Here is a 57671-nt window from a genome sequence, read left to right as displayed (position 1 = left end):
AGGCTTGGGCGACGGAGCAAAGATCCGTTCTGGCAGGCCCCGTTACTTTCGGACTGCTTTTTTGTGCGGCGGATGCGCTCCCGCACGCACGGGAGATTTTGGAAATTGTTCGAATCTACGCGCAGACTCCCGTTGTCCTCGGCTGTGCCGCGGATGGCTTGATCGCGGATTCAGAGGAAATGGAAGGAGGCGAGGGCTTTTGCCTCGCTCTGCACCACTTGCCCGGCACGCGTGCGCACGCCATTCATCTGGAAGAATCGCTTCTGCTGGAAGGGGGCAGCTCTGGCTTGTCACGTGCTATGGGGCCACTCACTGCTTCCGCCAACGCATGGATCCTGCTCGCGGCCGCCGGGAATTTGAGTCACGACAGCTGGCTGCGGGACTGGGATCAGGCCACGCAAGGCCGGCCGACCGTGGGTGGGTTCACCGGCAATCCGGCCAATGATTCGACGGCTTTGTTTTGTCACGGGAACGTGCATTCAGGCGGCGCTGTGGCATTGGCGCTTGAGGGTGACGTGACGATCGAGCCTTTGCTTTCCCAAGGCTGTCGCCCCGTGGGCTCTCCCTGGACGATTACCCGCGCCGATCATAACATTATCCACCAAGTCGGGAATCGCCCCATCCTGGAAGTCCTCCGCGATACGCTTCAGGAACTCAGTTCAGACGAGCAACAACAAGCCCGGGGCAATATCTTCATCGGGTTGGTCATGGATGAGTACAAAGCCAGCTTCGGCACGGGCGATTTTCTCGTGCGCAATCTTGCGGCGATCGATCCACAAACCGGAGCCGTCGCAATCGCCACACCGCCTCGTGTCGGACAAAACCTGCAGTTCCAAATTCGTGATGCGGTGACGGCATCGGTGGATTTTGAGGAATTGCTCAAGCAGCGCCTCCGCGAATTGGGGCAACGTGCCGTCTATGGCGCCTGCCTGTGCGACTGCATCGGTCGGGGCTCATCGCTGTTCGGGGTCTCGAACCATGATGTCGGGGTCGTCAATCAGTTTTTGCCTGAGATGCCCTTGTCCGGTCTCTTCTGTAACGGCGAGTTGGCGCCTGTCGGGGGACGTACGCTCCTGCACGGCTATGCCGCGAGCCTCGGGCTTTTTGTCGCGAAGAAATAATACCTTCTTTGCAAAGGTCTGTCTCGGTAGTCTCGCTTGTAGCTATGGCAGCATGCCTCGGCGTAATCCGATGAAGACGGGTCCTCTGCCATCCTCATACATAGATATCGGGATAGAGACAGAGACTGGCTCTGCTACATCAATTCGATTGAAGCATAATTAAATTGAAGCGGTATACGTTTCTCACAAGGGCGAGGCTGAAGCACAGCTTAAGGAAGCCATTAGGGTTTAAGATTAGTTTAACTTAACTTTAGTTTATGTTTGATTAGTCCGACTTATTGTTAATTGTCACGTACGTACTTTGGTTAGTATAGAGGGTAGTAGTAGGCTCGAACGTTTGGTAGGCGTTCGAGCCTTTTACGTTTTAAGTGTTACCGCCGCTTTGCGGGAAAAGTATCCTTTGGGAAACTGATTCAGCCTTGCTTGCCTCATTTGTGGCTCTTTATCTAGCTTGAACTCTGCGTCTTTTACGCCACAGGCTTTCCTTACGTTATCAATGTCCAGCAAAGCGGATTCCCCAACTTCAATTCTCGATTCTGCGGCTCGCAAGGCCCTCTTGCGTGTGCTTTGGCGCAGTCGGCTTGGCGACTTGCGTGAGCAAAATCTCATCCGTCAGGGCAAGGGCTGGTTTCACATTTCAGGTATGGGGCACGAGGCGCTGGCCGCGGTGGCGCTGAATCTTGAGCCGGGCGATTATGCCTTCCCTTACTATCGTGACCGCAGTTTTTGTATCCAGCGCGGCATCAGCGACTACGACCTGGCACTGGCTTTTTACGCCAAGCGGGACTCCTCGAGCGGGGGGCGTCAGCTGACCGGGCATTTCAGTGACAGGAAACTGAATATCTGGAGTCATCCGTCGCCGGTGGGAGCGCATCTGCTCCCGGCCTGCGGTGCCGCATGGGGCATGCAACTGGATGGCAAGTCGAATGTGGTCTATGCCTCGCTGGGCGAGGCTGCGGCCAGACAGGGTGATTTTTTCGAGGCAGTCTGTTTCGCCAAGGAGCGCCGCTTGCCCATCGTATTTGTCGTCGAGGATAACCGTATCGCCATCAGCACGCGGACGGCGCGAACCAATCCACTCGCGCTCGGGGTGCTCGATCAGGACGAATGGTTGCGTGTCGACGGGAGTGATGTCGAAGCGGTTGCCGCCGCCGGTCAGGCTGCGGTGGCCAAGGCACGCGACGGCGGGGGGCCGGGCTTTATCTGGTGTGATGTGGAGCGCTTTTCCAACCACTCCAGTGCGGATGATCAGCGCATGTATCGTGCCGTGGAGGAACTCGACACCATGCATGAGCGCGACCCGATCGCGGTGTTTCAAAAGCGCATGATCGAGGACGGGCTGCTGACCGCCCAAGAAGCCGCTGCTCTGGAAGAAGAAATCCGCGAGGAGATCCGAGGCATTTATCAGGAAGCGGCCGGCGCGGACGACCCCGTGGCAGAGGAAGGTGAAGCCCATCTGACCGGACCGGTGCAAACACCCGATGCGGGACCGCAGGTGGCGCTTGGGGATTCCTGCCGAATGCTCGATGCCGTCAATAAAACCTTCCACCACGCCATGGACGAGTTGCCGGATGTGGTCTTTTTCGGCGAAGACATCGCCGATCCCAAGGGAGGTGTTTTCAATCTGACGAAAGGGCTCTCGACCAAGGACCCGTCACGTGCCGTCAATTCACCTTTGGCGGAGTCGACCATCATGGGCCTGGCGGTCGGATTGGCCTCTTACGGGAAACGCCCCTGTTTTGAAATTCAGTTCGTCGATTTTATCTACCCCGGCTGGAATCAGCTGGTGTCCAATATGGCGACACTGCGCTGGCGCAGCTTCGGGCATTGGAAGTGTCCTCTGGTCATATACGCGCCCTGCGGCGGCTATCTCCCGGGTGGCGCGCTCTGGCACAGCCAGTCGGGCGAGGCCTCGTTTGCCCGTGTGCCGGGTATTCGTGTGGTGGTGCCTTCGACGCCCGCCGACACCGCCGGGCTTTTCTGGACAGCCCTGCACGGTGAGGATCCGACCATCATTCTTCTGCCGAAACACCTGATGTGGGCCGAGTTGCCGGCGGGGGATTCGGTCGATGCGGTGCCGCTGGGGCAGGCGCGCACCATTCGCCAGGGGGAACTGTTGACCCTCGTGACCTGGGGGAACTGCGTCGAACTGGTTGAAGAAACGCTCGACGGACTTGCGGAAGCGCTCGATATCGAACTGATCGACCTTCGCTCAATTGCTCCCTGGGATGAAGAGGCCATCGCCGCATCCGTTCAAAAGACCGGCCGTCTGCTCATCGTTCAGGAAGACAATATCACGGCCAGCGTCGGTCAGATGATCGTTTCTACAATGTGTGAGCGGCATGAGGTCCTGAGCGCCCTGAAGAGCCCTCCGGTCATCGTCTCGAAGGGAGATGTCCACGTCGGGTTTAATCCGGTCTACGAGTATGCCGCTCTGCCGGATAAGCAACGGATCGAGTCGGCGCTTGAACACCTGCTCGCGAGCTCACTGGAGTCCTCCCTGTTACCTTCTGCAGCTGTCGCTGATGCGCCAACTGTCCACCCGGAAAATACTCACAAAATGAATTCGTCTGCTTCTGGTTCCTCGGGTGCGACCAAGGATATCGTCGTGCCCATTCTCGGCGAGGGGATACGCGTCGCGCGTATCGTCTCGATTCTCAAACAGGCCGGCGATGTGGTCAAAGCCGACGACGCGCTCTGCGAAGTCGAGACCGACAAGGCCGTGTTCCCCATTGAGTGTGATGCCGGCGGCGTGCTCGGGGAGTGGGCCGTGAGCGAGGATGATGAAGTGACCGTCGGGCAGAATCTCGTACAGTTAACGCTATCGGGCGCCGCCGTGGCTCAGGCGGCCTCCGCCTCGGCCCCCCAGCAAAAGGAGGGCGCGCAACAACAGCGCGTCGGCGGCCTCTCCCAGGAAGCGGTCAAGCAGCTTCAGGGCATTGTCCCGGCGACCATCGATATGACCTGCCGCTGGGAAGCCGTGCGCGATGCGCGCCTCCGCAGCAAGAAAACACCGGGCGGCACGCTTTCGACGGCGACCATGACGGCCTGGGCGGTGCTTCAGGCCATGCGCAAACACGAGCGCTTCGCTTCAGTGGTGCGTGGCGATGAACTCGTTTACGATCCGGAAGGCTACGACCTCGGTGTGGCCGTGGCATTGCCCGGCGATAAGCTGGAAACCGCGGTGGTCAAAAACGTCAACGAGGTGGAATGGGACGATTTTATCGAGGTCTTTAACGAATCCCTGCGACGCACGCGCCACGGGGAGATCGTATCGAAAAACCGGGTGCCACTTTCCATTTCAAGTATGGGCGCCTACAACGTGCGCTCGGCCATCCCGATTGTGGTGCCTCCGGCCATCGCCACGCTTTTTATCGGCGCGCCCTATCAACAGCCCGACCCGAAGTCGAAAGACGGTAGTCCCATGGAGGTGGCCTCACTTGTGCTGACATTCGACCACCGCTGGATCAATGGTGTCGGTGCAGCCGCTTTCCTGTCCGATGTCCGTAAGGGCATCGAACGCTTCGACCTGGTTTAACAACCAAAGCGGTCGATGTTCGTGGACTTGGCAAAGGTGCGGATAAAGACCGAAACCAGCTTGGATAGCCCGGCCAGTTCCTCATCGGTAACTTTGCCCTTTTCCACCACATCGGTAAAACCCGGTAGCTGTGCTTTGAAGTCCTTACTCCGTGCCCGTTTGAAGCCCATTTTGAATTTCGGAAAATCACGCCGTTGCACCGAACGACCCGAAATCAAAGTGACCCCGCGGTGGCGCGGATCATCGGAAATTTTTTCGTAGAGGCCTTTGACCTTCGCTTCGGGCCCTTCAATCACCTGAATAATGTTACCGTCGGAATGGAGCAGGATCCCCGTGATTTGCCGGGCGGCGTTGCGCTTCTGGGAGGCTGAAAGTAGTTCCAGCAAAGAATCTTCGGTTAACCCGGCATTCGCCGTGCTAATGTAGATAATTTGATAAAGATCGTCGCTCATAGAACTGCTTATAGGCATTATAATTGTTAATCCGGGAACAACTTGCAAGACTACTTGTTTGTGATGTGGGAGCGTGGTTTAAAGAGTCAGCCAGCTTAACCTTGATTTCGAATGTGAACAGACTCGGGCTCGGCCAACTATGAAACAGTGTAAGCATTGCGGCATTCCCTATCACCGGTCGAAAGGTCGGGGTGAGTTTTGCTGTGCCGGTTGCGAGCATGTTTATGGGATGATCCGGGAAGGTGGCTTTGAGGATTACTATTCGAAGCAGGACAGGGCGGGCAAGCCGGTCGGGGATCTTCCTTTTGGCGCAGTGAACACTGTATCGATAAAAAAACTACAAGAGGATGCGGAAAGTGGCCCCGGGTGTCAGCTTACGGTTCCGGTTCAGGGGATGTTCTGCATGGGTTGTGCCTGGTTGGTGGAGGAACTCGCCGGACGTCAACCCGGTGTTTTGTCGGCCAAGGTAGCCCTGGATTCGGGGCGCCTCAGCCTGGCATGGGAGCCGGGTGATTTTGATCTCTGTCGGTTGGCCGGGGAACTGCACCGGTTCGGTTACCGGATCAGCGGCGAGCCGTTTTCGCGGATGGCATCAATGTCACCTCTTGCCGTCCGCCTCTGCCTCACGCTTGTCTTCAGCTTGAACGGCGGCTTGCTTCTCTTGGCCTCCGCCGCCGGGATCGGTGGTCCCGGGTTGCGGCAGTTCTACAGCTTATTGCTGGTGGTTTGCTTGTTGTTTGCCCACCTGCTTGGCGGGACGCTTTTTTTAAGGCCGGCCTGGCGCGGCTTGCTGCTTCGGCGTTGGCACAGCGATGCGTTTCCCGCGCTTATCCTCTTGGGCCTCCTACTGGCCGCGTTATTCACGGTCTTCATGCCTCACGGCGGGGTATTGTTTGCCGGTGCCTATTTCGTCGTGCTCCCGGTCATGGTTCTGGCGCGTTGGCTTTCGGAGCTTCGGCGACTCCGGATACGTGCATAAGCTCCCCGTAACGAAGCTTGTCCAGGCACGGTGACTACGTTCATTCTAAGAATATGCTAGAAGGCATCACAGCCGGTTTTATTTTATCCCTCACGCTCTTTCCGGGAACGGTTTGGCTGGCCAAGGTGGGCTTGGCGGGACGTCCCTCACAGGTGATGGCGGTCGGACTGGGCTTCTGGCTGTCCCAACTGGTGTGGCTGATCGTGGCGATTCCCGGACTGATGATGATGTCGCGGCATCTGGTTTTTGTCGGCGAGGCGATGCATGCCTTCGCTTCCTTTGTCCTGGCTTACATGGGGGTCAAGTTCCTCCGTACCCGAAAAGCAGATGATCTCAGTTACGCTGCGGAACTGCCTTCCGAAGCGGTCTTATTCCGGAATGCCTTGAACCGCTCGCTCGCCATGCCGCTGCGACTGCCTGCCGCGATGGCCATACTCATGGCGACAGGGGTTTACTTGAACAACCCTCCGGCCTGGCCGGTGGTGCCTTACGTTCTGGTAGGAGCCGTCATCGGTGTGAGCTGGTGGTGGGGGCAATTCACTTTTCTCTCCCTTTTTTTTGCCAGGCGCGTGCCGGTACGGATTACCCTGAAGTCGCTCAATAAGATTCGTCCGTTTTCCGCTTTGCTCTGTTTCAGCCTCGCGGTGATTGTCTTATTGCTCGGTTTCTGAACGAATCAAATGCACGTCGCGTTGCGGGAACGGAATAGTGATTTCGGCCTTCTTCAGGGCGTGGTACACGGCAAGGTTCAACGCGAATCGCTTACGGTGGTAGCTGTTCGTCGGCACCCAGACGCGGAAACCGATGTTGATTGAAGAGTCGGCAAAGGCATCGATACCGATCACCGGCTCGCGGTCCTCGGCGCAGCCATCTACGGATTTGACCGCTTGCGTGATGCATCCGATTGCCTGCTCCGGGTCGGCGGCGTAGTCGATCCCGACAACGCCCTCGACGATTCTATATTCGTGCGAGTTGGTGAAGATCTCACCCAGCACCTTTCTGTTCGGAATCGTGATGCGTTCTTCGTCCTCGTTGGTCAGCTCGGTGCTGCCGAGCTTGACGAAGTCGACGACTCCGCTTTGGCCACTGACGGTTAGCGTGTCACCGACACGGAAAGGACGGGTGACGATCAGTACAATGCCGGCTCCGTAGTTCGAGACCGGACCTTGCACGGCCAAACTTAGACCGAAGGCGCTGGCACCGAGCAGTGCAATGAAGGGGGTGATCTCGATGCCCGCCTTGCTCAGCGACATGATCAAGGCAAAGGCGATAATGAGCACCTTGGCAAAGCCCGAGAAAAAGCGGGCGAGGGTCAGATCGATCTGCCGCTTCTCGCAAATCTTGAGAATCAGATTGGCAACACTCTTCCCGATCCAGAAACCGGCCAGCAGGATCAGCACGGCGATCACAAGTTGTACGCCGTTTGTCGCGAGATATACGATCAGCTGTTCTTTCAGCGCTTCGAGTTGTTGCAGTTCTTCTTCCATAAGTTAGTCGTCCAGCCCCGACCACCAGTCTTCTGACTGGCGGAGCGCTTCCGGTTTGTGTCCCGCTTCCTGTAGTTCGCGCAGGCTGAGTGAGCGGTGCCGCTTCGCCAATCGCTGACCTTCAGTATCGACCATTAGCGGAGTATGGTAAAATGCCGGTGGCTTTAGCCCCAGCGCTTCGTAGATGAGTAACTGCCGGGCTGTGGAGATGAGCAGGTCTTCCCCGCGCACCACCTCGGTAATGTCCATGGCGGCGTCGTCGACCACAACCGCCAGTTCGTAAGCGGGCACCCCGTCCTTGCGCCAGACAAGGAAATCGCCGAAGTCCCGCAGGCATTCAAATTCGCAGGGCCCCAACCGCCCGTCGTCGAAGAGGATTTCCCGCTCGTTCGGCACGCGGAAGCGCCAGTTGCTGGCACCGGGTTCTCTGGCGTCTTGTCCGGTGCCCGCCGGTGGTCGCCATGCTTCCGGGTAGATTGGTTCGGCATCGTTGTCCTCCGCATGAGGCGCACGGGCCGCGTTGGCCACGTCTTTCCGGGATTTGTCGCAGGGGTAGATCGCTCCCGCATCCTTCAGCTTTTCCCAGGCATTCAAAAACTGCCTGCTCCGCTCACTCTGGCGGTAAGGGGTGTGGGGCCCGCCCACGTCCGGCCCTTCCTCCCAACGGCAGCCAAACCATTTGAGATCTTCCATCGCGGCGTCGGCGTATTCGTTTTTGCAGCGCTGGGGATCGAGGTCCTCTTCCCTGTAGATCAATTTTCCTCCGGCTTCTTTGGCCCGCTCCATTGCGATCCAGAATGTGCGGGCGTGACCGAGGTGGAGATACCCCGTCGGTGTCGGTGCAATACGCCCTCGGTAGCCGGATGCCATGTGATGAATAAATGGGATCCGCGCGGGCTGGGCAAGTCATGCTTTGTCCGGAACAGCGTTTTTCGACTCCGCCAAATCCTAAAAGCAGTTGTGTGCATCCTTATGCATGATACCTTGTTTTGCGATGCGCTTCTTTCGGCCACTTCCGCTTGGTTCTGCGCTGGTCCTTGCGCTGATGAGCATATTTCTGGCGTTTTGGTCCAGCCAGTGGTGGTTGCCGAAAATGGCACCGGCACTGCTTGCCCATTCCGGTCTCTCGGTCGAGTCCGCTGAGCGCACCGAAACAGGCCGCATGCGATTGAAGGGGCTCGGCTATCAAGCTGATGACGGTTTGCAGCTTCTGGTCGATGTTGTGGAGGTGCCGAATCTTTGGGACTACGCGCGGGCGCGATGGTTTGCGGCGGCATGGTCGGCATCCCAGCAACTGGAGCTGGGCGTTGTCGCCGTACGGTTGCCTTCAGAAAACAGAAGCAATGATTCTGAGGCAGAGGCGATTGATTTGCCCGAAACGATTGAGGCTGCGGATCGAATGCTCTCGAAAGTCAGACCCTGGCTGCCGCCGCTGTATTTGCAGGAGCTTTCGCTTCGAAACTCTGGTGGTGACGTGACCATGCGGGCAGAAAACCTTCGTTTCGATGGGAGCGACCTCGAAGCGGAACTTTATGCCGGTAGCACGGAGCAAATGTATCCGTTTTCCCTTTCGCTCATGTCCGGGAAGTGGTCATTCGAGGCGTCGGACCCCAGTCTCGGATTTGAGGCCCGGGCCCGATTGGAGCCTACTTCAGAACAATTACAGCTAAATGCGCAGCTAACCTATGCAAGGCAGGTGATGCATTTCGAAGCAGTTTGGCGAGGGGCGGGGATCGTGCCCCATGCAGCCAGGCTTCGGGGCGGGAACTTTTCACTGCCGCAGCAACTGGTGGAAAGGGCGCATGCCCCCGGGCTTAATTCCGTCCACCTGAGCCGGGCCGATCTAAAGTGGGCAGGCCAGCGTTACGAGGGCGGGGTTGAGTGGAACGCCGGCTTGGAGATCGAAGGGCATCCGGCGGCTGCCACCGGTGCCGCAAGTTTTGAAGGAGATTTTCGGGAGTTGCGCATTCTCGGCTTGAAGGTCGATGCGCCCTGGGCCAAGGCAGCTTTGGAGGCACCATTGGTCATTCGTCTGCCTGAATTGGAGCTGGAAAAGACAGCAGACTTTCGGGTGTCGGCGGACCTTTCCAGGCAACCCTTTGTTTCGGCGGGTGGTATGCTGGCAGGGAACCTTACCTTCCAGCCTCCTGCGCAATTGCGTTTCGAACTAAGCGGGCGTTCGGTCGTGTATCAGGCATATCCGGCAAGCGATCTGGAGGTGGTCGGCTCAATCAATAAGGAAGCTCTCAAGCTGGAAAAGGTGAAAGTGGCTTTTGATGAAGCCAGTCTGGCGCAGGTCGAACTGAATGGCTCGGTGAACTTTCGTCAGTCGCTGATTGATTTCGATTACGAGGCGTCTTTCAGTCCGGAATGGGCTGATTCAATGGGCTTGCCCGACCTGCTCCGTGAAACCGCCTATGTGAAGGGGGGCCTCGGAGGGCCGCGATCCGCCCCGCAATGGTCGGCTGTCTGGGAAGTCCCTGCGGTTCAGCCGCCTGGGCTGCAGGTATTCCGGGCGACTGGGGCCGCTTCCGGGACGGGAGCGAGCGATATTCGTATGGAGGCGACATTGGTTCATGGGCGGGAGCAGCTAGGCCTAGCTCTCGAACTCGAGGAATTGAGTGAAGAGGTGCTTCATGGTTCGCTCGATCGTCTTCTCTGGGAAGTCGACGGAAGGACCCGGTGGGAACTTGGGGCACCAGGCGTTTTCAGTGTCCCTGTGCAGGGCTCCATTCACCGCCGGTTTGAGGAGTTGGCCCTGGAAGAGTTTTTGCTCGCGGGGCCTGACTCGGCGTGGCGGATCAGTAAAACCAGCCAGGGGCCGCTCTTACTTGCGGGCCGGGAGTTTCAGCTTGATTGGTTGAATCCATGGCTTGACGCGCCACTTCCGCAATACGGGATCCGGTCCGCTGATCTCACGGTTTCTCAACTCAGCCCCTTTGTCGCGGGCCAGCTCAGCCTCACGGCAACGGACGACTCGTTCGAATTGGGTGAGTTGCAGATTAATCTTGAGGGGCTTCGCATCGGAGAAAGGACGGAGGTGCCATCGTTGGGTGTCGTACTGGGCGATGCATCCCTCATTGAGGTGATGGCAGACTTGCCGGTTCGCCTCGAGTGGGCCACCGGGGAGAGTGGCCCGGTGCTCAAGCCCGACCGGGACGGTGCAATACGGCTTCAACTGGGCATGAAACCTTCAGATGCGGTATCCGAACTGATTCGAAAGTTTTCCGAACTGGCAGTCGAGCCGCCAAGATTGAATTTGGAAATCGACGGAACGTTACGATCTCCCAATGGCCGTCTCGAAGCATTTTTACCCGGGATTAAATTGCGGGAAACGCTTGGCGAAGGTCCGAAGCAAGTTGAGCTTCCCGGTTTGAACGACATCGAAGTCAGGCTCGGGTTGGACGGGCAATCATTGCATCTTAAAAGGTTGAAGGCGCGGATCCGGGGCGGGCTGGTCGAAGCGTCGGGCAGATGGCCACTGGAGACCTTCCCGCTCTTTGAAGGCAGCAAATCCGCTGATTGGTTCAATGCCTTACTAGCTGGTGCTTTTGAGCTGAGCTTTGCCGAATGGGAGTTACAAAACTGGACGCCGTATCTGCCTTCCATGTTGCGCCGCAGTGGCCTGGTGGGAGGTCGCTTGCGTCATGACCCCGACTCTGGTTTCGGCGGGTCTCTGCAGTTTAAAGAGCTTGGACTGCGGCCGACCCGCAGCTTGCCTTCGGTCGATTCAAGCAGCGGTGCGTTGAGCTTCGAAGGTCGTGCTCTCAGGATTGTCGAAGCGGGCGCGCGGGTGGGAGGCAGCCCGGTTTCCTTGCAAGGTCAGATGGATTTTGCCGATTGGCCGGAGATAATTTGGCAAGCGGAGATTAAAGGAAAGAACGTCCCCATTGTCCGTCGCCCCGAGATGATACTTCGGAGTGACCTGGATCTGAAACTGAGCCAAAAAAGTGACCAGTCGGCTCCGGCCTTGCAAGGGCGGATGGGGCTTCGTTCGAGCACGATGCTGGTTGAGTTTGATCCGCTCTCACCGGCGGTTCGCTCCGGACCTTCGTCGAAGCCTCCTTTCTTTGCCATCGAAGAAGAACCCTTCAGTCGATGGGGACTCGATCTCAGGATTGAGGGCGAACGCTTTTTAAGAGTGAGAAGCCCCTATTTTCAATCGGTTCTCTCCGCGGGATTGAATCTGACGGGCCGCCTCGGAGAACCCCTGCTTCTGGGCTCGATCCGGATTGCTGAAGGAAGCCTCAGCTTTCCTGGAGCGAAGGTACGTTTGGACACAGGTGAAGCCTACATAGAATCCGGCCAGCCGGATGCCTTGCGGTTGGATGTGGCCGGCACGGCGCGCACAGGCACACACGTGATCACTATGGATGTGAGCGGGACAGCGTCTGATCCGCAAATCCAGTTTGATGCAACGCCGCCCCTTCCCAACGCTTCTATCGTGCGTCTGCTCAGTACAGGCAGCACCACCGGCGGCGGAGCCGGATCGGTCGGGCTCTATCTGGGGCGCGGTCTGCTCGGGGCCGGAGGGATGAACGAAAGCTTTGCTGATCGTATTACGATTGATGTCGGCGAGGAGACGACGCGTAGCGGTAAAAGTACCCTGGGCGTGCGTTACGAAGTCAATGAAGATGTGTATCTGAATAGTGAATACGATGCCTACGATAATTATAACACCGATCTCCTCTGGACGATTTTTGAGAAATGAAGCTGGCCAGCCAAATATGTCTTTTCCTCGGGTGCCTGATATCGGTCGCTGCTCCGGATTTGAGGGCGCAGTCCAACATTGAAATCGACGGCCTCGGTTGGCTCGGGGAGCGGCGCATGGATCAGCGGTTGAGCTTTCTTCTCGGCCTGGATCATCAGAAGGCTGTGCCGCTGGATTCGACGATCCTGGAAGATAGTGCTTTTCTGCTCCTGGAGCAAATGCGTCGCCAAGGATATTTGAATCCCGCCGTTACGGCCAGCTTTTCTGGTGCTACGGAGCGGTCCGTGGCCGAATGGGAAACGCCGTATGCCGTTCAGTTGCCGGTGGGTTTTCAGGCCGAATCCGTCGTTTTCAAGATTCGTCGGGGGCCGCTCTTTTATTACGAGTCAGTTGAAATCAAGGGTTTGTCGGGCGTCGAACTTGGCGATCCCGAACGTTTCTTCGTGCCGGGGGGCAGCCTGGTTACGCGTAAGAAAGATCTCGCTTACACGTCTGAAAATTTCACACGACGTAAAACCCGGCTATTGGGTGCCTTGAAAGCCCAGGGTTATGCCGGCGCCCGGGTGGTATCGGAACAGGTCGACACCGATGAATCAACGGGGGCGGTCTGGGTCGAACTTGTTCTGGAGACGGGCCCCGTTTACCGGGTTGGCTCGGTTTCATTCGATGTGCCCGCTGAGGCAACCGGTTGGTTCGAGCCGGTTGCATTTCCTGAAGGATCGATCTTTAACCCGGATTGGCTCCGCGAGGCGCGGACGAACCTTCGGAACGTCGCTTACAGCGCTGGCTACCCGGATGTGGCGGTGCGTAGCCGTTTGGCTGATACTCGCGGGGATACGGACGGTGTTCTTCAAGCCGTGTCTTTTGAGCTTCGACCGGGACCGCAGGTTACTTTGTCCGACGTCCGCTTTGTCGGGGACGATAAAACGAAAAACAGTATCCTTTGGCGGCAAGCCGATTTGGAGCCGGGGACTTTGTTGGATCCTCGGGAGACGGATAAGGCGAGGCGGCGTTTGATGGCGCTCGGTATCTATAAGCAAGTAGAGTTGAATTATGACCGGAGGGAAGATGGCTCCCGGGTGGCCGTCTATCGCTTAACTCCCGATACCAGAAAAAAGCTGCAGTTGCTCGCCGGTTGGGGGAGCTATGAGCAGGCGAGGCTTGGCTTCCGCTGGGCACACCAGAATCCATGGGGCAGGGCACATCGCTATTCCTTGAATGCGAAGCAGAGTGTTAAGGCGACTCACCTGGCGTCCGATTATCAGCTTCCCCAGTTGTTCGGCAGCGACTTCACCGGCTATGTGGAGGCGGAATACGTTTCCCGGCAGGAGATCGGGTACGACCGCTCCCGGCAGGGTGGTTTGTTCGGGGTATCCAAGTTGCTCGGTGATTCGGGGGTTCGTCTCGCGCTGGAATACGGTTGGTTCAACGAAAGGGCCGACGGAATCGATGAAAGCATGCTGGCTGTTCGGGACGATGCGCAGGTGGCCAGCGTATCGCTCAGTCTGAGTTTGGACCGGAGGAACAACGTGCTCGCTCCCAGCTCCGGCTATAATCTATACACCACCGTTAAGACGGCAAACCGGGCGCTCGGAGGTAATGTCAATTTTCACAAGCTTGAGGTCGGCGGTGGTTATCACTTCTCCGTCAGTGAAAGCACCATTTTGCATCTGGGGCTTAAGGGCGGTGCTCTGCTCGGTGGTGGGATGGACTTGCCTTTTAATGAACGCTTCTTCCCCGGTGGTGAAAATTCCGTACGCGGCTTTCAGCAGGGCGAAGCGACTCCCTTGGGCGATGACGGAGATCCTCTGGGCGCTGAGTCGTTTTGGGTGGCAAACATTGAGATCGAGCAACGTATTTTGAGCGACGTCTCGGTTGTCGGATTCCTTGATGCCGCCGGCTTTAGTCGCGACGGTGGATTTGGTGGTGATGGTGAAGTTCTGGCATCGGCAGGCCTGGGGCTGCGCTATCAGACGGTGGTGGGTCCGATTCGGCTCGAATACGGACACAATCTGAACCCGCGTGAGCGTGATCCGGACGGCACGCTACACTTTTCGATAGGTTTTCCCTTTTAGTCCGGGCGATGAATCAGTTCGCGCCGGACCTGTTGAGCCCTTTTGAAGAAAGGGAAGCAAGCGGCTCTTTCCGGGAGGGTGAACCTGTAATTTAAAAGTCGATGGCAATGATTTCTCCATTGCCGAGTGTTACGCTAATTTCCGTATCGGTGGTTTTGATCACCATGCCTTCGTAGCTTTCCCCGGCGACCGGTTCCAGTGACCGGATGTACTTCCCCGGGCCGACCAGGTCTTCGATCGTCACCTCGGCCTTGCCCTCTTCCAGGAAATACTGGTCGGCGGCAGAGGCGATCTGGCGCAGGTTATTGGTCACGGCCTTTTCCTGGGAAACGGCACTGACCTGGTCGAGGGATTGAAAGGCCCGGTAGGTGGAAAAACCGATGCCTGCATAGACCCCGACAATCGTGCTGGGGACCAACATGATCGCCTGCTTATAGGAGTAGCTTCCGTAAGAGACGGAAACCAGTGCGTCTCCCTCGTAGTAGGCTGCCGATGCCGTAGGCTTGTAGAAGTCTGCTAAAAGCAAGCCATAAGCCTTCATGATCGCATCGTAGTAGGTGCCCATCATGGGGTCAGTCGATAGCTCACTTTTAAAGCTGTCCATCAGATCAATGCCGGCCGAATAGGAATACCAGATGGCTTCCGTGGGCAGGTCCTTGGTCATGTCCTTGTATTCCGGGGTTTCGACCAGTCGGGGTCCTTCGCTTTGGTCGGTCCATGTTGCATCGGTGTAGAGGACCAGATCGCCGTTGGGCCGTGCTTCGAGGAAGAGGCCCATCTTCGCTTCCTTTGTCAGTGCGGAAAAGTCCGCGGTGAGCGTGCCATTACTTTCCTTGAAGACGACCGGCATGCTTTCACTCAAAGGTTTGAGCTTCGCCACGATGCCCGCGCCGCCTTTGACGCAGGCCCATGCCGTGAACTCCGGTTGCTCGGCATTGGACAAATCGATTTTGTAGGCGATGTTCCAGTAGCCGCTCAACTCCTCGATGAGTGATTCGGGCGTGAGTTCGGTGCCGAGGATAGGCATTGCCATGTGCGATTGAACGATCTTTTCGCCCATCGGTCCCATGGTTTGCATCATGATCGTGCGGTAACTTTCGGCCAGCGGTGCGAGGTTGACCGGTCCGGATCCGGCTACGTGCGCATCCGCCGGGGCCAGGTGTGCTGCTTCAAATTTGGTCGGGCCAGCCCCTTCCATCTGATATAAACCAAAAAGGCCCTCGGGCTTGCCGTTAAAAAGCCCGACGGAACGGTTTACGTGTAAGCCCGGCCCGAGCTCTTTGGAACTTATACCGATCGATTCAAAACTGCCGAAGCCCAAGCTGTCGAAGAGCTGATTGAAGTCGATCGGGATCGGCATCATTTCAGGCGTGGCCTTCAGGATGTCGGCGTAAATTGCGTTCAGTTGGTCGCCGATTTCTTTGCCGTCGCCTTTGAAATCCATAAACGCGACGAGTGATCCGTCGGTATCAAGGTGCTGGCTGGCTTCCTGGAAGCTGCCGGCATGGCAATTGAGGGAGAGTAGAGTCGCGGCCAGGCCGGTCAGAAATTTAATGGTGTGGTGCATGCCTTGCTATTTCTTTTGAGGTTAGACTGCAGGTACCCTTTACAATGCCGTTGCGGTGTCAATAGATACCACGCCGATAAGGCAATTCCGGCCTCAGTCGAGCCTGAGGATCAGCTTTCCTCTTTCTCCTTGCTACAGAATGGAATACATGCACCGTCGCAGATTCTTCCGGATGCTGACCGCAGCGTCCGGCCAGGACCCGGATACGAAAGTTGGCCGGGCGTTTTAACCCACCAGACTTAGTATGACCTTCCCTGAACTCGGACTCGACGAGTCCATTCTTAAATCGATCGACGAATTCGGCTTCGAAGAGCCGACTCCTATTCAAGAGGGCGCCATCCCGCATATCCTTGAAGGCAAGGATGTCATTGGTTCGGCCCAGACCGGCACCGGTAAGACCGCTGCCTATGCGCTGCCTATTCTGCACCGCCTTGGCGGGCACAAAAAAGGGGCGCCGCCCCGTTGTCTGATTCTCGGGCCCACCCGCGAACTGGCTGCTCAGGTCGAAGATCAGTTCAAGTCATACGGGAAATATTGTGCGCCCAAGTGTTGCCTCATCCATGGGGGTGTGGGCTACGGCAAGCAAATTCAGGAATTGAATGACGGGGCCGATATTGTCATCGCCACCCCGGGACGTCTCCTCGACCACATCCAGCAGAAGAATTTTGACCTGCGCTCCATCGAGGTGCTTGTGCTCGACGAGGTCGACCGCATGCTCGACATGGGCTTTGTCGATGATGTGAAGCGTATCATCAAGCTCTGTAACAAGAACCGTCAGACCCTCTTGTTTTCCGCCACCGTCTCCGAGGAGATCAAGCGGCTCATTTCTTTTGCCCTGAAGGATCCGGTCGAAGTCACGATTGGCATCAAGCTCTCGCCCGCCGAAACCGTGAAGCACGAGATCTACCCGGTCGGTGCCATGCAAAAATTCGATCTGCTTATCGCGCTGATCGAGAAGATGGAAATCGACAGCATGATTATCTTTTGCCGGATGAAGGTCGGGGCCGACCGGATTACCCGCTGGCTGAAGGAGCACGGCTATCCCTGCGAGGCGATGCACTCCAACCTGCCGCAAAAAGCGCGGACCCGGGCTCTGGAAAAGTTTAAAACCGGCCAGACGAAGATTCTTGTGGCCACCGACATTGCCTCCCGCGGTCTCGATATCGCCAACGTCACCCATGTCATCAATTACGATGTGCCCGAGCATGCCGAGGACTACGTCCACCGCATCGGGCGTACTGGCCGGGCTCGGCGCGAGGGCGATGCGGCCACGATTATCGCACCGGATGAACACTCGAAACTCGATGCCATCGAAAAGCTCATCGACCAGGCGATCCCCCAGCGACGTCTCGATGGCTTCAACTATATCCACGAACCGCATATTCGGGAGACCAACAGCGCCAAGCCACGCCGCCGTCGCCGGAATTCCGCCAGCAGCAAGTTCGGCCGTCGTCGTTAGCGCCAGTTCATTGTTCTACATTGAACGTTCGATGTTGGGCGTTCGACGTTCGTTATGAACCTGATCCTCTTCGACAAACCATTCGAGCAACTGCGCCTCGAACCGGGTGATCCGAGGGGACAGCATATTCGCAAGGTCCTTCGGGCCGAGGTCGGCACGAAGGTGTTCATCGGCTTCGTCAATGCCGGGCGCGCCCGCGCTGAGGTCACTGCGCTCGATCCGGACGGTAGCGTCGCTCTGTCCGTCGTTGCCACCGAGCCCGCTCCCGAGCCGTTGCCCGTCCAGCTCCTGGTCGGCCTTCCGCGTCCCCATACCGCCAAGCGAATCCTTTTCGAAGCGGCCAGCATGGGCGTCCAGGCGCTTTATTTTTTCGAGTCCGAACGCGGCGAGCCGTCCTACGCCAAGAGCAGCCTCTGGACGAGCGACGAATGGAAGGAGCGTCTCCGTCTCGGGACCGAGCAATCCTTTGGCACCCACGTCCCCGGGGTTTCGATCGGCCCCGATCTGCAAACGGCCCTCAGTCATCTTGGCACCGATGCCGCCCGGGTCGCTCTCGATAATTACGAGGCCGGCGCGCCGATGGACCAAAGCATTCCCGATGATGCGAAGTCAGCCATCCTTGCCCTGGGGCCGGAGCGCGGTTGGTCCCCCAACGAACGCGAGGTCTTCCGCAAAAACGGCTGGACGCTGGCCCATCTCGGGCCCCACGTTCTGCGCCTGGAAACGGCCTGCACCGCAGCGCTGGCCGTGGCGGCCTCGCGTCTCGGAAGTTGGCGGGGGCAAACAACAACCGGGATTTAAATATGTCCGGTTCAAGCTAGTGGAGGATCAAATAAGTTTTTCCATTCATGTAGAGAATTTGCGCTAGCAAGGTCTTTCGACAGGCCAAGGACCTTGCGAATCGACGGCACTCTCGTGCCATCGATTCGATCTAAATTTGTTAAAAACTTATTTGAAGGAATACTAGGATATATTCATTAGGCCGGCCACCTTGGAGTTCCGCATTGATGCGGTCCCATCCGGCCCCGAAACCGCCTGAAGGCGGGACTCCAACGGGGGCGCCGCGCCACCGAGAGCCAAGTGTATAAGCCCTGCGGTTCAAGTAGAACTTGCTCCCGCTGTCATGAGCGGCTAAAGTATGACGCATCAAGATTACTAAACAGAACATTCGGACCGCACTCTGGGTCACGCTTTCCGTATTGCTGGTGACTCTTCTGCTGCAGAATAGTGCCAACGTAAATCTCCGCTTCCTGCACCTGCGTGCGCAAATGCCCTTGTTCGCGGTGATCATGCTTTCGGCGCTTTTCGGGGCCGGCATCCTCTGGTTCGCGCGCCGGAGACGCTGAAATCGCTAGCTCTGGTTGCTGGGTCGAAGGAAAAATCGTTCTGTTTGTCGGAGCGTTCTTCTTCGGGAGATAAAGGATAACCGCCTCAATATCCCCGGTGGGGTGCCACACACTTTTCACAGACTTCGAGACTGAGATCCTTCCTTTCAGCGTAGTCCTGCATCTGGCCTTTATCGACCGGGCACTGGATGGGGAAAGCTCAAGAAAGCCAATAGCAGGCGAGGCAGGCGGGCACTCCGACGATATGAGCATCCAATTTCTCTTTGTATTGACCCGTTTTTGCGGAGCGGGGCTGGGTGATAAAAAGAGATTCCGCATTACGTGTGATGACATAGCCGAGGTCGATGGATTTCTCCTCCATGAATAGACGGAGTCCTTTCAGGTCGCTGTCACTGATTAGCTTGTCTTGGTACTTGACCTCAAACGGAACGATACGCTCACCGATCTCTGCGACCAAATCGACCTCGTACGTCTTCCTTCCTTTCGATTGCCAATAAGAAAAGGTCGGTTGGTCGTGATAATAGCGAGTGAATACGTGTTTGAAAAATGCGGTTTCCACCGCATTGCCCAAGCGGTCCGGTTTTTCCAATAGCTTTTGACCATAGAGAAGAATAGATCCGGGTATCGCGGCATCAGCCAGATAGACCTTGCTCTTGCCACGTAACACTTCTTTGCCGTATCCGAAGGGTTTCAAGCTATAGATGAGGTGGGCTGCCTCGAGAAGATCCAGATGGTCCGTGAGTAAATGCCGTTTCACGCCGTCGAGTTCTTTTGAGATCGCACTGATATCCAGTACGCCGCCGTCATGGTAACAGAGGTAAAGGAAGATTTTTTCAATCTCAACGATCCTGCGGACGCCGTAGAGGGCAGTCATATCCCGCTTGAGCACTTTATCGACAATGTCTTCGCGGAGTAATCTCTGGCAACGCTGTAGGTCTTCTTCCAGTGCCGGCTCCGGAAAGCCACCCCTTAAGAGATAATCATGAAAATAGGGGGTGAGCTGCTTCGCACCTGATTGGAATTGCAGGATATCCGAGGGGCTGTGTTCGATGAGCTGCTTTAACGAGCTGACTTCTGCCATCTCGGGAACTTCGACTTGTCGTAATTTCAGGAATTCCCGGAAGGTCAGAGTGGGTAATTTGATGGTCTCCCATCGTCCAACGCCTGATTCAGACGAACCGGAACGAAGAGGGCTTGCGGATCCGGTGATGGCAATTTTCCGGTTTTTGCCGAAATCCACCTGATGCTTCAACCAGACCTGCCAGTCAGGAATGAATTGAACTTCGTCGAGAAACAAGAACTGCGGGTGGTCACTGGTGCCCGGAAAAATCTCTTCCCAGGCCTCGATCGTTTTGTTCATGCCCGCCAGCTTCAGCAGCGGATGGTCGAAAGTGGCATAGAGGATTTGCGACGGAGCAATGCCCGATTGAAGAAGGTTCCGGATCGTCTGGCGAAAAAGCGTTGTTTTGCCTACCTGCCGTGGGCCCGTCAATAATAGTGAACGCTTGCTTTTTTGATGCTCACACCACCGCGCAATCTCCTGGCTGGCTGTTCGTTCCCACTCGGGCAGGTCGGCCTGTACTTGTCCTGACCACCAGGGATTGAATTCCTGAAGGACGGAAATTAGCTCATTTTTAGGTATTAACATCTTATAATGTTAAATTATGTAATATAAGAAGTACATAAATCAACAAAATAAGAAATATTGCTCAATACCCTCGATTCGGCGCCAGCCACTTTTCACAGACTTCGAGACTGAGGTCCTTCCTTTCAGCGTAGTCCTGCATCTGGTCCCTGTCGATGGGGCCGAGTTGAAAATACTTCGCTTCGGGATGGCCGAAGTAGAGTCCGCTGACGGCGCTGCCGGGATTCATGGCGTAGCTGCTGGTCAGGGTGGCGCCGGTGTTGGCCTCGGCGTCGAGGAGTTCCCAGAGGAGTTCTTTCTCCGTGTGGTCGGGCTGGCTGGGATAGCCGGCGGCCGGGCGGATGCCGCGGTACTTCTCCTTGATCAGGGCGGCATTGTCGAGGGCCTCGTCGGGTGCGTAGCCCCAGAGCTCCTTGCGCACGCGCTCGTGGGTGTATTCGGCCAGTGCTTCGGCGAAGCGGTCGCCGAGCGCCTTGATCAGGATGGAATTGTAGTCGTCGTGCTTGTCTTCGTAGGACTTGGCCAGTGTATCCACGCCTTCAATACAGCAGACGAAGCCGCCGCAGGCGTCGGTCTTGCCGGAGTCTTTGGGCGCGACGAAATCGGCCAGGGCGTAGTAGGGCGCCTCGCCGGCTTTTTCCTTTTGCTGGCGCAGGGTGTGTAGCGTGCCGCGAAGGCTGCCATCCTCGTTGTAGACTTCGATGTCGTCGCCCACCGCGTTGGCGGGAAAGAGGCCGACCACGCTGCGGGCGCGGAAAAGTTTTTGCTCGATGATTTCGGCCAGCATGTTTTGTGCGTCCTCGAAGAGGTGGCGGGCTTGCTCGCCGTATTTCTTGTGGTCGAGAATTTTCGGGTAGACGCCCTTAAGCTCCCAGGTCCAGAAGAAGGGCGACCAGTCGATGTATTCAGCGAGGGTCTTCAGGTCGACGTGATCGTCCACCGTTAGCCCGGGTGTGTTAGGTGCTTTCAGTTCGGCCTGGCTCCAGTCGTAGTCGGGGCGTTTTTCGCGAACTTCCGTCAAAGCGAGCAGGGTGGTGTCCGACTGGCCGGCGGCATGGCGCTCGCGGCGCTTCTGATGCTCGGCTTCGAGTTTGGCCACGTAGGCCTCGCGCTTGTCCGGGTTGAGCAGGCTGTTGCAGACGCCCGTCACCAGCGAGGCATCACCCACGCGGACGATGGGCTGGTCGTATTTTGGGGCGATCTTGATCGCGGTATGGGCGGCACTGGTGGTGGCCCCGCCGATCAGGAGCGGCTGGGTGAAGCCGCGCTTCTTCATTTCCCCGGCGTTAAAAATCATCTCATCCAGTGAGGGTGTGATCAGCCCGGAGAGGCCCACGATGTCGGCGCCCCAGGCCTTGGCCTCGTTCAGGATGGTATCGCAGTCGACCATCACGCCGAGGTCCTTGACTTCGTAGTTATTGCAGGCCAGGACCACCGCGACGATGTTTTTACCGATGTCGTGGACATCGCCTTTGACGGTGGCGATGAGGAACTTGCCTTGGGCGCGGGTGTTGGGGTTGTTTTTCTTTTCTTCCTCCATGTAGGGAGTGAGGTAGGCGACGGCGCGTTTCATCACGCGGGCGCTCTTGACCACCTGGGGGAGAAACATCTTACCCGAGCCGAAGAGGTCCCCCACAATTTTCATGCCGTCCATCAGCGGGCCTTCGATTACTTCAAGCGGCCGGCCGAGTTGCTGGCGGGCCTCTTCGGTGTCGTCTTCCACGTAGTCGACGATCCCCTTGACCAGAGCGTGGGCGAGGCGTTCCTCGACCGTGCCCTCGCGCCAGGCCAGTTTGGCGGAATCGTCTGCCTGCTTGTCGGAGGCCTTGACGGTTTCGGCAAAAGCAATGAGCGCTTCGGTCGCCTCGGGATTGCGGTTCAGCAGAACGTCTTCCACCTTCTGCAGGAGCTCCGGCTCGATCTCCTCGTAGACTTCCAGCATGCCGGCATTGACGATACCCATGTCGAGGCCCGCCTTGATGGCGTGATAAAGGAAGGCCGAGTGCATGGCCTCGCGGACGGGGTTGTTGCCACGGAAGGAAAAGGAGATGTTACTGACGCCCCCGCTGGTGCGGGCGCCGGGGCAGACCTTTTTGATCTCGCGCACCGCTTCGATGAAATCGACCGCGTAGTTGTTGTGCTCCTCCATGCCGGTGGCGACGGTGAGAATGTTCGGGTCGAAGATGATGTCGCGCGGATCGAAATCCAGGCGCTCGACCAGTAGCTCATAGGCGCGCTTACAAATACGGACCTTGTCTTCCTTGGTGGCGGCCTGGCCCTTTTCGTCGAAGGCCATCACCACGATGGCCGCCCCGTAGCGCTGGCAGAGCTTGGCCTGTTTGAGGAAGCTGTCTTCGCCTTCCTTGAGGCTGATCGAGTTGACGATGCACTTGCCTTGTGCGCACTTCAGCCCCGCTTCGATGACCGACCACTTGGAGCTGTCGATCATGATGGGGACCCGCGCGATGGCAGGTTCGGCCGCGACAAGGTTGAGGAACTTCGTCATGCAGGCCTCGGAATCGAGCAGGCCCTCGTCGAAATTGATGTCGATAATGTTGGCGCCGTTTTCCACCTGCTGTTCGGCAATGGCAAGCGCTCCGTCCCAGTCGTCGTTCTTGATCAGCTTCTTGAATCGCGGTGAGCCGGTCACGTTACTGCGCTCACCGACCATGATGAAGCTGTGCTCGTCGGCGATGTTGTAGGACTCGAGCCCGCTCAGGCGGGTCATCGGCTGCAGGCTGGGCACGCTGCGGGGCGCGTGCTGGCTGACTTCCTCGACCACTTGGTGGATATGCTCCGGCGTGGTCCCGCAACAGCCGCCGACCATATTGACCAGGCCTTCTTCGGCGAAACTGCCCACGGCGCTGCCGGTGTGCTCCGGGGTTTCATCATAGCCAGTCTCCGAGAGCGGGTTGGGTAGCCCGGCATTGGGGTAGACGTGCACGTAGCATTCCGCCACCCGGGAGAGCTCCTGAAGGAAGGGGTGCATGAGGTCGGCTCCGAGGGCGCAGTTCAGCCCCACGCAGAGCGGCTTGGCATGACGGATCGAGTTCCAACAGGCCTCGACGGTTTGACCGGACAGCGTGCGTCCGGACTGGTCGGTAATGGTGACTGACACGATGACCGGAATCTTCGCTTCCTGTGTCTCCTGAAAATCGGCGATGGCGTGAAGGCAGGCCTTGAGGTTGAGCGTGTCGAATACGGTCTCCGGGAGGAGCAGGTCGACGCCGCCCTCGACCAGCGCTTCGGTCTGTTCGTAATAGGCTTGGTACAGTTCGTCGTAGCTTGTGGCCCGGTAGTCGGGGCGGTTGACGTCCGGTGACATGGAACAGGTCCGGTTGGTCGGGCCGAGGGCACCGGCCACAAATGTGGGGCGATTCTCCTGCTCGGCGATCTCGTCGGCCACCTTGCGGGCCAGGCGGGCGGACTCGATATTGATGTCGCGGACCCGTTCCTGCAGCCCGTAGTCGGCCTGGGCAATAAAGGTGCCGGAAAAGGTATTGGTCTCCACGATGTCCGCGCCCGCTTCGAAGAAGTCGCGGTGAATCTGTTCGATGATGTCCGGGCGCGTTAGGCTGAGCAGATCGTTGTTGCCTTTGAGGTCGCCTTTGACCTTTTCCAGCGAGGCATTGCGAAAATCTTCCTCCTCCAGCTTGTGTTGCTGGATCATGGTGCCCATGGCACCATCGAGAAATAAGATGCGTTCGGCAAAGAGGTCGGCTAGAAGCTGACCTTTAGCAGTAAAGGGCTTGGTTTGGCTGGATTGGTCCATAAAAACATATCAACATATTCGGATAGATTGATATGATCAAGGGCAGAATAAAACTTTAATTCCCCAGGGGATTTTGCCAGCGAATCCCCGGAAATCGATCAAAGTCATCATCGGCCGAGTAAATACATGCATCGAGACGTGTTGCAATTGCCGCGATTTGAGCATCACTGACCAGGTTGCCGCCTGTTCCCGCATCTTCGAGTAACTTTCGGACAACGATGACATCGTCTGAGATATTTTCTGCGATTTCAACAGATGGAAACTCGAGCCAATTTTCGATATAATCGAAGGCTTCTCCGGGAGTCAGTGGATGGGCAAATACACGTCGATGGCTGGCCAGCCGAACGAAAGCGAAGATGACGCCTGTCGCTAAACGGACGGGAATGTCACTTTCCAATGTCTTGCGCCACCAGGCCAGTGCTTGTTCGTGATCAGGACTGTCACGATTCACTGCATAGAGCAGGAGGTTGGTGTCAGGAAGAATCATTTCACGTCTTTTTGGCGACCATAGTTTTTCGCCGCTTCGGCTGCGAGAAAAGCTTCAACCTCGAGTTCGTCAGCCAACTCACTTAGTCGTTTGGGATCGACGCCGGGTGCCAGTCCCAGGGATCGGGGAGCCAGCAGTTCGGGACGGGACTTGGGAACGGGCTTCAAAGCTTCGCGTAGTGTTTCATTGAGCACCCGCTTAAAACTCGCTTTTCGTCGATGACAGGCATCGCGGATATAATGCTCCACATCCGGATCAAGGGTGACCGTTGTTCTCATTTAAGCATCAAAGCATCAAAATAATATGCTGTCAATATGCTAAAATGGACGCTGCTTGAAGTTTGCCGCATATGCGGCAATGTAGCGCTATGAACCGGAGGGATTATCTCAGATTCATGGCTTGCTTCTCGCTGGCGGGGTTTAAAAGCGGCAAGCTGTTCGCTCAAGATGGACATGCTGGCGGTATACGAAGCAAAGCCATCCCTGCTTCAGGGGAGCGAATTCCCGTCATCGGGATGGGAACCTGGCTGACATTCAACGTCCCTACCAGCGGATCGGTCTTTCGTCAGCGTCTCAAGGTGCTGGAGCGCTTTTTCGAACTCGGGGGCGGCATGATCGATTCCTCACCGATGTATGGAAACGCTGAAGCTGCGATTGGTGCGGCCCTGCCCGAACTCAAAGCCGACACGAAGTCTCTCTTTGCTGCGACCAAGGTCTGGTCGGCCAGCGATGACGCGGGCCGTGGCCAGTTTGAAAATTCTTTTCGCCTCTGGGGTCGCGAGCTCATCGATCTCCAGCAAGTGCATAATCTGGTGAACTGGCAGTCACATCTGAAAATGCTTCGCGAAGCCAAAGAGGAGGGCCGCATCCGTTACGTCGGGGTGACGACATCGCACGGCCGGCGGCATGATGAGCTGAAAAGGATTTTGCAGAATGAACCGCTCGATTTTGTGCAGCTCACCTACAATGCCGGACGCCCCGAGGCGGAGCCATTGATCCAGCTGGCGGCGGACAAGGGGGTCGCCGTGATTGCCAACCGCCCGCTGGGCGGCGGAGGCTTGATTGACCGCCTGCAGCGAAAGCCGCTGCCCTCATGGGCGGCCGATGCCGGGATTCACGACTGGCCGGACTTTCTCCTCCGCTGGATTGTTTCGCATCCGGATGTGACCTGCGCGATCCCGGCTTCGAGCCAGGTGGTGCACATGGAAGAGAATATGCGCGCCGGCTACCGCCCCGCCTTGGACGCAAAACTTCGCCGGCGTATGCGGCGCTACGTGGAAGCGGTTTGAATAGGCTGGAGTTCCGCCTTGAGGCGACCGCTCGTTTCATTAAGTTGCCACCTGACTTTGATATAAATACTACCGGATTGAAATCGAAGCGGTATTATATGATAGGCTCTTCTACTGCGTCGAACGCCTCAAGCTGAAATGGGAAAGACCGCCTAAAGGCGGAACTCCAACCTCGACACAAAAAAAATCCCCGGCAAATGCCGGGGATTCGGTGAAAGAAATGTGTCTCTGGATTAAACGAGTGCTTCGCTTGCAGAGGAGAAAGACTTCTTATCTTTGTCACCATCGCAACCGCCGCAATCGGCACCAGCGAGCAGCTTGGAATCAGGTGTGGTGAAGCTGGACTTTTTGTCCTTGTCACCATCACATCCGCCACAATTGCCTGCGAGAAGACTGTCTGTTTCAGTCAGACCGGACTTGGTACCTTTATCCTTGTCGCCATCACAGCCTCCACAACCTGAACCGGCAACTTGCACGGCTTGATTCGTCAGGCCGCAGGTGCCATCCTTATCGCCTTTATCACCGCCGCAGTCTTTGCCTGCGATACTGGTGCTTTGGACTTGTGCGTCTGTCTTACCGGACTTGTCTTTGTCACCGTCGCAGCCGCCACAGCCGGAACCGGCGTATGTAAGCGAAGCGGTAATCGAAAGAATTGAAAGAATTAGTAGCTTTTTCATATGAGATTCCTTTTCTGTTATGTTCTCTTGGTTAATTTGCTGAGAGAAGTAACAGACAATGAATCTGTGCTTTGGTTGCAAGTTTCTGCCTCAATTTTTCGTATTTTACCGTCAAGTGGATGATTGATCAGGCAGGTTGCCCTCTCATTGCGGGTCAGTGACTGCATTTCTTGAACGTTCCCACGAGTCATGCATACTGCATAGCATGTCGGATTCTACAGATCACAATTCCCCCTACATCCCGGTCGAGGATTACGGCATCATCGGCGACTTGAGTACTGCGGCGCTTGTCGGGCTCAACGGGTCGATCGATTTTCTCTGTTTTCCCGAGTTTGATTCGCCCTCGGTGTTTTGCGCCAATGCCGATGCCGCAAGAGGCGGGAAATACCAAATTGAGCCCCAACTTGACTCGTTTCGGGAAAAGCACCTCTACCTCCCGGATACGAATGTCCTCATCACCCGCTTTCTTTCCGACGAAGGGATTGCGGAAATTTCCAATTACATGGTGCTCTGTGAAAAAGACGACTGTGAACAGGCTTTGGTGCGTCGGGTGAAGTGCGTTCACGGTGAGGTGCGGTTTCGGCTCTATTTTCAGCCCCGTTTTAATTATGCCCGTGCCCAACATGACTGTGAGCGCGAGGGGGACAAGGTGCTCGTCTTTCGTTCCCGGGGTGAGGACGGGCTGGCCGTTCGTCTGAGGGCGGATGTGCCTCTGGAGATCCATGAGGGCGACGGCTACGCAGAATTTTCCCTCAAGACGGATGAAAAAGTGACGTTCGTCATGGACGAAGCCGTGAAGGGGGAGGAGAGCCCCTGCGCCGGCACAGATTATTCGGTCGAGTCCTTTAAACGCACCTGCAACTATTGGCGCTCCTGGATTTCTCGTTGCACTTACAACGGTCGCTGGCGGGAGGCGGTGCACCGCTCGGCGCTGGCGCTCAAGCTGCTGACCTCGCGCAAGCACGGTTCCATTATTGCCGCCCCCTGTTTTGGTTTTCCCAATGAAGTGGGCGGCGAGCGAAACTGGGACTACCGCTATACCTGGCTGCGCGACGCTTCCTTCAGCACCTATGCCTTGATGCGGCTGGGCTATACCGAAGCGGCTGAATCCTTTATGCATTGGCTTGAAGACCGGATCAACGAGCTGGAAAAGGGCGAAACCTTGCAGACGATGTACCGCATCGACGGCAGTAAGCTCGACGGTGAGTTTCATTTGAAGGATTTGGAAGGCTATCGTCAGTCGAAACCGGTCCGGATCGGTTCCACCAACCAAGACCAGTTGCAGCTTGATATATATGGCGAGGTCATGGATTCGGTCTACCTCTTCGACAAATACGGATCACCCATTTCACGGGAGCTCTGGAAGAGCCTGAGTCGACTGCTGGGATACGTCTGTGATCATTGGTCCGACGCGGATTCCGGGATCTGGGAGGTGCGCGGCGGAGACCACGAATTCCTTTTCTCCCGCATCATGTGCTGGGTGGCCATGGACCGGGGTATCCGACTCGCTCACAAACGCGGCTTGCCCGCGCCACTGGATAAGTGGACGTCCGTACGCGATGACATTTACGAAGATGTTTTTGAGAACTTCTGGGATGAGGAAAGGCAGGCGTTTGTTCAGTTCAAGGGCACGGACTCGATGGATGCGTCGACTCTGATTATGCCTCTGGTGCGGATGATCAGCCCAACCGATCCCAAGTGGATCAGCACCTTGAAAGCCATCACGGAGGATCTGGTGCAGGATTCACTGGTCTACCGTTACCGGGTAGGTGAGTCCTTTTCGGACGAGCTCGACGGCACGGAAGGGACCTTCTCAATCTGCTCATTCTGGTACATCGAGTGCGTTTCCCGAATGGGGGATCTGCAGCGGGCGCGTTACCTCTTCGAGAAGATGCTGGGTTACTCCAACGACCTCGGCCTGTTTTCCGAACAGCTCGGGGCCAAAGGCGAGTTCCTCGGCAATGTGCCACAGGCCTTCACTCACTTGGCCATGATCAGCGCAGCCTATGATCTGGATCGCCGACTTTCCGAAAATTCATCCCAAAAAGTCGGCGGCGGAAAAGGATGAGTGTTTTTTTAGAAGACAGAAGACAGAACACAGAAGTCAGAGAGCAAATGGAGTCGGGGCATTGCGTGGTCTTGTCACTTCCGTCTTCGCACTGAGAGCTACGCCGGACAAGACGCTCGGAATTGACCCGCCTAGAAACCTTTACCCTATCTCCAAAAAAACTCCCCGACCTCTGCGTAATCTGCGGTAAACCTTTTTTAAGTACGATCCGAAGATCATTCCGGATGACTGAGATAAGCTTAATAAGCGTCCATCATCGCCCATAAGCGGTCGCCAGCTACGCAGGCCCAAAGAAATTATTTTGCAGCCTCATGCCGCAGAAAACAGAGGTCAGAGGCGGAAGGTGGATGTAGCATCGATCCGTAAGGTCGATGATCCATTAGGTCTTATACCGCGACTGCATTTGTCTATTGTCACTCTCGCCCGGAAGACGAATGCTTGCACAGATAACCCTATCTGTGGAGCAGCATTTTATTGAAAGAGACATCACATACTGAAGAGAAGACCGCGCTTGAATGGCTGGCACGCGACTATCCGGACAGCCCGAAGAAGCGCTTGAAGCAATGGTTCGCGCGCGGGCGGGTGCAACTCGACGGCCATCCGCTGACCAAGCCCCATCATCGCTTGGAGGATCCGGGCGAACGCCTGCGGATGGGCGAGGCTGTGCCCGGTGCGAAAGTCTTTTTCAAACGGATGCCGACGCGCATCCATGCCCAGGTCAATCTGCTCTATATCGATCGCTCGCTGGCCATCGTCAACAAAGGTGCCGGCCTGCTCTCCGTGCCGTTGCCCGGTAAGTCGCAGCCTTCTGCTTTGAGCCTTCTCGAAACTTATCTGCAGGGGAAAGGGGCGGCCGAGCTCGATCACAACCGGGTGAATCGCAAAGTGCTGACGCCCCTGCCGGTGCACCGGCTCGATCAATACACCAGCGGCTTACTCTGTTTCGCCATGAACGCGGAGGCGCGCGAGCATTTGGTCAAACAAGTGCGGGAGCACAGCTTTCTTCGTGAATACCTCGCTCTAGGGGACGGCAAGTTGGCACCGCGAAAGGGGACCTGGCGCAGCTGGTTCAAACTCGATGAGCAGGGGATGGAGCAAACCGTATTCGATGAGCCGACGGAGGGGGCAACTGAAGCCGTCAGTCATTACGAAGTGCTGGATACCATCACTTGGCCGGCCGGTGGCGGACGCGAGCACACCGTATCCCGCCTGCGCCTGCGCTTGCAGACCGGACTGAAACATCAACTGCGCATCCATGCCGCACGGGCGGGTGTGCCACTCCTGGGCGACCGCTTTTATCACCCGGATTTCAAAAAGGCCGTCGGGCAGGGCACGGGCCAGCCCTACGGCTGTAAGCGCCAAGCCCTGCACGCCTCCAGCATTGGATTTGTCCACCCCGAAACCGGTAAGACCAAGCGCTTCAGCAGTAAATTTCCCCGCGACCTGGCCGAGCTGGAAGAAAGCCTGCGGGACAAGGGGGCCACGTAGCTCCCGTCTACGCTTTGCAAGCTTCGCCGGACAAGACGCCGGCCACGTAGCCTCGTTCGTGAGAACGGGATCCGCCTTCGCCCTTCGGGACTACGGCGTGACAGGTCGGTTGGCGGTGTTTGCTAGCCGGTAAGCTTTAGTATTCAAGCAAGCCCCCGTGGCCTCGTTCGTGAGAACGGGGATCGATGCCTATCGAGGTGCCTCTCATTCCGAAAAGAAGACGACAAAATAATTTCCTTGAGCCAGCGTAGCTGGCGACCGCTGATGGGCGCTGATAAACGCTTACCGTTGGTGAAGGATGAGTGATCAGGATATGGGATATTCGCTTCGCTGGATATGGGGATGTTCGGTAATTCGGTTTCGGCCTAACGAGGAACTAGGAACCAACCCAACGCCCCAACCACAACTCAACCACTCAACGACGCACCAATCCAGCCCCACTCACCACTCAACCACTCAACGACGCACCAATCCAGCCCCACCCACAACTCAACCACTCAACCACCCACCAATCCAGCCCCACTCACGACTCAACCACTCAACCACCCACCAATCCAGTCCCACTCACCACTCAACCACTCAACCACCCACCAAACCTGCCCCACTCAACCACTCAACGACGCACCAAAGCAGCAACCACACACAGATAAAGCCTTAACCGACAACTGGCAAACGGGTCACTGGAAACCCGCAAATCTTAGATTTGCCTCTCCGGCAACCGGCGCTCTGCGGTTCAAATTCGACACGGATTGAATCGCAGCGTTGTATTAAACTTGCCCAAAGCATGGCTTCCCCTTCGGCTGATGGCGTGACGGATCTAGCGGAAAAATTTCCCAACGTAAACGAACAGGCCTGGCCCGTGCTGGAGTCTTGGGTCGAGCTCATTCGGGAGTGGAACGAAAAGATCAATCTGATCTCGCGCAAAGATATCGAGCATCTGGAGGAGCGGCATCTCGCACACTGTCTGGTAATCACCAATCATCTCAAGCTGATGCATGGCGCGCGGGTCATGGATGTGGGCACCGGGGGCGGCTTCCCGGGTCTGATTATGGCGATCTGCTACCCGCAGGCGCAGTTTACTTTGATCGATTCGATCGGTAAGAAAATCGCGGTGGTGCAGGATATCGCCGACAAGCTGAACCTGAAGAACGTCGACGCGCGCCAGTGCCGGGCCGAGTCGGTCAATAAACAGTTCGACTTCATTACCGGTCGCGCGGTCAAGAACCTGCCCGAGTATTTCAGCTGGATCAAAGGCAACCTCCGCAAGGGGCAGCGCAACTCGATTCCCAACGGAGTCCTCTATTGGAAGGGTGGGGCACTGCAGCCGGAATATGATGCCATCGGGATTCGCCCGCGTCTAACCATCGATTTGCAGGCGGAGCTGCAGGACGACTATTTTGCCGAGAAATACATCCTGCACTTTGACGCGAGGGATGTCCCGCGTGTGCGCGGCCGGGCGGTGGAACGCGGATGAACCGGCATCGCAAACGTTTGTTTGCACTAGCAAGCAGAGTTCCCCGGAGTCAGGACATTCCTGTCCTGATGTACATGGTGGGTCACGGAAGCAACCTGCCCAAATGGACAATAGGGCGCAGTCTCCATTGATTCTGTGCTTCGGAAATCTAAAATCTAAAATTAGAGCTGTTCTGTAGAGCTATGATTTCTCTTGTAGAGTCTCCGCCTGCGGATGCCAGTATCGTCGTGTAGGCGATGCTTTTTCGAGTGCCTCCGGGGCTCAGCAGTATTCGCATGCCCCCGAGTGCAGCTTCTGGATAAAGCCGTGGGCATCCGCAAGCGGAGCCCCTACTGACTTTTCAAAAAATCCCGCGACTCACGCTTGAGCTTCTTGATCTTGGTCTCGTTCTTCTTCAGATCGCGCTTGTCCATTTTGTCGATGAAGAGCTCGCCGTTGAGGTGGTCCACTTCGTGGAGGATGCAGCGGCCGAGCAGGCCGTCAGCTTCGATCACGTGCGGGTTCCCCTGGACATCCTGAAATTCGCAGCGCACCCCGACGGGGCGGATCACTTTACCGTTCACGCCGGGGAAGGAGAGGCAGCCCTCTTCGTAGACATCCTCGCGGTCGTCGACGATGCTTACCCTGGGGTTGCATATCGCCATGGGCATGAACAGGTCGAGCGGCGGTTGCTTGCCGTCGTAGCTGTAGTTGAAGGGCACTTCCACGCCCTCGGGAGGGCGCACATCCACGATGCAGAGCTGCAGGGCCTTGCCGATCTGCTGAGCGGCCAGGCCGATGCCTTCCGCCTCATACATGGTGTCCACCATGTTGTCGGCCAGTTCGGCCAATTCGGCGTTAAATTCAGTAACCGGTGCCCCCACTTCCCGGAGGATGGGTTCGCCGTATTGGGTGACTCGTAGGATCATTGGTTTAAGGTGTGAAGGTAGAAAAGTGGGAAGGTATTATGCTAAGTCGTTTGTCTAACTGCTAACTTCTTAATTCTGTCTACTCTCTTTGTCCTGAAGCACGTGCGGGGAGGGGAGCGATATTGCTCATGCCGACATTGACGACGACCTTATGTTTCGCGGCAACGGCTTCATACGCCTTGCGCAGCCCGTCCCAGACCTCGTCCGCTTCGCCCCAGACTACGGTGGACATCGTGCCGGTGTCGCGTGCCAGTCCGCTCGCGTCGAGTGCGTCCAGATAACAGTGCACTGCCTCGCGCACGTTACCGTCGAGTGCATACACGGAAACCTGTAAAGAGATCAAAGGGTCGGTCTTTTCCATTAGGGTGAGAGCTAAATTGCTTCGCGGACGCTGTCCACTCTACTTCTCAGATGAATGGAATCGGCCTTTTCCACGGACCACGGGGAGGCAAATCGGAGATTTGCAGTTTTTCAGTGACCCGTTCACCAGTTGCCGGTTGAGGCTTTGTCTGTGAGTGGTTGCTGGATTAGTGTGTGGCTGAGTGGTTGAGTCGTGAGTGGGGCTGTATTGGTGCGTCGTTGAGTGGTTGAGTCGTGAGTGGGGCTGGATTGGTGGGTGGTTGAGTGGTTCCACGTTCCTCGTTAGGCCGAAACACAGAAACACCGAATTACCGAACATCCCCATATCCAGCGAAGCGAATATCTCATATCCCTGATCACTCATTCTTCCCCAACAGTAAGCGTTTATCAGCGCACATCAGCGGTCGCCAGCTACGCTGGCCCAAAGGAAATTATTTTGTCGTCTTCTTTTCGGAATGAGAGGCACCTCGATAGGTATCGACCCCCGTTCTCACGAACGAGGCCACGTGGCCTCTGTCTTCGCTTTCAAGCTACGCCGGACACGGTCGCTGGTAACAGCGGGGTCGATGCCGTTCGATACGAGGCCGCATGCCGTTGTCGCGCGATACCTGTCCCGAATATCGAAACAAAATTGAACTCGATTCTACTTCTTCCAAGAACCAAGAACCAAGAACCAAGAACCAAGAATGCCCGCCTAAACCAGCATCAGCGCCGGCGTCTCGAGGATTTCCTTGAGGGCCTGCAGGTATTGTGCGCCGACGGCCCCGTCGATGGTGCGGTGGTCCCCGGACAGGCCGATCTTCATGGTCTGGCCGATCACGATTTCGTCGTTCTCGTTGACCACGGGCTTTTTGATGGTGGCTCCGATACTGAGGATCGCCGCGTTGTTCGGATTGATGATGCCGTAGAAGTCGGAAATACCGAACATGCCGAGATTGGTCACGGTCAGGGTGGAACCGCTCATCTCGTCGGGTGCGAGTTTCTTGTCGCGGGCCTTCTTGATCAAAACTTTGGCTTCGGCGCCGATTTCGCGCAGGCCCTTGGTTTCCGCCGCGCGGATGACCGGAGTGACCAGTCCGTCGTCGATGGCGACGCCGAAGGCCAGATGCACGTTAGCGTGTTGCTTGATGGTGTCGCCTTCCCAGGAGCGGTTGATCGCAGGAACCCGGCGGACCGCTTCAGCGGCAGCTTTCAGCGTCAGGTCGTTGACGGTAAACTTGGTGCCGCCGTGTTCCTTGGGCAGTTCGGCCAGCTTGGCATTGAGCTCCTTGCGGAGTGCGGCCAGCGGGGCGCCGTCCACCTCGATTTGCAGGTAGAAGTGCGGGGCGTTGGACTTGGACGAGACCAGTGCCTTGGCGATGCTCTTGCGCATGTTGCTGACCGGGAGGTCGAGCTCTTCGAGTGTGGCCACCGGTTTGGCGGGTTCAGCGGCGGCAGCCTTGCCGGCACCGGATCCGCCACCCTCGGCTGCTGCCGGGGCCGGTTCTGCATTGAGCACGTCTTCCTTTAAAATTCGGCCACCGGGGCCGCTTCCTTTGAGTGTGGCCAGGTCGATGCCTTTCTCGGCTGCGATCTTGCGGGCCACTGGGGATGCCTTGATCCGTTCGCCGTCATCGGTGGTTGCGGGCGCGGGGACTTCCGCCGGCGTATCGTCGGATTTTTTATCCGACGCCCCTTTGACTTTGTCCTCGTCCGGCTTGCTCTCTTTTGCAGAGGATTTGGCTTCGTCGTCTTTCCCGGCCTCCTTCTCGTCGCCCCCGTCATCCTCTTTTTTCTCGTCCTCGGCGTCTCCACCGGCATCGGAGTTGTCGACTTCGGGAGCCTCCTCGCCTTTCTCACCCACGGCGGCAATCGCGCCACCGACCGGCACTTCCTGGCCTTCCTTGCAGTACTGCTTGATCAGGACGCCGTCGTCGAAGCATTCGACTTCCATCGTGGCCTTGTCGGTTTCGACTTCGGCGATCATGTCGCCGTTGGCGACCGCGTCGCCTTCGTTCTTTAACCATTTGACCAGCGTGCCCACCGTCATGGTGTCGCTGAGTTTGGGCATGTCGATGAGTGTAGCCATTGTTCGTCTTGTGGGTGGTTGCTTGCCCTGCGAAGCTCTTGGAGCGAAGCGGGGAGTCGTAAGTTGGTAAGGTGGTTGAGTGGTTCCGCCTTCGCCCTTCCGGGTCTACGGCGTGACTTGTGAGTGGTTGCCTGTCCTGGAGTGAGGGGAAGTTGTTCTTTCGTTTAAATCTGCAATCTCGAATCGGAAATCCACAATTAGGAGACGCATTTCAGCACGGATTCAATGATGCGTTCTTCGTTGGGGATCTGCCAGTTTTCCAGATCCTTGGCGTAGATTTGCGGGGCGTCGACTGCAGAAACCCGGTGAATGGGCGCATCCAGATAGTCGAATGCCTTGTACTGGATCATGTGCGAGATTTGGGCGTCCACGCCGCAGAAGGGCTTGTTCTCCTCCACCAGGACCGCGCGGTTGGTCTTCTTAACCGAGTTGAGGATGGTTTCCTCGTCGAGCGGGCGGATGGAGCGGAGGTCGACGACTTCGGCGTCAATACCATGCTTCTCTTTAAGAATCTTGGCCGCGCTCAGCGAGATCATGGCACAGCGGCCGTGGGAGACGATGGTGACGTCCGAGCCTTCTTTGAGCACGTTGGCGACGCCGAGATCGATGGTGTACTCTTCTTCCGGGACTTCCCACTTTTCCCCGTAGAGGAGGGTGTTTTCCATGACAAAGACCGGGTCGTTGTCGCGGATCGCCGTCTTCATCAGCCCCTTGGCGTCATAGGCGTTGGAGGGGCAGACCACCTTGAGGCCGGGGTGGTTGGCCACCATGTTTTCCGGGGTGTGCGAGTGGGTCGCGCCCACGTTGGTGCCCCCGTTGGCCGGGCCGCGCACCACGATGGGAACGTTCATCAAGCCGCCGGACATGTAGCGGCAGAAGGAGGCGTTGTTGAAAAGCTGGTCGATCGCCACGTAGCTGAAGGACATGAACATGAGCTCCACGACCGGACGGATGCCGAGCGCCGAAGCACCGATGGCGAGCCCGGAGAAGGCCGCCTCCGAGATCGGGGTGTCGACCAGGCGTTTGTCGCCGTATTTGTCCCAGAGGCCTTCGGTGACTTTGTAGGCGCCGTTGTACTGAGCGACTTCCTCGCCCATGATGACGACGTTTTCGTCGCGTTCGATTTCTTCAGCAAGTGCCTGCTTGATAGCTTCGCGGTATGTGATGAGGGCCATTTTGAAATGCGTTGAGTGGTTGAGTGGTTGCCAGTTGTCCCAGCTCAAAAAGCAGTGGGTTGTCTTTAATTTTAATCTTTAATCCAAAATCTCGCGAAGCGAGTTTACACGTCATTGAAAAAATAGGTCCCTTTGAGTTTGCCTTCGGTGTCGTTGTCGACTTCCCAGTAAACGTCGGTTTGAATCTCCTCGCGGGGTGCGACCGGACTCTCGTCCGCGAACTGAGCCGCGGCATCGGCTTCCTCTTTCTTCTCCTTGTCGATCTGTTTGACCAGGTCTTCGTCTAGGGTGCCTTCCTTGATCAGCTGCTGCTTGAGGACGTTGATCGGGTCCTTGTTCTTCTTGTAGTCCTCGATTTCCTCCTTGGTCCGGTACTTCTCATGGTTGGCATCGGCCACCGAGTGTCCGCGGTAGCGGTAGGTGCGGATTTCCAGGAGGAAGGGCTTGTGCTCTTCGCGGGCGCGGGTCATGGCGCGGTCGGCCACTTCACGAACTTCGAACACATCGTGCCCGTCGCAAACTTCCCAGGCCATGTCAAAGCCGTCGGCGCGGTGGGCGAGATTCTCTTCGGCGGAAGAACGCTTTAAGCTGGTGCCCATGGAGTAACCGTTGTTCTCGATCACGAAAACCACCGGAATGTCCCATAGCGAGACGAGGTTCAGGGTTTCCATGAAGGCCCCCTGATTGACAGCGCCGTCGCCAAGGAAACAAACCGCACAGCCCTTGACGCCCTTGTATTTGAGCGCATAGGCGAGGCCGGCTCCGAGAGGCGTCTGCCCGGCGACAATCCCGTGGCCGCCCCAGTAATTCTTGTCCGGCGCAAAAAAGTGCATGGAGCCGCCCTTACCCTTGGAGCAACCGGTGTGCTTGCCGTACATCTCCGCCATACATTCGTTCATCGACATCCCCACGGCCAGTGCATGCCCGTGGTCGCGATAGGCGGTAATAATGTGGTCGTTCTCCTCCATCAGGGAGACGACACCCGTGGCCACGGCTTCCTGGCCGATGTAAAGGTGGAGGAAGCCGCCGATTTTCCCTTGATTGTAGGCGCGTAGGGAACGCTCTTCAAAACGCCGGATCCCGACGATCGTCCGGTAAAGCTCGATCTTCTCCTCGGCGGACAGCTTCTTGTTAATAGGGGCCTGAAGGAAAGTCTTTGCCTTCTTGGTCGTTTTCTTGGCTGTTTTTGCGGTTTTCTTCTTTGTTGCCATAGGCTTGCGTCGGTTGAACCGCAACAAAGCCCTCGATCGATGCAAATTGCAAGTTAAATACGATTTGTAAAAAGAATCTTAATTCGCGAAACTAAATTTACGAAATATGATTCGCATATAATCACCCGCGGCCGAGCAGGTTTTCCTTCAAACTTTGGGAGATGGCTTCTTCGCCCAGCCAGATTCGGAAATACAGCTCCGCGAAATCCTTCCCCTCAATCGTGATCACGGGTTCGTCGTTGATACATAGGGTGGTGCCCGTGCTGGGCTTGTAGGTCAGCGACGACCGGTCACCTTCCCCGACGCCGGTGTAAGCTTCGTTGATTTTAGCTACCCGTTCGGCAATGATTGATCGCTCGTCCTCGCTGAGATTTCTTTCCAGCATACGGTCGGCGGATTTCAGGATGATTGCCTTGTCGATCTGCCGGAGGTAGTGGAACTGGAGATGAAAAGCCCTGTTGGCTTTGAGCACATCTTCGGCGTCCGCCCCCGATTCGGTGAACAGCGCAACCTCGTAGAGGTCGAAGAAAAAGCGATAGACGTAGCGGTATTCCCCCAGTTTAACAAAGCTCTGGTCCAGGACCTTGATTCTCTGGGGAAAGAGTTCGCTGCCACTGGCGCTTGAGATCGCCAGTAAAAGCATGGCAGGTATGATTTTGTAATGACGCGTCATTATGCTTTCGGCTTGGGAACGATCGTCGAGATGCCCCCGTCGGCGACAAAGGTCTGACCGGTGACAAACTTGGCGTCATCGGACAACAGCCAATTGGCCAGGCTGGCAATGTCGTTTGCATCGCCAATCTCCCCGAGAGGGTGCATGCGCTTGGAAATTTCCAGTCCCTGCTCGCTGCCGATGACCGGTTTAGCCAGCGGTGTGTCGGTGAGGCTAGGGGCGATGGCGTTAAAGCGGAGGCCCTTGGAACTGTACGTCGCGGCGGCCGAGCGGATCATTGCTTCGATGCCGCCTTTCGCAGCCGCGATGGCCTCGTGGTTGGCGATGCCCGTTTGAGCTGCAGCCGTGCTGAAGAACAGGCAGCTGCCCGCTCGTTGCTTCTGCATGATCTTGGTGCAGGCACGAAGGGCATAAAAGGCACTATTCAGATTAGCCATGATGACGTTTTGCCAGTCTTCCGGAGAAGTCAGGTGGGCCGGCTTGAGAAAGATCGAACCGATGGCGTGCACGTAAGCATCAATCTGATCTGCAGATTCCGAGGCGGAATCGAAGTACGCGTCGACTTCCTCGGGATTGGTCGCGTCCACTGTCGAAATCTGGACATCCAGTTTCTCTTTCAGGGCATCAATGCGCTCCGCACTCCGGGCGAAGCCCTGCACGGTGTGTCCCTCCGCAACTAGCTTGCGGGCCAGCGCTGAGCCGATACCCCCGGTGATGCCGCCGATGACGATAGTTTTGTTTTCTGACATACTGACCCATCGTTGTCGGGGAGAAAGGATTACAGCAATTGTGGGGTGGTTGGTCTGTGGTTGAGTGGTTGAGTGGTGCTTTTAGGCTGCTTCCCCATGAAGACTTTCGTGCGTGGGGCACTTCTTACGACTCAACCAACCACTTATCGAGCCCCACTGACCACTCAACCACTCAACGACCTACCAAAATCCCCACTGACCACTCAACCACTCAACGACCTACCAAAATCCCCACTGACCACTCAACCACTCAACGACAAACCAGCAGCCCCACTCAACCACCCACCAACTCTCTCTTCTTTTCTAGCTTGAAAGCCGCGGGCGAGGGCACAGTTTGAGCAGTTTTCTAATTTTTCACTGTAGCATCGATCCGTCAGGTCGATGAGCCAGGCAGTTTTCCCAATTTCCCGCTATGTCCGAGATCGCAAAAGCCTACGAACCGAAAGAAGTCGAAGCACGCTGGTATGCCAACTGGCTGGAAGCCGGGTGCTTCAAGGCCGAGGCCGATCCGTCGCGCGAGCCCTACGCCATCATGATTCCGCCACCCAATGTGACGGGTATGCTGCACATGGGTCACGTCCTGGACAACACGCTACAGGATATTTTCATTCGCCGCGCGCGTTTGGAGGGCAAGGCCGTGCTCTGGCAGCCGGGTACCGACCACGCCGGCATCGCGACCCAGACCAAGGTGGAGAAGCAGCTGCGCGAGTCGGAGGGTAAGACGAAATACGACTACGGCCGCGAGGCTTTCCTGGAAAAGGTCTGGGACTTCCGCGAGGAATCCGGTGGCGTCATTCTCAACCAACTGGAGAAGTTGGGCGCTTCCTGCGACTGGGACCGCACCAGCTTCACCCTCGATGAGCATTATTCCAAAGCGGTGCTGACGGCATTCGTGAAGCTCTACCAGCGCGGCTACATCTACCGCGGCCTCCGCATGGTCAACTGGTGCCCGGCGACGCACACCGCGATCTCCGACGAAGAGGTCAACATGAAGCCGCAGAACGGCTTCTTCTATAAAATGCGCTACGAACTGGTGGAGCCGGACGGCGAGCGCACCCATCTGGAAATTTCCACCACCCGCCCCGAGACGCTCATGGGCGACAGCGCCGTAGCGGTGCATCCCGAGGACGTACGCTACAAGCACCTCATCGGCAAGACGGTCTGGCGGCCCTTCCCCAAGGCGGAGATCCCCATTATCGGCGACGAGTATGTCGACCGCGAGTTCGGGACCGGCTGCCTGAAGGTGACCCCCGCGCACGACAAGAACGACTTTGAGATCGGGCAGCGCCACGATCTGGAGATCATCGAGGTGATCGACCACGACGGGAAGCTTAACCACCTGGCCGGCGAGGCGTTTGACGGAATGGATCGCTTCGAGGCCCGTAAGGTCGCCGCGCAAAAGCTCGAGGACATGGGCCTGCTGATCGAGCGCGAGCCCTACGAAAACACCGTCGGCTTTTCCGAGCGCGGCGATGTGCCGATCGAGCCGCGCCTTTCCGAGCAGTGGTTCCTCAAGTACCCGAAGGTGATGGAGGCCAAGCGCGCAGTGGAGAAGGGGATCATCAAATTCCATCCGGACCGCTGGAAGAAAACTTACCTGCACTGGCTGAACGGAATTCAGGACTGGTGCATCAGTCGCCAGCTCTGGTGGGGCCATCGCATCCCGGTCTGGTATAAGAAGGGTATCCCCATCAACGAACTGGACTTTGACAATCCCGAGCACGTTCATGTCTCGGTCGACGGACCCTCCGATCCGGAAAACTGGGAGCAGGAAGAAGACGTGCTCGACACCTGGGCCTCCTCCTACCTCTGGCCGATGGCCAACCTCGGCTGGCCCGATGCGACCCCCGAGCAGCAAAAGGAGCAGGACTTCTGGTATCCGACTTCGACCCTGGTGACGGGCTTCGACATCATCTTCTTCTGGGTGGCCCGCATGATCATGGCCGGACTCGAACTCTACGGGGAGGACAAGAAAGAACTGAGCGACGAGGAGATCGCCCAACGCATTCCCTTTAAGAACATCTTCATACACGGTCTCATCCGCGACGAGAAGGGGCGTAAGATGTCCAAGTCGCTCGGCAACTCACCCGACCCGCTCGATCTCATCGAAAAGTTCGGTGCGGACGGGTTGCGCTTCGGGATCTGCAACATCGCGCCGACCGGATCCGACATTCTCTTCTCGGAAGAGCGTATCCAGATCGGTCGCAACTTCTGCAACAAGCTCTGGAATGCCTCGCGCTTCCGCCAGATGAGTGGCCCGATGGCGGATAACTCCAGCCTGGAGGCGATCCACGCCCGTATCGATCCGAGCCTCCTTGACGACTACGATCATTGGATTCTGGCGCGGCTCGCCGAAGTGACCCGGGAAGTGGAAAAGTGCTTTACCGATTACGAATTGGCCCCGCTGACCCATAATATTTACGGCTTCTTCTGGAGTGATTTCTGCGACTGGTATGTCGAGGCCTCCAAGGGCAAGCTCAAGGGCAGCGACGCCGAACGCGACAACTGCCTCGCGATTCAGGACCTGGCCCTGCGCCAGGTCCTGCAACTGGCCAACCCGGTCATCCCGCATATCACGGAAGAGCTTTGGAAGGGGCTCGGCTACGATGCCAACGAACCCTTTATTCAAAACACCAAGCTGTCCGGAGCCGCGGAAATTCTCGGCAGCCTGGCCGTCGACCCAGGCGCGGTCGAACGGGTGGCCGATCTACAGGAACTCATCACCCAGGCCCGGGCCCTTAAAGCGAAATACAATCTCGCCAACAAGCGCGACGTCGCCGTCTTCTTCGGTGCCGAAGGCGATGCCGCCAAGGTGATTACCGACAACGCCGGCTTGGTGAAAACCCTGGCCGGACTAGGTAGCCTGGACGCGCTCAGCGGCAAGTCCGCCGATGGCCTGCCCGCCGCCGTCACCCCGCTCGGTTCACTCTACCTCGACCTCAGCAGCAGCATCGACGTCGATGCTGAAAAAACCCGCCTGACGAAAGAACTGGCCAAGCTCGACAAGCTCGTCGCCGCCGGCGAAGGCAAACTGAAGAACCCGAAGTTCGTCGAAAGCGCGCCCGCCCACGTCGTCGAAGGCGCCCGCAAACAACTCGCCGAAACCACCGAGAAGCGCGACGAGACCAAGCGGATTTTGGATTCGTTGGTGGGTAGTTGAGTGGGGCTCTCTGGTGGGTAGTTGAGTGGTTGAGTGGTGAGTGGGGCTGCTGGTTTGTCGTTGAGTGGTTGAGTGGTGGGTGGGGTTGCTGGTTTGTCGTTGAGTGGTTGAGTGGTTAGTGGGGCGGGTTAGTCGGTCGTTGAGTGGTTAAGTGGTTGCTTGTCCTGCGTAGCTCTTGGAGCGAAGCGGGGAGTCGTGTGTAGGTTTTTGGCGTTTAGTCGCCTCGTTTTCTTTTCAGTACATAGGCGCGATAGCCGTTGATCAGGCGGATAGATTCGTCGATGAGTCCACGCCCTCTCTTTAAAATATCTTCATAGATGTAACCGTCATCGACTGCTGTCAGCATATGGTCCAGCGTTTCATGGGCCGATCCCCTCGCGTAGCTAAGGAATTTTGCGTCGTCCTTATAATGAAAACGGCCGTAGCCTTCGGCAATGTTTGCCTTCACTGATCGCGCAGATCGTACGATTTGACTGGTAAGATCATACTTTTCATTGGCCGGGAAAATACTGACGACCTCGCGACGAACAAAGAGGTAGAGCTCACGCCCGGCTTTCCAGCAATTCAAGTCCTCAAACGTCGATCTTCTCTCAGCCATGCTGAAAAGAAAATCACAGCGAAATTGTCAGGCAACAACTAACCGTTTGATAATTTAGATTTCAACACAAGCACCACCCACCACTCAACCACTCAACAACCTACACGGTGAAGCATGCGTAGCGGGGCTACGCATGCTTCACCGCAATCATCGTCAAGTCGTCGTGTTGCCCGCTACCCCTTGAGAAGCGCTTCACGTTTTCCAGGACGTGTTCGATGATGCCTTCGGCGGTGGAATGTCCGTGGGTTTGCAAGGTTTCCCGCAGGCGTTCGCCGGAGAATTCCTCCCCGCCTGGGTCAGTGCATTCGGTGACCCCGTCGGTGTAGAGGAGGAGCGCGTCGTTTTCCCCGAAGTGGATACTGGCATCCTCGATCACATCATCGAAAATCTCCGGACCCACCATCCCGATCGCCATCCCCGGCGACTGGATGGGGCCGACATCGAGGCTGCCGTCGGAGTGGCTGTCGTAGAAAAAAGCGGGTTCGTGCCCGGCGCGGGCCAGGGTCAGCTTCTCTGTATCCAGGGTAAAGATCGCGTAGATCATGGTGATGAACATGTCGCGCTGCATCGTCTTTTGCATGGCGGCATTGATCTCGCAAAGCACCTGGGCGGGCGAGCGGTGGGCTTTGGCGAAATGTCTGAGGTGGGTTTGGCAGATCGCCATCAGCAGCGAGGCCGAAACCCCTTTCCCGGAGACATCGGCGATGGCAAAGGCGATGGTATTGTCGTCGAGCGAAAAGACGTCGTAGAGGTCGCCGCCGATTTTTTGCGCCGCCGTGTAGTGGCTGGCAAAGGCCACCTGCTTGGAGGTGGGGTAGTCCTTGGTCAGCAGCAGGCCCTGCACCTTGGCCGCCAGTTGCATGTCGAGGTCGATCTGCTGCTTTTCAATCTGCAGCTGCATGGCCGCGCTGTTGTGCACCGCGAGTCCCACTTGCTCGGCCAGCGATTCCACCAGCGAGAAGTCGGTCTCGGTAAAAGCCAGGCCGTCGGCCGGATTGGCCACCGCGAGCACCGCGAGGAGTTCATTTTTAAACAGCACCGGCGCAACGATGATGGAGCGGACCTGTAGTGCCGGGTCTTCGTGCTGCACCACGCGCGGGTCGTTGCCCGCGTCGGTGATGAGCTGTGCCTGTTTCGACTTGGCCACCTGCCCGATCAGGCCTTCCCCGATCTGGTAGGTCTCCGACTTGAGAATGCCCTCCAAAAACTGCGCCCGCGTGATATCCTTGCCGGTGAGCTTTTTGGATAACTTGCGCTGCGGCGGAAAAAGCCCTTCGACCGCGATACTCTTCAGGGTATGGTCCGGGCGTTTCTCGAAGATGCAGGCACTCATGGCGCCGGTGCTCAGGACCGCGGCATGAATGATCCGTTGAAACATGTTCTCCCGGTCGCTGCCCTCCGCCACGGCCTCGACCATGTTGTGCATGAACTCGACGACGATCTGCTTCTCCTGCTGGAGGAGCTGCTTCTCCTGGTCGATGATCTTGAGCTGCCGCCCCTTGCGGGTGTAAAGCACCCAGACCACTGCCATGCCTAGTAAAATGCCGGAAAGGAAGGGCAGCATGTCGGCAGTGGTTTTCGGTTAGGTGGTTGCGTTCACTTGCTTTCGTCCTGCTCGACCTGATTCTTGAGAAACGAGATCACATCCTGGAATTTTGCCACGTTCTGCTCGTCGGCCGCAGCCAGATTTTCGTGAGCCTTCAGTACATTCTTCGCGTCGGAGACTTCCTCGTTGTCCAGACTGTCGAATGCGCTGCAGACCTCGGCGTCGGCTTCGTCCGTGGAAATGATCAGGAGATTTTGCAGCCCCAGGTTCGTGATCAGTTCCTGGTTCCGCTCGCTCAGCCGGCAGAGCGTGAGCGTGCCCGGAGTCTCCTTTTTTTTCAGCTCGAGCGCCGTGCCCGCCAAAATGCCCAGGAAGGTGCTGTCCATCCCCTGGCAATTGTCGAAGTCCACCAGAAAACGGTGCCTTTCCTCGGACAGCATCTGCTCGATGAACTCGCGAAAGGAGTTGCAGTTGAGATAGTTCGCTTTGCCGTTAATCCGGACCACAACCGGATCCGAGTAGGCGCTGACAAGAAAAGTCGGCTGTTGTGAATCACTCATCAGTCGAGCGATGGATTCGATTCAGGAAGCGGAGAGGATATCACGTAGGACGTATTGTAGGATGCCACCATGTCGGTAATAATCAACTTCGATACCAGTATCTATTCTCAAAGTGAGGTCAACAGTTTGTGTGGCACCGTCGGCCTTTTTGATCTCCATGGGGATGCTTTGCCCCGGCTGGATCTGGTCGGAGAGTCCGGTGATGGAGAAGGTCTCGCTGCCGTCGAGGCCGAGGCTTTCGTCGCTCACACCATCCGGGAATTGCAGCGGCAGCACACCCATCCCGATCAGATTGGAGCGGTGGATCCGTTCAAAGCTCTTGGCCACGACCGCGCGCACACCGAGCAGCGCGGTGCCCTTGGCCGCCCAGTCGCGGGAGGAGCCCATGCCGTAATCTTCCCCGGCAATCACGATGAGGCCTTCGCCGCGTTGCTTGTATTCCTGGCAGGCGTCGTAGATGTCGGAGGGCTTACCTTCCGGCATCAGCTTGGTGTAGCCGCCCTCCTTGCCGTCCGCCATCTTGTTCTTGAAGCGGACATTGGCAAAGGTGCCGCGGGTCATGATGCGGTCGTTGCCACGGCGTGAGCCGAAGCTGTTGAAGTCTTTCTTCTCAACACCGTTTTCCTTGAGGTAGCGGCCGGCGGGGCCGTCTTCCTTGATGGCACCGGCGGGAGAAATGTGGTCGGTGGTGATGGAGTCGCCCACGATTGCGAGCGGACGCAGGTCCTTGAGGTCGGTGATCGTACCGGCCTCCATGCCGAACCCTTCAAAGAAGGGCGGGTTTTGAATGTAGGTGGATTGTTCGTCCCACTGGTAGATGTTGCCGGTCGAGGTCTCTACCGCGTTCCACTCCGGATTCGCCGAGGTGAGGTCGCCGTACTTGGCACGGAACATTTCGGGTTTCAGCCCGGAGAGCACCAGACTTTCGATCTCCTCGTTGCTCGGCCAGATGTCCTTCAGGTAAACGGCCTCGCCGTCCTTGCCGGTGCCGATCGGGTCCTTGGTCAAGTCGATGTTGACCGTGCCGGCGAGTGCGTAGGCCACCACCAGCGGCGGGGACATCAGGAAGTTGGACTTGATCGCCCCGTGGACGCGGGCTTCGAAATTTCGGTTGCCGGAGAGCACGGACGCGCCGACAAGCTCGCCTTCTTTGAGTGCATCTTCGATTGCGGGATCGAGCGGACCGGAGTTGCCGATGCAGGTGGTGCAGCCGTAGCCCACCAGTTGGAAGCCGAGTGCGTCGAGATCCTTTTGCAGGTCGGTTTCTTCAAGATAGTCCGTTACCACGCGGGAGCCGGGCCCGAGCGAGGTCTTGACCAGCGGGTTTACGTTCAGGCCCTTTTCGAGTGCCTTGCGGGCCACCAGACCGGCCGCGATCATCACGGAGGGGTTGGACGTGTTGGTGCAGGAAGTGATGGCCGCGATCAGCACCTGACCGTGGCTGATTTCCGGCAGTTCTTCGCCGTCCACCGTCTTGGGGGCCTCGTCGGCCGGCGTGGCCGGGCGGTTGGCCACCATTTCGGCCTCGTCCATGGCCGCACCTTCTTCACCGGCCAGATCGGCCACGCCGCCGGTCGGTTCGTCGCGTCCCCCGGCAGCTACCGGAGCTTTCACGCGCACTTTTTTGGACTGCTCGTCCTTGGCGATGCCGAAGCCGCCTTCGGCCACCGGCATGTCCATGAGCTGGTTGAATCGTTCCTTCAGGCTGGGCACTTCAATGCGGTCCTGCGGACGCTTCGGCCCGGAGACGCAGGGCACCACCGTGCTGATGTCGAGATCGAGGTCCACGCTGTAGTCGACTTCGCCCTTCTTGGGAATACCGAACATGTTTTGGGCGGTGTAGTAATCCTTGACCCGGGCGATGTCTTCTTCGCTGCGGCCGGTCAGGCGCAGGTAGTCGAGCGACTTTTCGTCGACCGGGAAGAAGCCCATGGTGGCTCCGTATTCCGGAGCCATGTTGGCCACGGTGGCGCGGTCGGCCAGGCTGAGCTTGGCCGCGCCTTCGCCGTAAAATTCGACAAACTTGCCCACCACGCCTTCGGCGCGGAGCATCTGGGTGATTTGCAGCGTGAGGTCGGTTGCGGTGGCGCCTTCCGGCAGGTCGCCGTGCAGGTGGACGCCGATCACTTCCGGTGTCTTGAAGTAGACCGGCTGACCCAGCATGCCGGATTCCGCTTCGATACCGCCCACGCCCCAGCCTACAATGCCGAGACCGTTGATCATGGTGGTGTGGGAGTCCGTGCCCACAAGCGTGTCCGGGTAGAGCAGGCCGTCGTTGTCGAAGACCACGCGGGCGAGATATTCCAGATTGACCTGGTGGACGATCCCGATGGCCGGCGGCACCACGCTGAAAGTATCGAAGGCCTGCTGCCCCCACTTGAGGAACTGGTAACGCTCCTTGTTGCGCGAGAACTCGATCTTCAAATTCTCCAGGAAGGCGTTGGCTGAACCGGAGCGGTCCACCTGTACCGAGTGGTCGACCACCAGGTCCACCGGCACCAGCGGCTCGATCTTGGCCGGGTCGGATCCGATCGCTTTGACCGCATCGCGCATGGCGGCGAGGTCCACCAATAGCGGCACCCCGGTGAAGTCCTGCAGCACCACGCGCGAAACCACGAATGGAATCTCCTTGTTGCTCGGCTCCGTCGCGCTCCACTTGGCCAGCGCTTCCACATCCTCTTTCACGATACGCTTGCCGTCGCAGTTGCGCAGCACCGACTCCAGCACGATACGAATGCTGACCGGGAGGCGGGAGATCCCGCTCAGGCCGGCTTCGCTCTCCAGCGCCGGAAGGCTGTAGTATTGTTTGCCGTTGAGTTCTTTAAGGACGTTGAATGGATCGTTCATGGGAAGGTTGGTGGGTGGTTGAGTTGTAGGTGGCGCTGTTTAAAGGGTTGTTGGGTCGTGAGTCGGGCGGTTTTGTGGGTTGTTGAGTCGTAGGTGGTGCTTTTAGGTTGCTTCCCCGCGAAGACTTCCCTGCGTGGGGTACAACTCACCACTCAACGACTCAACGACAAACCAACCTCCACTCAACCACCCACTAAAGCTGCTTTGGTTACGCCAAAGCAGCTTTAATCGCCTCAAAGTCGGGCAGTTGTTTCGGGTCGTCGGAGGATTCAGAGTAAATGATGGTGCCGTCTTCGTCGATGACGAAGGCGGAGCGCTTGGCCACACCCTTGAAGCCGAGAAGGTCTTCGAAGAGCACGTCATAGGCCTTGGCCACTTCCTTGTTGAAGTCGCTCAAGAGGGGAAACTGGAGCTTGTCGACTTCCGCCATCTTCTCCTGGGTGAAGGGGCTGTCGACCGAGATGCCGTAAACCTTGGCGTTCAGGCTGCTGTAGTCGTCCAAGCTCTGGTTGACGGAGCACATTTCGTCCATGCAGACGGAGGTGAAGGCCAGCGGGAAGAAAAGCAGGACGGTCTTTTGCTTGCCCAGATTATCTTCCAGCGAGACATCTTCCAGCCCGTCGGCGGTTTTGGTTTTCAAGGTAAATGCGGGTGCTTTGGTGCCTTTTGCGAGTGCCATAATAGTTTGCTGTGTCGTTTTAAATGAATGAGAACTGTGGATTAAAGGTACCCTACCGCCTCTTGTAAAGGGTCAGAATGCAATTCCCGTCGGAATCTCGGTGGAGGTTGGAGTTTATTGGTGCTTCGTTCCGCGTTCTTCACTTTCAAGCTACGCCGGACAGGACGGCGTGACAGGTCGGTGCTTTCATCCTTCGCTCTTTGATCTACGGCGTGACAGGCGGTGTTTCGGCCCAACGAGGAACCAACCCAATGCCCCAACCACAACTCAACCACACACCAAACCAGCACAACTCACCACTCAACCACTCAACGACTCAACCAGCAGCTCCACTCACCACTTCCGTCTTCGCTTTGCAAGCTACGCCGGACAAGCAACCACTCAACCACACACCAATCCAGCACAACTCACCACTCAACCACTCAACGACTCAACCAGCAGCTCCACTCACCACTTCCGTCTTCGCTTTGCAAGCTACGCCGGACAAGCAACCACTCAACGACGCACCAAACCAGCCCCACACACCAATCCAGCCCCACTCAACCACTCAACCACACACTAATTTGTGCCGGTTGCAGTCTGAAATGAGCATTCATTCGATACCGGTCACCCCGCTTTCACCAGCGAAGCCACGTAGCCCTGTTCGTGAGAACGGGGACCGATGCCTACCGCGATCCCTCTCATTCCGAAAAAGAGAAGGCATAATAATGAGAGGCAAAACAATTTCCTTTGGGGCCAGCCTAGCTGGCGACCGCTGATGGGTGCTGATGGACGCTTACTCTTGGGGAAAGATGGGGTATCGGATATGGGATATAGGATATGGGATATAGGATTTCCGATTTTCGATTGCTGATTTCCGATACCGATTGGAATTACGATTTGTTTAAAATTAGAAATTAACAATCGGTCATTCGTCATCCGCCCGGCACAGGAGTGTACCGGCTCCGCGCAGGCCCAAACGAGCAACCAGGAACGAGGAACCCAGTAACAAAGAAAAACCCCGGTTGCCCGGGGTTTTGTAGAAAAGCGCTGAGTTCCTCTTACTGAGGCGTACTCTGAGGCGTATTGGTGGGGCCTTCCGGGCTCACCACGATAATACCGAGTTCATCTTCTTCACCGAAGATGGTGCCTGGTGTCACCACGTTGGGCTTACGGGTCGGAACCTGAAGCAGGTTGTAAATTTCTTCGTAACCGCGGTCACCAGGTCCCAGGCTGATAACGATCGTGTGCTCCTGAGGAATTTGTTCGGTGACATCTTCCGGCAGCGTCGCGTCGTACTTGCTTTGCTTGGTGTTGTTGACCCACTCTTCGGTGCCGCCGGCACGGGAGATGATGTCAATCACACCATCAATGTTGGTGCAGGAAAAGATGATGTTGCCGGCGCTGTCCACAGTCACCTGGACGTTGAACTGCGTGCCGCGGATGGCCGCTGTACCCAGCGGGGTTTTGATATCGAATCGGGAGTCCGGACGCAGCTTTTTCACGTGCCCGCTGACCGAACCGTAGTTGAGGAGGAGCAGGGTCTGTGATTGGCTCGGGTCGGCCTGCAGTTGCTCGTAGCTTTGGCTGCCGGAGAAGGACTGCTGCTTCAGCGTGGCAATTTCCATCTCCGTGCTTTGGCCCACCGTGAGTTCGGAACCGTTGGAGAAAACCAGATCGGCTTCACTGAGTGCGCGGGCGCTAACCTTGTCACCTTCTTCCAGGATGTCTCCGGCGACGAGCTGTGTTTTGCTGCCGTCGCTGTCGATTTTGTTCACGACACCGGTGACCTTGACCACCTTGGCGCTGGCGAGTTGGGCAGCGTGCACTGAAATCGAAGTGATCAGGCAAACTGCAAGGCTTAGAAATGAAACTTTAAGGGCTCTCATATAAAAAAATGGCTTGGTGTGAAAAATGGCTGGATGATTTAACCTAAGGTAAGAAAACCACGTTTCAAGCTTTTTCAAATGCTTGATCATGGCATGCCGGTGGGCGTATAGACCCTTATCGCTTTTTTACACTTTCTTATAAATGACACGTTTTAGGCCATGTATTGATCTGCACCGGGGAGCGGTGAAGCAAATCGTCGGATCGTCACTCAAGGATGACGGCTCGGCCCCGCAAACCAACTTTGAAAGTGACCAGCCGGCCGCTTTCTTTGCGGACTTATACCGAAAGGACGGACTCACGGGCGGCCACGTTATACAGTTGGGACCCGGGAACGGGGAAGCCGCGGCCCAGGCCCTTGCCGCCTATCCCGGGGGCTTGCAGATCGGGGGTGGGATTACCCCCGAGAACGCCACACAATGGCTCCAGCTGGGGGCGAGTCACGTAATTGTTACATCCTGGCTCTTCGACAAGGACGGGTATTTTTCTTTGGACCGCCTGAATCGGTTGGTGGCCGAAGTCGGTGCCGGACAACTGGTGATCGATCTGAGTTGCCGCGCGAAAAACGGCGGCTGGGTCGTGGCCATGGACCGTTGGCAAAAAGAAACCGATCTCTGGCTGAATCCGGAAACGCTCCGGCAATTGTCGCAGGTCTGCGCCGAATTTCTCATTCACGCCGCCGACGTCGAAGGCAAATGCGAAGGCATCGACCCGGATCTGGTGGCATTTCTGGGGGAGCACAGTCCAGTGCCCTGCACCTACGCCGGCGGCGCCCGCTCTCTCGATGACCTCGAGCAGGTGCAGACATTGAGCCGGGGCCGGGTGGACCTCACCATCGGCAGCGCCCTCGATATCTTCGGCGGCACGCAAGTGGCCTACCGTGACTGCCTCGCCTGGAATAGGGGGGGGTAGTGGGTCGTTGAGTGGTGGCTAGTTAGTGACTAGTTAGTGGGTGGTTGAGTGGTTGAGTGGTGGGTGGTGTCGTTGAGTGGTGGCTAGTTAGTGAGTGGTTGAGTGGTGGGTGGTGTCTTTTAGTGGGTCGTTGAGTGCTTGCTTGTCCGGCGTAGCTTGCAAAGCGAAGACGGAAGCCCCGTAGCCTCGCTGGTAACAGCGGGGTCGATGCGTATCGAGATCCCTCTCATTCCGAAAAATGAAAACAGCCAAATAATTCCTTGGGCCAGCTTAGCTGGCGACCGCTGATGGCCGCTCATAATCGCTTATGGAATTGGGCTTGTACCAGTTTCAAGAAGGTTTGTCCCTGAAGCGAAGTTGCGAGAGCAAGGTCGATAGAACTATGCGAGCGATAATCGACGGCACTCCGTCTACGCTCAACGAGGCTACGGCGTGACATGTATCGTGCCATTGCTACAGGTGAGTGCGAGTTGGTAGGTCGTTGAGTCGTTGAGTGGTGGCTAGTTAGTGGCTAGTTAGTGGGTCGTTGAGTGGTTGAGTGGTTGAGTGGTGGGTGGTGTCTTTTAGTGGGTCGTTGAGTGCTTGCCTGTCCGGCGTAGTTTGAAGAGCGAAGACGGAAGCCCCGTAGCCTCGCTGGTAACAGCGGGGTCGATGCAAGGCGCAGAACAAGCAACGACCCACCAACTCGCCCCACTAACCACTCAACAACTCACTAATTGAGCCCCACCAACCACTCAACGACTCACTAATTGAGCCCCACTCACCACTCAACCACTCAACGACTCACTAATTGAGCCCCACCCACAACTCAACCACTCAACGACAAACCAGCAGCCCCACTCAACGACTCAACAAGGCAACCACCCCGCAGTTGCCTTCATTTTAAGATTGGCAGACACTGGCTCGATCCGCATTGAGTCTCGTTTTGCTTGCCATGGAATTATTGAATCCAGCTTTTGTCATCCTGATTATTAAAATCACGATCTGCGTGTTCCCCGGGGTCGTGGGTATTATTCTGCTGAGCATGCCCGAGGAGAAAAAGCGGTCTTTCCGCAACAGCCTGTGCAATCGCCTTTTCGGGGTCAGTAATGCCATTCCTTTTCCGAATTTTGAACGCGCCCTGCTCATTATTGGCATCCTTGGATTGTTAATCAGTGGGGCGGCCACGTGGTTTCTTCTCATTGCAGGTATGCTTGAATAATGGCTTATTGATGGCTCACGGGGTTTCTTTCGCATTTTAAAGGAAGACCTTTTCAGCCTGAGTCTGCGCCATCTTTAAGTTCGTCAGATACAATCGGCCGTGCTAATTTGATTGCCAAGTAGATATGTTTTTCACGGCGCTATTCTTTCTCCTGCTCGGTTGTTTTGCCTCGTGGTTGGTGATTCATCTTGCCTTGCAGATTGAATTGGGCGTCTCCCGTAGTGAGGAAATCCAGCACCATCATACCCACAGCGGCGTGATTCCCCGGGTGGGCGGTCTGGGGATTGTCGTCGGTTTCGCCGCGACCTACCTGCTCTGTTTCTTTTTTCTGGATGAGCGGGACAATCAGTCGCTCATCCACTACAGCGTCTTTGCCGGAGCTGTGGCGGCATTCTTGTTGGGCTTTATCGACGACATGCGCCCTCTCGGGGCCCGGGTGAAGCTGCTGGCGCAGATCATCATCGCGTTGTTCGCCCACCACGCCGGGTTGGAGGTCAAGACTTTTGCAGTGCCCTTTACTAGTATGAATATTAGTTTGGGCATTTTTAGTATCTTCATCACGGTTGGCTGGGTCGTGGCCTTGATGAATCTGATCAACCTCATCGATGGCCTGGACGGCCTAGCGGGCGGGGTCGGTCTCATGCTCATGAGCCTGCTGGCCTACCTGGCCTATCAGGGTGGGGTGGCCTTTTCCCTGATTCTTTCCCTGGGCATGTGCGGCGCCATCCTCGGCTTCCTCTTTCACAACTTTCCCCCGGCCAAAGTCTATATGGGCGATTCCGGTGCCTATTTGATCGGCTATGTCATCGCCTCGATTTCGCTGATCAACTCGGAGAAGGGGACCGTCCTGGCCGCCCTGATCGCTCCGGTCCTGGCTCTGGCCCTGCCTATCTGCGACGTGGCTTTCGCCATCCTACGCCGCGGGATCAAGGGCTTGCCGCTCTTCCGTCCCGATCGCGGGCATATCCACCACCGCCTGGTGGCCAGTGGCCTCTCCCGCCAGCACACGGTGCTGGTGCTCTATGCCGTCTCCCTGCTGGCCCTGGTGGCTGGTTTGCTGGCCTTCACCGCCCAGGGGCGCTACCTGCCGATTTTCCTCGGTTTTCTCTTCGTCCTCTTTCTTTTCGCCATTCGCGGGCAGAAGATGTCGCCGCAAAATTTCAGCCGGATGTTGAGCGAGTCCGTCGATGCCCGTCAGGACACCAAGAACGCCATCCAACTCCGCGATTGGCTGGCTCTGGAGGCCAAGCGGGCCGACAGTGGGGAGCACCTCTGGTCCGATTTTCGTTTCGTCCTGAAAAAGATCGGGTTCTGCCGGGCCGAGCTCCGGATCGATACCGCCGAGCGTTCCTTCTACCTGCCCAAGACCCCGCACGACGAGCCGGACAAGTTGTGGGAGGAGAGTCACGAAATCGCCGCCGACGTCGAATTAACTCTCTACGCCGAGAAGGCCTATTTCTCCGAGAGGCAATTCTACATCATCTCCGATATCGCCGCCGAAGCCTGGAATCGCGCCGCCACCCAATGGCGCCTGACCAACGAGGTCGAGCTGACCTTCGACGCCGAGGCCAAAGAGCCGGAAAGCTACCGCGCCCAGAAGTCGAGAAGTCTCTACCGGCCGACATACTAAGCGCGAAGAGCTCTGGCAGGGAGCCAAGAGTTTATTGGTTCTTTGTGCCGCGTTCTTCGTTCTTGGCTATCTCTCGGCCAAAACAAGCTACCCGTGGCCTCCGTCTTCGCTCCGATAGCTTCGCCGGACACGGTCGTTCGTGAGAACGGGGACCGATGCCTACCGCGATCCCTCTCATTCCCAAAAAGAGAAGGCATAATAATGAGAGGCAAAACAATTTCCTTTTGGGCCAGCTTAGCTGGCGACCGCTTATGTGCGCTGATGGCCGCTTATTGTTGGGGAAGGATGGGGGATATGGGATATTCGCTTCGCTGGATATGGGGATGTTCGGTAATTCGGTTTCGGCCTAACGAGGAACGTGGAACTACTCAACCACAAACCAAACCAGCCCCACTCAACCACTGACAACCGGCAAACCAGGTCACTGGAAAACTGCAAATCTTGAATTTGCCCCGTAGCCTCGCTGGTAACAGCGGGGTCGATGCCCATTGAGATGCGGCCTCATCCCGAAAAAGAGAGAGGTCAGAGGCCGGAGCCGGTACATTTTTGTGCCGGTTGCAGTCTGAAATGAGCATTTATTCGATACCGGCCACCCCGCTTTCACCAGCGAAGCCACGTAGCCCTGTTCGTGAGAACGGGGACCGATGCCTACCGCGATCCCTCTCATTCCCAAAAAGAGAAGGCATAATAATGAGAGGCAAAACAATTTCCTTTGGGGCCAGCCGAGCTGGCGACCGCTGATGTGCGCTGATGATCGCTTACTCTTGGGGAAAGATGAGGGATCAGGATATCGGATGCAGGATTGAACCGCGTGGGCGAAGCCTTTTATGCGGTGGGATATTCGCTTCGCTGGATATGGGATATGGGATATGGGATATAGGATTTCCGATTTTCGATTGCTGATTTCCGATGCCGATTGGAATTACGATTTGTTTAAAATTAGAAATTAACAATCGGTCATTCGTCATCCGCCCGGCACAGGAGTGTACCGGCTCCGCGCAGGCCCAAACGAGCAACCAGGAACGAGGTACCAGAAACCAAGAACGAGGAACGCGGAACCTGGAACCAACCCAACTACCCCCAAGAGCGCCTCGCTTCCAGTTGCAGCAAACGGCTGACCAGGGCGATACCTGCGACGAGGGCGACCCAGTAGGACGGGCTGTGGAAGATAAAATCGAGAAAGGCGTGCCCTGCGGCGGCGAGACAGCCGGCCAGAAAGAAGAGGGTCAGCAGCGGGTACTGGAGCATGGCTTTCCAGGCGGGGAGGAGGAAGCTGACGATGGCCAGCAACAGCAGGCCTGAACCGATGACACCGTACTCGGTAAGGAACTGAAGCACATCGTTGTGGGCGTAGCGGTAGAACCTGCGCCCCTCCCAGCCGCGCTTGTGGTGCTTGCGCGCATAAAAAAGCTCGGGCACCTCCTGTTGGTAGATGGGGAAAGCGTAGCGGAAACTCCCGGCCCCCCATCCGGTCCAGAGTTGATCCTGGGCCATCCGCCAGGTGAGCTTTGAGCTGAGCACGCGGGCGTCGCGGTCGGCCTCCTCAATCGTCGCCTCGATATCACCAAAGCGGGTCTCCATCGCCTGCCAGTCGATAGCTCTGTTGGCCTGATATAGCCCAACAGAAAGTAAAAGAGTGAGGGTGAGCGTGAGTGTCGCGGTGAGCCACACGGTATGACGGGACAATTGGCCCAGGGTATGGTACAGATAATCGGCCAATACCAGGATGAGGAACAGGCCGACCAGTATGCCGGCGAAGAGGATGCCCCCGCGGGAGAGCGCCAGGCCCACCGACACGGCGATCAGACCGATCAGGCAAAAGCTCATGAAGTGCGGCCCCCCGCTGCGAAAGGCCTCGCGGGCGCGGCGGGCGTGATGGAAGTAAAGCACCCCGGCCAGCACGATGCCCCAGTTGAGGTAGGCGGCCCCCTGGTTGCGATAGAAGAAGCTGCCCCAGAAGTTCGGATTCTCGGACTTCAGCGTCCAGAGTACGGCATCGGAACCGGTGTATTGTTGGGCGATGGCCACGGCGGCCATGCCGGAAAGGTTGAACAGGAAGAACCAGAGCACAAACTGCGCACTGCGCCGGGACGCGAGACCGTAGTCGAGCCCGAACGCGAGACTGAAAGCCGCAAGGTGCATGTTGAAGATGCGCCAGGCGTTCATCGGCTCGTAAGGGGCGGCCACCGAGGTTGGGAGCCAGCTTGCCAGCGCGGGGGGCACCGACTCCAGCCACCAGCCCCGCGCATCGGATGCGATCTGCCAAGCCGGATTCAGCGCGGCAATCGCGAGGTAAAGTAGGAAGGCGGCGGCAAAGAAAAGGCTGGCGAAGCGGGATATGGGAAACGTGGTTCGAGAGAATCCTGACCCGGCCCCACGGACCCCGGGCAGCGGAACAAGCGCGAGCGCCAAAGTCAACAAGCCGCCGGCCAGCATGAGATGAAGCGACCAGGCAATGACCCCACCGTAGCCCCAGGCGGTGTAGGCCAGCGTCAGCGCCCCAACAAGAGCGACGAGTTTTTCCCGTCGGGGAATGTTCGGTTTACGGTTCACGTTTTCGGTTGGTCTTCAAGGAAAGCGATATCAGGCAGAGTTCGATAAGTTCATGATTTGGCAAAATGATTTTTTGGGGGCCAGCCTAGCTGGCGACCGCTTATGTGCGCTGATGGACGTTTATTGTTGGGGAAGGATGGGGGATCAGGGATATGGGATATTCGCTTCGCTGGATATGGGGATGTTCGGTAATTCGGTTTCGGCCTAACGAGGAACGTAGAACCAATCAACCACACACCAAACCAGCCCCACACACCAAACCAGCCCCACTCACAAGTCACGCCGTAGACCCGGAAGGGCGAAGGCGGAACGACACACCAATCCAGCCCCACTCACGACTCAACCACTCAACCACACACCAAACTAGCCCCACTCAACCACAAACCAAACCAGCCCCACTCAACCACTGACAACCGGCAAACCAGGCCACTGGAAAACTGCAAATCTTGAATTTGCCCCGTAGCCTCGCTGGTAACAGCGGGGTCGATGCCCATTGAGATGCGGCCTCATACCGAAAAAGACAGAGGTCAGAGGCCGGAGCCGGTACATTTTTGTGCCGGTTGCAGTCTGAAATGAGCATTCATTCGATACCGGCCACCCCGCTTTCACCAGCGAAGCCACGTAGCCCTGTTCGTGAGAACGGGGACCGATGCCTACCGCGATCCCTCTCATTCCGAAAAAGAGAAGGCATAATAATGAGAGGCAAAACAATTTCCTTTGGGGCCAGCCTAGCTGGCGACCGCTGATGGGTGCTGATGGACGCTTATTGAGTTTCCTATTTAGGTACGTGCGGGGTGGGGCTGCCCGCGAAGGAGCGCGAAGAGGAGAAAGATCCTTAGCGGTTCCTTGGCAAAACTTAGCGGGCCAAATTCATAACATCGACCATTTTCAAACGGAGCTGGGACATTCTGCACAGGCTTTCACTCTTGCCTCTTCAAGCGTGATTCCAAAAATGTAGATCATGTTGGACCCGATCCTGTTAGATAGATGCGTTGAGCGGTTTTCCCGTGAGTCCGGCCTTGTCGCGGTTTGGATCTTCGGTTCCGCCGTAAGTGATCGCCTGCGGGAGGACAGCGATGTTGATTTTGCCCTCTACAACAAGCCTGGTGCGGAATTGGACCTCTCCGCGTTTGGAGAGTTGGTTTGCGACTTAGAGGATATTTTGGGACGGAAGGCGGACCTCGGCTGGCTCAGTTCCCGTAATCTGGTTTACGCCGTGCAGGCCTTCCAGACAGGTCAACTCATCTACACCACGGACGAGTCGGCCGCCATGGCATTTGCGAGCCGTTTGCAATCGCTTTATTTGGATTTGAAACAGGATCGAAAAGTCGTCGAGGAGGC

Annotated in this window: 41 protein-coding genes (2 of these 41 only partly in view); 18 read left to right on the top strand and 23 right to left on the bottom strand. The window is 57.0% G+C overall.

The window, feature by feature from the left end:
• Together DDZ13_RS10610 and DDZ13_RS10605 are read left to right on the top strand one after the other, a co-directional pair.
• Window positions 1-1121: the 3' portion of an FIST signal transduction protein gene (locus DDZ13_RS10610; protein ID WP_146209335.1), read on the top strand. The gene continues 100 nt to the left of window position 1, outside the view; 1121 of the gene's 1221 nt are visible here — the last part of the coding sequence; its start codon lies beyond the left edge, outside the window; the stop codon is at window positions 1119-1121.
• Between the two features lie 496 nt (window positions 1122-1617).
• Window positions 1618-4659, top strand: a complete 3042-nt coding sequence (locus tag DDZ13_RS10605) for a thiamine pyrophosphate-dependent enzyme (RefSeq protein ID WP_110131434.1) — start codon at window positions 1618-1620, stop codon at window positions 4657-4659.
• On the opposite strand, the gene DDZ13_RS10600 is transcribed toward DDZ13_RS10605, so the two are convergent.
• The gene (locus DDZ13_RS10600; protein WP_158279890.1) at window positions 4656-5111 is read right to left on the bottom strand and encodes a BLUF domain-containing protein; all 456 of its coding nucleotides are present in this window, start codon (window positions 5109-5111) and stop codon (window positions 4656-4658) included. The genes DDZ13_RS10605 and DDZ13_RS10600 overlap by 4 nt on opposite strands.
• Window positions 5112-5250: 139 nt before the next feature.
• On the opposite strand from DDZ13_RS10600, the gene DDZ13_RS10595 reads away from it, so the two are divergent.
• Window positions 5251-6090 (top strand): heavy metal translocating P-type ATPase metal-binding domain-containing protein, encoded by an 840-nt coding sequence (locus DDZ13_RS10595; RefSeq protein ID WP_110131432.1) that lies wholly within the window; start codon window positions 5251-5253, stop codon window positions 6088-6090.
• 53 nt (window positions 6091-6143) lie between these two features.
• Window positions 6144-6761, top strand: coding sequence for a hypothetical protein (locus DDZ13_RS10590; RefSeq protein WP_110131431.1), 618 nt, complete (start codon window positions 6144-6146; stop codon window positions 6759-6761).
• On the opposite strand, the gene DDZ13_RS10585 is transcribed toward DDZ13_RS10590, so the two are convergent.
• Complete coding sequence (locus DDZ13_RS10585) at window positions 6744-7577, bottom strand: mechanosensitive ion channel family protein (RefSeq protein WP_110131430.1); 834 nt, start codon at window positions 7575-7577, stop codon at window positions 6744-6746. The two genes, DDZ13_RS10590 and DDZ13_RS10585, sit on opposite strands and share 18 nt — an antisense overlap.
• Before the next feature lie 3 nt (window positions 7578-7580).
• The gene (gene gluQRS, locus DDZ13_RS10580; RefSeq protein WP_110131429.1) at window positions 7581-8447 is read right to left on the bottom strand and encodes a tRNA glutamyl-Q(34) synthetase GluQRS; all 867 of its coding nucleotides are present in this window, start codon (window positions 8445-8447) and stop codon (window positions 7581-7583) included.
• A gap of 175 nt (window positions 8448-8622) precedes the next feature.
• Between gluQRS and DDZ13_RS10575 the strand changes: the two genes are divergently transcribed.
• Both DDZ13_RS10575 and DDZ13_RS10570 read left to right on the top strand, forming a co-directional pair.
• Window positions 8623-12288, top strand: coding sequence for a translocation/assembly module TamB domain-containing protein (locus DDZ13_RS10575; RefSeq protein WP_158279889.1), 3666 nt, complete (start codon window positions 8623-8625; stop codon window positions 12286-12288).
• Entirely contained in the window at window positions 12285-14363 is a 2079-nt protein-coding gene (locus DDZ13_RS10570) for a BamA/OMP85 family outer membrane protein (RefSeq protein ID WP_110131427.1), read from the top strand. Before DDZ13_RS10575 ends, DDZ13_RS10570 begins: the two co-directional genes overlap by 4 nt.
• Window positions 14364-14454: 91 nt before the next feature.
• Here the strand turns inward: DDZ13_RS10570 and DDZ13_RS10565 are convergent, their stop codons facing one another.
• Window positions 14455-15930 carry a hypothetical protein gene (locus DDZ13_RS10565; RefSeq protein ID WP_110131426.1) on the bottom strand — a complete coding sequence of 492 codons (1476 nt, stop codon included), beginning with the start codon at window positions 15928-15930 and terminating at the stop codon, window positions 14455-14457.
• A gap of 244 nt (window positions 15931-16174) precedes the next feature.
• Between DDZ13_RS10565 and DDZ13_RS10560 the strand changes: the two genes are divergently transcribed.
• The 3 genes from DDZ13_RS10560 to DDZ13_RS16030 all read left to right on the top strand — a co-directional run bounded on the left by DDZ13_RS10560 (window position 16175) and on the right by DDZ13_RS16030 (window position 18735).
• Window positions 16175-17389 carry a DEAD/DEAH box helicase gene (locus DDZ13_RS10560; RefSeq protein ID WP_110131425.1) on the top strand — a complete coding sequence of 405 codons (1215 nt, stop codon included), beginning with the start codon at window positions 16175-16177 and terminating at the stop codon, window positions 17387-17389.
• A gap of 54 nt (window positions 17390-17443) precedes the next feature.
• A complete protein-coding gene (locus DDZ13_RS10555) occupies window positions 17444-18190 on the top strand; it encodes an RsmE family RNA methyltransferase (RefSeq protein ID WP_110131424.1) in 747 nt (248 codons plus the stop codon).
• A 404-nt stretch (window positions 18191-18594) separates the two neighbouring features.
• The gene (locus DDZ13_RS16030; RefSeq protein WP_158279888.1) at window positions 18595-18735 is read left to right on the top strand and encodes a LapA family protein; all 141 of its coding nucleotides are present in this window, start codon (window positions 18595-18597) and stop codon (window positions 18733-18735) included.
• 199 nt (window positions 18736-18934) lie between these two features.
• On the opposite strand, the gene DDZ13_RS10545 is transcribed toward DDZ13_RS16030, so the two are convergent.
• From DDZ13_RS10545 to DDZ13_RS10530, 4 genes are all read right to left on the bottom strand, one after another.
• On the bottom strand, window positions 18935-20383 hold the full coding sequence (locus tag DDZ13_RS10545) for an ATP-binding protein (RefSeq protein WP_110131422.1): 1449 nt from the start codon (window positions 20381-20383) through the stop codon (window positions 18935-18937).
• A 61-nt stretch (window positions 20384-20444) separates the two neighbouring features.
• Window positions 20445-24152 carry a methionine synthase gene (gene metH, locus DDZ13_RS10540; RefSeq protein ID WP_110131421.1) on the bottom strand — a complete coding sequence of 1236 codons (3708 nt, stop codon included), beginning with the start codon at window positions 24150-24152 and terminating at the stop codon, window positions 20445-20447.
• Between the two features lie 55 nt (window positions 24153-24207).
• Window positions 24208-24639, bottom strand: coding sequence for a TA system VapC family ribonuclease toxin (locus DDZ13_RS10535; RefSeq protein WP_110131420.1), 432 nt, complete (start codon window positions 24637-24639; stop codon window positions 24208-24210).
• Entirely contained in the window at window positions 24636-24917 is a 282-nt protein-coding gene (locus DDZ13_RS10530) for an antitoxin (protein ID WP_110131419.1), read from the bottom strand. The genes DDZ13_RS10535 and DDZ13_RS10530 overlap by 4 nt, the downstream gene beginning before the upstream one ends.
• A gap of 116 nt (window positions 24918-25033) precedes the next feature.
• Here DDZ13_RS10530 and DDZ13_RS10525 point away from each other — a divergent pair, with 116 nt between their 5' ends.
• On the top strand, window positions 25034-25927 hold the full coding sequence (locus DDZ13_RS10525; RefSeq protein ID WP_199221102.1) for an aldo/keto reductase: 894 nt from the start codon (window positions 25034-25036) through the stop codon (window positions 25925-25927).
• Between the two features lie 233 nt (window positions 25928-26160).
• On the opposite strand, the gene DDZ13_RS10520 is transcribed toward DDZ13_RS10525, so the two are convergent.
• Entirely contained in the window at window positions 26161-26604 is a 444-nt protein-coding gene (locus tag DDZ13_RS10520) for a hypothetical protein (protein WP_110131417.1), read from the bottom strand.
• 205 nt (window positions 26605-26809) lie between these two features.
• Between DDZ13_RS10520 and DDZ13_RS10515 the strand changes: the two genes are divergently transcribed.
• The 3 genes from DDZ13_RS10515 (at window position 26810) to rsmG (ending at window position 31634) form a co-directional block, all read left to right on the top strand.
• Window positions 26810-28672, top strand: a complete 1863-nt coding sequence (locus DDZ13_RS10515; RefSeq protein ID WP_110131416.1) for a glycoside hydrolase family 15 protein — start codon at window positions 26810-26812, stop codon at window positions 28670-28672.
• A 474-nt stretch (window positions 28673-29146) separates the two neighbouring features.
• Entirely contained in the window at window positions 29147-30160 is a 1014-nt protein-coding gene (locus DDZ13_RS10510) for an RluA family pseudouridine synthase (protein ID WP_110131415.1), read from the top strand.
• A 784-nt stretch (window positions 30161-30944) separates the two neighbouring features.
• On the top strand, window positions 30945-31634 hold the full coding sequence (rsmG, locus tag DDZ13_RS10505) for a 16S rRNA (guanine(527)-N(7))-methyltransferase RsmG (RefSeq protein WP_110131414.1): 690 nt from the start codon (window positions 30945-30947) through the stop codon (window positions 31632-31634).
• A 329-nt stretch (window positions 31635-31963) separates the two neighbouring features.
• Here rsmG and DDZ13_RS10500 read toward each other — a convergent pair whose 3' ends face one another.
• From DDZ13_RS10500 to DDZ13_RS10470, 7 genes are all read right to left on the bottom strand, one after another.
• Window positions 31964-32542 carry a peptide deformylase gene (locus DDZ13_RS10500; protein ID WP_110131413.1) on the bottom strand — a complete coding sequence of 193 codons (579 nt, stop codon included), beginning with the start codon at window positions 32540-32542 and terminating at the stop codon, window positions 31964-31966.
• A 79-nt stretch (window positions 32543-32621) separates the two neighbouring features.
• Window positions 32622-32885: a thiamine-binding protein gene (locus DDZ13_RS10495; RefSeq protein WP_158279887.1), complete on the bottom strand. Its 264-nt coding sequence runs from the start codon at window positions 32883-32885 to the stop codon at window positions 32622-32624.
• A 711-nt stretch (window positions 32886-33596) separates the two neighbouring features.
• Entirely contained in the window at window positions 33597-34970 is a 1374-nt protein-coding gene (locus tag DDZ13_RS10490) for a dihydrolipoamide acetyltransferase family protein (RefSeq protein WP_110131411.1), read from the bottom strand.
• A 197-nt stretch (window positions 34971-35167) separates the two neighbouring features.
• Entirely contained in the window at window positions 35168-36145 is a 978-nt protein-coding gene (locus DDZ13_RS10485) for an alpha-ketoacid dehydrogenase subunit beta (protein WP_110131410.1), read from the bottom strand.
• A 104-nt stretch (window positions 36146-36249) separates the two neighbouring features.
• Entirely contained in the window at window positions 36250-37356 is a 1107-nt protein-coding gene (gene pdhA / locus DDZ13_RS10480) for a pyruvate dehydrogenase (acetyl-transferring) E1 component subunit alpha (RefSeq protein WP_110131409.1), read from the bottom strand.
• 121 nt (window positions 37357-37477) lie between these two features.
• Window positions 37478-38029, bottom strand: a complete 552-nt coding sequence (locus DDZ13_RS10475) for a chalcone isomerase family protein (RefSeq protein ID WP_110131408.1) — start codon at window positions 38027-38029, stop codon at window positions 37478-37480.
• Window positions 38029-38778 carry an SDR family oxidoreductase gene (locus tag DDZ13_RS10470; RefSeq protein WP_110131407.1) on the bottom strand — a complete coding sequence of 250 codons (750 nt, stop codon included), beginning with the start codon at window positions 38776-38778 and terminating at the stop codon, window positions 38029-38031. The genes DDZ13_RS10475 and DDZ13_RS10470 overlap by 1 nt, the downstream gene beginning before the upstream one ends.
• Before the next feature lie 412 nt (window positions 38779-39190).
• Here DDZ13_RS10470 and DDZ13_RS10465 point away from each other — a divergent pair, with 412 nt between their 5' ends.
• The gene (locus tag DDZ13_RS10465) at window positions 39191-41938 is read left to right on the top strand and encodes a valine--tRNA ligase (protein WP_110131406.1); all 2748 of its coding nucleotides are present in this window, start codon (window positions 39191-39193) and stop codon (window positions 41936-41938) included.
• A gap of 214 nt (window positions 41939-42152) precedes the next feature.
• Here DDZ13_RS10465 and DDZ13_RS10460 read toward each other — a convergent pair whose 3' ends face one another.
• The 6 genes from DDZ13_RS10460 to DDZ13_RS10435 all read right to left on the bottom strand — a co-directional run bounded on the left by DDZ13_RS10460 (window position 42153) and on the right by DDZ13_RS10435 (window position 49976).
• Window positions 42153-42536, bottom strand: a complete 384-nt coding sequence (locus DDZ13_RS10460; RefSeq protein ID WP_110131405.1) for a four helix bundle protein — start codon at window positions 42534-42536, stop codon at window positions 42153-42155.
• A 127-nt stretch (window positions 42537-42663) separates the two neighbouring features.
• Window positions 42664-44100 (bottom strand): GAF domain-containing SpoIIE family protein phosphatase, encoded by a 1437-nt coding sequence (locus DDZ13_RS10455; RefSeq protein ID WP_110131404.1) that lies wholly within the window; start codon window positions 44098-44100, stop codon window positions 42664-42666.
• Between the two features lie 32 nt (window positions 44101-44132).
• Window positions 44133-44642 carry an STAS domain-containing protein gene (locus DDZ13_RS10450; RefSeq protein ID WP_110131403.1) on the bottom strand — a complete coding sequence of 170 codons (510 nt, stop codon included), beginning with the start codon at window positions 44640-44642 and terminating at the stop codon, window positions 44133-44135.
• 21 nt (window positions 44643-44663) lie between these two features.
• Window positions 44664-47489 (bottom strand): aconitate hydratase, encoded by a 2826-nt coding sequence (locus DDZ13_RS10445; protein ID WP_110131402.1) that lies wholly within the window; start codon window positions 47487-47489, stop codon window positions 44664-44666.
• 208 nt (window positions 47490-47697) lie between these two features.
• The gene (locus DDZ13_RS10440) at window positions 47698-48168 is read right to left on the bottom strand and encodes a redoxin domain-containing protein (RefSeq protein WP_110131401.1); all 471 of its coding nucleotides are present in this window, start codon (window positions 48166-48168) and stop codon (window positions 47698-47700) included.
• Between the two features lie 1040 nt (window positions 48169-49208).
• Window positions 49209-49976 carry a FecR family protein gene (locus DDZ13_RS10435; protein ID WP_233246141.1) on the bottom strand — a complete coding sequence of 256 codons (768 nt, stop codon included), beginning with the start codon at window positions 49974-49976 and terminating at the stop codon, window positions 49209-49211.
• Between the two features lie 202 nt (window positions 49977-50178).
• Between DDZ13_RS10435 and hisA the strand changes: the two genes are divergently transcribed.
• The 3 genes from hisA to DDZ13_RS10420 all read left to right on the top strand — a co-directional run bounded on the left by hisA (window position 50179) and on the right by DDZ13_RS10420 (window position 53777).
• Window positions 50179-50946 carry a phosphoribosylformimino-5-aminoimidazole carboxamide ribotide isomerase gene (gene hisA, locus DDZ13_RS10430; RefSeq protein ID WP_110131399.1) on the top strand — a complete coding sequence of 256 codons (768 nt, stop codon included), beginning with the start codon at window positions 50179-50181 and terminating at the stop codon, window positions 50944-50946.
• 934 nt (window positions 50947-51880) lie between these two features.
• On the top strand, window positions 51881-52147 hold the full coding sequence (locus tag DDZ13_RS10425) for a hypothetical protein (RefSeq protein ID WP_110131398.1): 267 nt from the start codon (window positions 51881-51883) through the stop codon (window positions 52145-52147).
• A gap of 124 nt (window positions 52148-52271) precedes the next feature.
• On the top strand, window positions 52272-53777 hold the full coding sequence (locus DDZ13_RS10420) for an MraY family glycosyltransferase (protein WP_110131397.1): 1506 nt from the start codon (window positions 52272-52274) through the stop codon (window positions 53775-53777).
• Window positions 53778-54851: 1074 nt separating this feature from the next.
• Here DDZ13_RS10420 and DDZ13_RS10410 read toward each other — a convergent pair.
• On the bottom strand, window positions 54852-56330 hold the full coding sequence (locus DDZ13_RS10410; protein ID WP_110131395.1) for an O-antigen ligase family protein: 1479 nt from the start codon (window positions 56328-56330) through the stop codon (window positions 54852-54854).
• 961 nt (window positions 56331-57291) lie between these two features.
• Here DDZ13_RS10410 and mntA point away from each other — a divergent pair.
• A protein-coding gene (gene mntA, locus DDZ13_RS10400; protein ID WP_110131393.1) for a type VII toxin-antitoxin system MntA family adenylyltransferase antitoxin crosses the window boundary here: on the top strand, window positions 57292-57671 show its 5' portion. The gene runs 13 nt beyond the window's last position; 380 of the gene's 393 nt are visible here — the first part of the coding sequence; its start codon is at window positions 57292-57294; its stop codon lies beyond the right edge, outside the window.

Origin of the sequence: Coraliomargarita sinensis, assembly GCF_003185655.1 — a bacterium.
GTDB classification, from domain to species: domain Bacteria; phylum Verrucomicrobiota; class Verrucomicrobiia; order Opitutales; family Coraliomargaritaceae; genus Coraliomargarita_B; species Coraliomargarita_B sinensis.
This window is presented reverse-complemented; position numbering and strand designations above follow the sequence as displayed.

Coding starts and splice junctions, on each gene's coding strand:
- DDZ13_RS10490 (WP_110131411.1), bottom strand. CDS start 34,970: ATGGCTACACTCATCGACATGCCCAAACTCAGCGACACCATGACGGTG.
- DDZ13_RS10520 (WP_110131417.1), bottom strand. CDS start 26,604: ATGAAAAAGCTACTAATTCTTTCAATTCTTTCGATTACCGCTTCGCTT.
- DDZ13_RS10440 (WP_110131401.1), bottom strand. CDS start 48,168: ATGGCACTCGCAAAAGGCACCAAAGCACCCGCATTTACCTTGAAAACC.
- metH (WP_110131421.1), bottom strand. CDS start 24,152: ATGGACCAATCCAGCCAAACCAAGCCCTTTACTGCTAAAGGTCAGCTT.
- DDZ13_RS10525 (WP_199221102.1), top strand. CDS start 25,034: ATGGCTTGCTTCTCGCTGGCGGGGTTTAAAAGCGGCAAGCTGTTCGCT.
- DDZ13_RS10545 (WP_110131422.1), bottom strand. CDS start 20,383: ATGTTAATACCTAAAAATGAGCTAATTTCCGTCCTTCAGGAATTCAAT.
- DDZ13_RS10485 (WP_110131410.1), bottom strand. CDS start 36,145: ATGGCCCTCATCACATACCGCGAAGCTATCAAGCAGGCACTTGCTGAA.
- gluQRS (WP_110131429.1), bottom strand. CDS start 8,447: ATGGCATCCGGCTACCGAGGGCGTATTGCACCGACACCGACGGGGTAT.
- DDZ13_RS10570 (WP_110131427.1), top strand. CDS start 12,285: ATGAAGCTGGCCAGCCAAATATGTCTTTTCCTCGGGTGCCTGATATCG.
- DDZ13_RS10565 (WP_110131426.1), bottom strand. CDS start 15,930: ATGCACCACACCATTAAATTTCTGACCGGCCTGGCCGCGACTCTACTC.
- DDZ13_RS10555 (WP_110131424.1), top strand. CDS start 17,444: ATGAACCTGATCCTCTTCGACAAACCATTCGAGCAACTGCGCCTCGAA.
- DDZ13_RS10605 (WP_110131434.1), top strand. CDS start 1,618: ATGTCCAGCAAAGCGGATTCCCCAACTTCAATTCTCGATTCTGCGGCT.
- DDZ13_RS10590 (WP_110131431.1), top strand. CDS start 6,144: ATGCTAGAAGGCATCACAGCCGGTTTTATTTTATCCCTCACGCTCTTT.
- DDZ13_RS10425 (WP_110131398.1), top strand. CDS start 51,881: ATGGAATTATTGAATCCAGCTTTTGTCATCCTGATTATTAAAATCACG.
- DDZ13_RS10535 (WP_110131420.1), bottom strand. CDS start 24,639: ATGATTCTTCCTGACACCAACCTCCTGCTCTATGCAGTGAATCGTGAC.
- DDZ13_RS10450 (WP_110131403.1), bottom strand. CDS start 44,642: ATGAGTGATTCACAACAGCCGACTTTTCTTGTCAGCGCCTACTCGGAT.
- DDZ13_RS10465 (WP_110131406.1), top strand. CDS start 39,191: ATGTCCGAGATCGCAAAAGCCTACGAACCGAAAGAAGTCGAAGCACGC.
- DDZ13_RS10475 (WP_110131408.1), bottom strand. CDS start 38,029: ATGACGCGTCATTACAAAATCATACCTGCCATGCTTTTACTGGCGATC.
- DDZ13_RS10455 (WP_110131404.1), bottom strand. CDS start 44,100: ATGCTGCCCTTCCTTTCCGGCATTTTACTAGGCATGGCAGTGGTCTGG.
- DDZ13_RS10585 (WP_110131430.1), bottom strand. CDS start 7,577: ATGGAAGAAGAACTGCAACAACTCGAAGCGCTGAAAGAACAGCTGATC.
- DDZ13_RS10600 (WP_158279890.1), bottom strand. CDS start 5,111: ATGAGCGACGATCTTTATCAAATTATCTACATTAGCACGGCGAATGCC.
- DDZ13_RS10420 (WP_110131397.1), top strand. CDS start 52,272: ATGTTTTTCACGGCGCTATTCTTTCTCCTGCTCGGTTGTTTTGCCTCG.
- DDZ13_RS10470 (WP_110131407.1), bottom strand. CDS start 38,778: ATGTCAGAAAACAAAACTATCGTCATCGGCGGCATCACCGGGGGTATC.
- DDZ13_RS10560 (WP_110131425.1), top strand. CDS start 16,175: ATGACCTTCCCTGAACTCGGACTCGACGAGTCCATTCTTAAATCGATC.
- DDZ13_RS10530 (WP_110131419.1), bottom strand. CDS start 24,917: ATGAGAACAACGGTCACCCTTGATCCGGATGTGGAGCATTATATCCGC.
- DDZ13_RS10575 (WP_158279889.1), top strand. CDS start 8,623: ATGAGCATATTTCTGGCGTTTTGGTCCAGCCAGTGGTGGTTGCCGAAA.
- DDZ13_RS10515 (WP_110131416.1), top strand. CDS start 26,810: ATGTCGGATTCTACAGATCACAATTCCCCCTACATCCCGGTCGAGGAT.
- hisA (WP_110131399.1), top strand. CDS start 50,179: ATGACACGTTTTAGGCCATGTATTGATCTGCACCGGGGAGCGGTGAAG.
- DDZ13_RS10445 (WP_110131402.1), bottom strand. CDS start 47,489: ATGAACGATCCATTCAACGTCCTTAAAGAACTCAACGGCAAACAATAC.
- DDZ13_RS10595 (WP_110131432.1), top strand. CDS start 5,251: ATGAAACAGTGTAAGCATTGCGGCATTCCCTATCACCGGTCGAAAGGT.
- pdhA (WP_110131409.1), bottom strand. CDS start 37,356: ATGGCAACAAAGAAGAAAACCGCAAAAACAGCCAAGAAAACGACCAAG.
- rsmG (WP_110131414.1), top strand. CDS start 30,945: ATGGCTTCCCCTTCGGCTGATGGCGTGACGGATCTAGCGGAAAAATTT.
- DDZ13_RS10500 (WP_110131413.1), bottom strand. CDS start 32,542: ATGATCCTACGAGTCACCCAATACGGCGAACCCATCCTCCGGGAAGTG.
- DDZ13_RS10460 (WP_110131405.1), bottom strand. CDS start 42,536: ATGGCTGAGAGAAGATCGACGTTTGAGGACTTGAATTGCTGGAAAGCC.